This window comes from Klebsiella terrigena (assembly GCF_006539725.1).
GTDB lineage: Bacteria > Pseudomonadota > Gammaproteobacteria > Enterobacterales > Enterobacteriaceae > Klebsiella > Klebsiella terrigena.
In genome coordinates, this window is the sequence record NZ_BJNO01000032.1 from 1 (window position 1) to 41,402 (window position 41,402).

The 41,402-nt window shown below is 54.0% G+C and carries 42 protein-coding genes, 1 other RNA gene and 1 other annotated feature; of the genes, 15 read left to right on the forward strand and 28 right to left on the reverse strand.

Features of this window, described 5'->3' with window-relative positions; genetic code table 11:
* Positions 1-88: 88 nt before the first annotated feature.
* The 3 genes from RTE01_RS24090 to RTE01_RS24100 all read right to left on the reverse strand — a co-directional run bounded on the left by RTE01_RS24090 (position 89) and on the right by RTE01_RS24100 (position 1,935).
* Positions 89-553, reverse strand: coding sequence for an NlpC/P60 family protein (locus RTE01_RS24090; RefSeq protein WP_041146044.1), 465 nt, complete (start codon positions 551-553; stop codon positions 89-91).
* An 81-nt stretch (positions 554-634) separates the two neighbouring features.
* Positions 635-1,384: a vitamin B12 ABC transporter ATP-binding protein BtuD gene (gene btuD / locus RTE01_RS24095; protein WP_041146045.1), complete on the reverse strand. Its 750-nt coding sequence runs from the start codon at positions 1,382-1,384 to the stop codon at positions 635-637.
* Positions 1,384-1,935 carry a glutathione peroxidase gene (locus RTE01_RS24100; protein WP_134526527.1) on the reverse strand — a complete coding sequence of 184 codons (552 nt, stop codon included), beginning with the start codon at positions 1,933-1,935 and terminating at the stop codon, positions 1,384-1,386. Before RTE01_RS24100 ends, btuD begins: the two co-directional genes overlap by 1 nt.
* A gap of 225 nt (positions 1,936-2,160) precedes the next feature.
* Here RTE01_RS24100 and RTE01_RS24105 point away from each other — a divergent pair, with 225 nt between their 5' ends.
* A complete protein-coding gene (locus tag RTE01_RS24105; protein ID WP_041146047.1) occupies positions 2,161-2,961 on the forward strand; it encodes a MetQ/NlpA family ABC transporter substrate-binding protein in 801 nt (266 codons plus the stop codon).
* Positions 2,962-3,026: 65 nt separating this feature from the next.
* Here the strand turns inward: RTE01_RS24105 and btuC are convergent, their stop codons facing one another.
* Both btuC and RTE01_RS24115 read right to left on the reverse strand, forming a co-directional pair.
* Positions 3,027-4,013, reverse strand: coding sequence for a vitamin B12 ABC transporter permease BtuC (btuC, locus tag RTE01_RS24110; RefSeq protein ID WP_041146048.1), 987 nt, complete (start codon positions 4,011-4,013; stop codon positions 3,027-3,029).
* A 133-nt stretch (positions 4,014-4,146) separates the two neighbouring features.
* Positions 4,147-5,580: a gluconate:proton symporter gene (locus RTE01_RS24115; RefSeq protein WP_134526529.1), complete on the reverse strand. Its 1,434-nt coding sequence runs from the start codon at positions 5,578-5,580 to the stop codon at positions 4,147-4,149.
* A gap of 277 nt (positions 5,581-5,857) precedes the next feature.
* On the opposite strand from RTE01_RS24115, the gene RTE01_RS24120 reads away from it, so the two are divergent.
* From RTE01_RS24120 to RTE01_RS24130, 3 genes are read left to right on the forward strand one after another with little or no spacing between them, the layout of a single operon-like run.
* Entirely contained in the window at positions 5,858-6,772 is a 915-nt protein-coding gene (locus tag RTE01_RS24120) for a LysR family transcriptional regulator (protein ID WP_134526532.1), read from the forward strand.
* Between the two features lie 38 nt (positions 6,773-6,810).
* Complete coding sequence (locus RTE01_RS24125; RefSeq protein WP_255313556.1) at positions 6,811-8,076, forward strand: D-amino acid dehydrogenase; 1,266 nt, start codon at positions 6,811-6,813, stop codon at positions 8,074-8,076.
* A complete protein-coding gene (locus RTE01_RS24130) occupies positions 8,073-8,426 on the forward strand; it encodes a RidA family protein (RefSeq protein WP_141335431.1) in 354 nt (117 codons plus the stop codon). The genes RTE01_RS24125 and RTE01_RS24130 overlap by 4 nt, the downstream gene beginning before the upstream one ends.
* A 55-nt stretch (positions 8,427-8,481) precedes the next feature.
* Here RTE01_RS24130 and ihfA read toward each other — a convergent pair whose 3' ends face one another.
* From ihfA to RTE01_RS24185, 10 genes are all read right to left on the reverse strand, one after another.
* On the reverse strand, positions 8,482-8,781 hold the full coding sequence (ihfA, locus tag RTE01_RS24135; RefSeq protein ID WP_004102960.1) for an integration host factor subunit alpha: 300 nt from the start codon (positions 8,779-8,781) through the stop codon (positions 8,482-8,484).
* A 4-nt stretch (positions 8,782-8,785) separates the two neighbouring features.
* Entirely contained in the window at positions 8,786-11,173 is a 2,388-nt protein-coding gene (gene pheT / locus RTE01_RS24140) for a phenylalanine--tRNA ligase subunit beta (RefSeq protein WP_041146053.1), read from the reverse strand.
* A gap of 15 nt (positions 11,174-11,188) precedes the next feature.
* The gene (pheS, locus tag RTE01_RS24145; RefSeq protein ID WP_041146054.1) at positions 11,189-12,172 is read right to left on the reverse strand and encodes a phenylalanine--tRNA ligase subunit alpha; all 984 of its coding nucleotides are present in this window, start codon (positions 12,170-12,172) and stop codon (positions 11,189-11,191) included.
* Positions 12,173-12,341: 169 nt separating this feature from the next.
* Positions 12,342-12,467: a sequence feature (Phe leader region), on the reverse strand.
* Complete coding sequence (pheM, locus tag RTE01_RS26280) at positions 12,418-12,462, reverse strand: pheST operon leader peptide PheM (RefSeq protein ID WP_001386830.1); 45 nt, start codon at positions 12,460-12,462, stop codon at positions 12,418-12,420. It overlaps the preceding feature by 45 nt.
* Before the next feature lie 118 nt (positions 12,468-12,585).
* Positions 12,586-12,942, reverse strand: a complete 357-nt coding sequence (gene rplT, locus RTE01_RS24160) for a 50S ribosomal protein L20 (protein WP_004102963.1) — start codon at positions 12,940-12,942, stop codon at positions 12,586-12,588.
* Between the two features lie 50 nt (positions 12,943-12,992).
* Positions 12,993-13,190 carry a 50S ribosomal protein L35 gene (rpmI, locus tag RTE01_RS24165; protein WP_001124225.1) on the reverse strand — a complete coding sequence of 66 codons (198 nt, stop codon included), beginning with the start codon at positions 13,188-13,190 and terminating at the stop codon, positions 12,993-12,995.
* 96 nt (positions 13,191-13,286) lie between these two features.
* A complete protein-coding gene (infC, locus tag RTE01_RS24170; RefSeq protein WP_049267827.1) occupies positions 13,287-13,829 on the reverse strand; it encodes a translation initiation factor IF-3 in 543 nt (180 codons plus the stop codon).
* Positions 13,830-13,832: 3 nt separating this feature from the next.
* Entirely contained in the window at positions 13,833-15,761 is a 1,929-nt protein-coding gene (gene thrS / locus RTE01_RS24175) for a threonine--tRNA ligase (protein ID WP_041146055.1), read from the reverse strand.
* Between the two features lie 447 nt (positions 15,762-16,208).
* Entirely contained in the window at positions 16,209-16,442 is a 234-nt protein-coding gene (locus RTE01_RS24180; protein ID WP_041146056.1) for a YdgH/BhsA/McbA family protein, read from the reverse strand.
* Positions 16,443-16,711: 269 nt separating this feature from the next.
* Positions 16,712-17,470 (reverse strand): DUF481 domain-containing protein, encoded by a 759-nt coding sequence (locus RTE01_RS24185; protein WP_041146057.1) that lies wholly within the window; start codon positions 17,468-17,470, stop codon positions 16,712-16,714.
* 289 nt (positions 17,471-17,759) lie between these two features.
* On the opposite strand from RTE01_RS24185, the gene pfkB reads away from it, so the two are divergent.
* The 3 genes from pfkB to RTE01_RS24200 all read left to right on the forward strand — a co-directional run bounded on the left by pfkB (position 17,760) and on the right by RTE01_RS24200 (position 20,042).
* Positions 17,760-18,692 (forward strand): 6-phosphofructokinase II, encoded by a 933-nt coding sequence (pfkB, locus tag RTE01_RS24190; protein ID WP_134526535.1) that lies wholly within the window; start codon positions 17,760-17,762, stop codon positions 18,690-18,692.
* An 87-nt stretch (positions 18,693-18,779) separates the two neighbouring features.
* Positions 18,780-19,064, forward strand: coding sequence for a type V toxin-antitoxin system endoribonuclease antitoxin GhoS (gene ghoS, locus RTE01_RS24195; protein WP_041146059.1), 285 nt, complete (start codon positions 18,780-18,782; stop codon positions 19,062-19,064).
* A 105-nt stretch (positions 19,065-19,169) separates the two neighbouring features.
* Complete coding sequence (locus tag RTE01_RS24200) at positions 19,170-20,042, forward strand: fructosamine kinase family protein (protein WP_041146060.1); 873 nt, start codon at positions 19,170-19,172, stop codon at positions 20,040-20,042.
* A gap of 19 nt (positions 20,043-20,061) precedes the next feature.
* Here RTE01_RS24200 and tonB read toward each other — a convergent pair whose 3' ends face one another.
* Positions 20,062-20,799 carry a TonB system transport protein TonB gene (gene tonB / locus RTE01_RS24205; protein WP_123551561.1) on the reverse strand — a complete coding sequence of 246 codons (738 nt, stop codon included), beginning with the start codon at positions 20,797-20,799 and terminating at the stop codon, positions 20,062-20,064.
* Between the two features lie 210 nt (positions 20,800-21,009).
* Here tonB and RTE01_RS24210 point away from each other — a divergent pair, with 210 nt between their 5' ends.
* Positions 21,010-21,306 carry a YciI family protein gene (locus RTE01_RS24210; protein WP_041146062.1) on the forward strand — a complete coding sequence of 99 codons (297 nt, stop codon included), beginning with the start codon at positions 21,010-21,012 and terminating at the stop codon, positions 21,304-21,306.
* Between the two features lie 66 nt (positions 21,307-21,372).
* Here the strand turns inward: RTE01_RS24210 and RTE01_RS24215 are convergent, their stop codons facing one another.
* A complete protein-coding gene (locus RTE01_RS24215; protein ID WP_095102028.1) occupies positions 21,373-21,546 on the reverse strand; it encodes a YciY family protein in 174 nt (57 codons plus the stop codon).
* A 144-nt stretch (positions 21,547-21,690) separates the two neighbouring features.
* On the opposite strand from RTE01_RS24215, the gene cls reads away from it, so the two are divergent.
* Both cls and RTE01_RS24225 read left to right on the forward strand, forming a co-directional pair.
* Complete coding sequence (cls, locus tag RTE01_RS24220) at positions 21,691-23,151, forward strand: cardiolipin synthase (RefSeq protein WP_134526538.1); 1,461 nt, start codon at positions 21,691-21,693, stop codon at positions 23,149-23,151.
* Positions 23,152-23,185: 34 nt separating this feature from the next.
* Positions 23,186-23,515, forward strand: coding sequence for an HI1450 family dsDNA-mimic protein (locus RTE01_RS24225; RefSeq protein WP_041146064.1), 330 nt, complete (start codon positions 23,186-23,188; stop codon positions 23,513-23,515).
* A 67-nt stretch (positions 23,516-23,582) separates the two neighbouring features.
* Here RTE01_RS24225 and RTE01_RS24230 read toward each other — a convergent pair whose 3' ends face one another.
* The 7 genes from RTE01_RS24230 to RTE01_RS24260 form a co-directional block, all read right to left on the reverse strand.
* Positions 23,583-24,431 (reverse strand): ion transporter, encoded by an 849-nt coding sequence (locus RTE01_RS24230; RefSeq protein ID WP_134526540.1) that lies wholly within the window; start codon positions 24,429-24,431, stop codon positions 23,583-23,585.
* A 46-nt stretch (positions 24,432-24,477) separates the two neighbouring features.
* Positions 24,478-25,482 (reverse strand): murein tripeptide/oligopeptide ABC transporter ATP-binding protein OppF, encoded by a 1,005-nt coding sequence (oppF, locus tag RTE01_RS24235; protein WP_041146066.1) that lies wholly within the window; start codon positions 25,480-25,482, stop codon positions 24,478-24,480.
* On the reverse strand, positions 25,479-26,492 hold the full coding sequence (oppD, locus tag RTE01_RS24240; protein ID WP_041146067.1) for an ABC transporter ATP-binding protein: 1,014 nt from the start codon (positions 26,490-26,492) through the stop codon (positions 25,479-25,481). Before oppD ends, oppF begins: the two co-directional genes overlap by 4 nt.
* An 11-nt stretch (positions 26,493-26,503) precedes the next feature.
* Entirely contained in the window at positions 26,504-27,412 is a 909-nt protein-coding gene (gene oppC / locus RTE01_RS24245) for an oligopeptide ABC transporter permease OppC (RefSeq protein WP_115192440.1), read from the reverse strand.
* Between the two features lie 14 nt (positions 27,413-27,426).
* Positions 27,427-28,347 (reverse strand): oligopeptide ABC transporter permease OppB, encoded by a 921-nt coding sequence (oppB, locus tag RTE01_RS24250; RefSeq protein WP_041146069.1) that lies wholly within the window; start codon positions 28,345-28,347, stop codon positions 27,427-27,429.
* Positions 28,348-28,431: 84 nt separating this feature from the next.
* Positions 28,432-30,063, reverse strand: coding sequence for an oligopeptide ABC transporter substrate-binding protein OppA (gene oppA / locus RTE01_RS24255; protein WP_041146070.1), 1,632 nt, complete (start codon positions 30,061-30,063; stop codon positions 28,432-28,434).
* A 751-nt stretch (positions 30,064-30,814) separates the two neighbouring features.
* Complete coding sequence (locus tag RTE01_RS24260) at positions 30,815-31,462, reverse strand: YchE family NAAT transporter (RefSeq protein WP_041146071.1); 648 nt, start codon at positions 31,460-31,462, stop codon at positions 30,815-30,817.
* Between the two features lie 476 nt (positions 31,463-31,938).
* On the opposite strand from RTE01_RS24260, the gene adhE reads away from it, so the two are divergent.
* On the forward strand, positions 31,939-34,617 hold the full coding sequence (adhE, locus tag RTE01_RS24265; protein WP_041146072.1) for a bifunctional acetaldehyde-CoA/alcohol dehydrogenase: 2,679 nt from the start codon (positions 31,939-31,941) through the stop codon (positions 34,615-34,617).
* A 186-nt stretch (positions 34,618-34,803) separates the two neighbouring features.
* Here the strand turns inward: adhE and tdk are convergent, their stop codons facing one another.
* Positions 34,804-35,421, reverse strand: coding sequence for a thymidine kinase (gene tdk, locus RTE01_RS24270; RefSeq protein ID WP_041147671.1), 618 nt, complete (start codon positions 35,419-35,421; stop codon positions 34,804-34,806).
* A gap of 560 nt (positions 35,422-35,981) precedes the next feature.
* Between tdk and hns the strand changes: the two genes are divergently transcribed.
* Entirely contained in the window at positions 35,982-36,389 is a 408-nt protein-coding gene (hns, locus tag RTE01_RS24275) for a histone-like nucleoid-structuring protein H-NS (RefSeq protein ID WP_041146073.1), read from the forward strand.
* A gap of 121 nt (positions 36,390-36,510) precedes the next feature.
* On the opposite strand, the gene galU is transcribed toward hns, so the two are convergent.
* From galU to rssA, 3 genes are all read right to left on the reverse strand, one after another.
* Entirely contained in the window at positions 36,511-37,413 is a 903-nt protein-coding gene (gene galU, locus RTE01_RS24280; RefSeq protein WP_076947657.1) for a UTP--glucose-1-phosphate uridylyltransferase GalU, read from the reverse strand.
* Positions 37,414-37,608: 195 nt separating this feature from the next.
* Positions 37,609-38,622 carry a two-component system response regulator RssB gene (gene rssB, locus RTE01_RS24285; RefSeq protein WP_041146075.1) on the reverse strand — a complete coding sequence of 338 codons (1,014 nt, stop codon included), beginning with the start codon at positions 38,620-38,622 and terminating at the stop codon, positions 37,609-37,611.
* 89 nt (positions 38,623-38,711) lie between these two features.
* Positions 38,712-39,614: a patatin-like phospholipase RssA gene (gene rssA, locus RTE01_RS24290; RefSeq protein ID WP_041146076.1), complete on the reverse strand. Its 903-nt coding sequence runs from the start codon at positions 39,612-39,614 to the stop codon at positions 38,712-38,714.
* Between the two features lie 111 nt (positions 39,615-39,725).
* Between rssA and RTE01_RS24295 the strand changes: the two genes are divergently transcribed.
* The 3 genes from RTE01_RS24295 to RTE01_RS24305 all read left to right on the forward strand — a co-directional run bounded on the left by RTE01_RS24295 (position 39,726) and on the right by RTE01_RS24305 (position 41,381).
* Positions 39,726-40,184: a YchJ family protein gene (locus RTE01_RS24295; protein ID WP_134526543.1), complete on the forward strand. Its 459-nt coding sequence runs from the start codon at positions 39,726-39,728 to the stop codon at positions 40,182-40,184.
* A gap of 42 nt (positions 40,185-40,226) precedes the next feature.
* Positions 40,227-41,069 carry a formyltetrahydrofolate deformylase gene (purU, locus tag RTE01_RS24300; RefSeq protein ID WP_041146078.1) on the forward strand — a complete coding sequence of 281 codons (843 nt, stop codon included), beginning with the start codon at positions 40,227-40,229 and terminating at the stop codon, positions 41,067-41,069.
* A gap of 167 nt (positions 41,070-41,236) precedes the next feature.
* Positions 41,237-41,381: non-coding RNA, RtT sRNA (locus RTE01_RS24305), on the forward strand.
* The last annotated feature ends 21 nt before the right edge of the window (positions 41,382-41,402 follow it).

Here is a 41,402-nt window from a genome sequence, read left to right on the forward strand (position 1 = left end):
GGCATCAAGGCAGCATGTTCTGCAAAGCGTCCGGTGAACGGAACACCTCACAGCCGACCGACGTGAACCCGGCAAACCGCGCGTGACGCTATATTCTGCGCGCCTGCCAGAATTTTTTATTCCAGTACACGTTATTCAGCGACGAGCGCGTAACGCCGTTGCTGGTCGAAGCATGGATAAACTGGTTATCGGTATCGTAGATCCCTACGTGCAAACCGCTCTCGCCGGAGCCGGTCTTGAAGAACACCAGATCCCCGGGCAGCAGTTCGCTTTTATCAATGCGGGTGCCGATCTCTGCCTGCTCGCGGGTTTCACGCGGCAGCTGCATGGAAAACTTATCGCGGAAGGTTCTCACCACAAAGCCGGAACAGTCCACCCCGCGCGGCGTCATCCCACCGTAGCGATACGGCGCACCCCGCCAGTTCCGCAGCTGATCGTTAAGATTAGCGATGACGGTAATAGAATCCGCAAGCCGGGGATTGGGCGGCGGCGCCCGGTGGCTGCTGCAGCCTGCCAGAAATAGTGCCGTCAAAAGAATGAACCACAAACGCATCTCAGACGATTCCTCTGTTCCTTATCTTATTGTCAGGATAATTTAGCTGGTTTATCAATGAACTGGCAAGCTTGCTTCGCGCTACTGTGACGCGATGAGCATAAAATGACCGCCAAACGCCACCCGCTGGAAAGAAATCGCATAGGCGGCGGTTAAATTCTCTTCGGTCAATACCTCTGAGGTATAACCACAGGCTATCGTTTTTCCCCGGCAGATAAGCCACGCCCGCTGCGCATGCCGTAGCGTGTGGTTGAGATCGTGACTGCTCATGACCACCGCGATCCCCGTCGCGCACAGTTCGCTGAGAACGCCGTCGAGCGCCGCCTGCTGCGCCACGTCGAGGCTGTTCATCGGCTCATCGAGCAGCAGCAGCTGTCCCGCGGGGTTGGCCAGCGGGTCGATTTGCAGAATGACCGCCGCCAGCCGCACGCGCTGCCACTCGCCGCCCGAAATCTGATTGACCTGGCGCCCAAGCTTATCGCTCAGCCCCAGCCTCTCGGCTACCGCGCCGAGCAGATCGCTCCGCGCGTTATTTTGCAGATGCAGCGACAGGTAGTGCCAGACCGGCATCGCGAAGGGCGGCGCCTGATGCTGGTTGAGGTAAGCGCGATGTCGCGCCAGCTCGGAGGCCGGCCACATCTTTAGCGGTCGTTCGTTGAAGATGATGCGCCCGGGTCCCGTCGTCAGGCCGGCCATGCGCATGAGCAGCGTGCTCTTCCCGGCCCCGTTTGGCCCGACGATATGGATCATTTCTCCCGGTCGAACCTCGGCGCTAAACGCTGCCAGCCGCCCCGGCTCTTCTACGTCCTGTAGCTGCATCAAAAACGGCATTATTTCGCTAAAGCTCCTTTAATCGCCGCCAGCAGCAGCGGATCGTTCGGCGTCATATCGGGCGAGAAGCGCTGGATTGTCTGGCCATCGGCGCTCAGCAGGAACTTTTCGAAATTCCATAAAATATCGCCATCGTTCTGCGGCGCGCGGCCTTTGCTTGCCATTCGCTCGTAAAAGCCGCTGCCTTCCGGCGCTACGGCCTGCGGGGCGGCCTCAACCAGCTTCTGGTAGAGCGGATGACGATGTTCGCCGTTAACGTCAACTTTACTGAACAGCGGGAAGGTCACGCCATAGGTGGTGCTACAGAAGGTTTTGATCTCCTCCTCGCTGCCCGGCTCCTGTCCAAGGAACTGGTTACAGGGGAAACCCAGCACCGTGAAGCCGTCGCTCTCAAGCTCCTGCTGCAGCGCTTCCAGCTGTTCATACTGCGGCGTCAGGCCGCATTTTGAGGCCACGTTAACGATTAACAGCGCTTTGCCCGCATAGGTGTTAAGCGTCGTTTTCTCGCCATCGATAGTGGTAACTTCGGTATCAAGAATAGTGTGTTGCATAGCCTTCCCTCTGTGAATAAAAGCGATTTCTGGTTCAGGTGATCCCTATCTACTGTAGCGGATTGAGGCGCGGTCATTGTACTTTGAATCATCTGACCGGCATACCGTACCGTGCTCATACGGCAACATGAATTCCTCTCAATAGGGACGTCGCGCAATTCAGTGTACAGTGTTAAATGGATGTAATAGCATTTCGTTAATGATTAATTTAAGAGAGTTTTATAGATGAAGAAGCTGTTGAGTTCGGTGCTGATTGCCTCATCGGTGGTGCTGTTATCGGCCTGCTCCCCTGACGATAATAATAAGGTCAAGGTGGCGATCAATACCGGTCCGGATGAGGCTATCTGGAAAGTCGTTGAGCAGGTTGCCAAGGACAAATATAACCTCGACGTCGAGGTGATCTCCTTTAATGATTACGTCCTGCCTAACGAAGCGTTAAATAATAAAGACGTCGACGCTAACGCCTTCCAGACGCTGCCCTATCTCGAAGCGCAGTCGAAAGAGCGTGGCTACAAATTTGCCATCGTCGGCAAAACCTTTGTTTTCCCTATCGCCGCCTACTCTCGCAAGATAAAAAATATCAGCGAGCTGCCGGATGGAGCGACGGTGTCTATTTCCAACGAGACCACGACGCTGGGGCGCAGCCTGCTGCTGCTGCAGGCGCAGGGCCTGATCAAGCTGAAAGATGGCGTCGGCTACCTGCCAACGGCGCTGGACATTATCGACAATCCTAAGCATTTGAAAATTGTCGAAGTGGACAGCCCGCAGCTGCCGCGTACCCTGGACGATCCTGACGTTAGCCTGTCGATTATTAACACCAACTTCTCGGCGCAGGTTGGCCTGTCCGCCGCGCGGGATGGCCTGTTTATGGAAGGCCAGGACTCGCCGTACGTAAACGCTATCGTGTCTCGCGAAGATAATAAAGACAGCAAAAAAGTTCAGGAGCTGAAAGAGGCGTTCCAGACCAAAGAAGTCGCCGACAAAGCGCTGGAAGTTTATAAAGGTGATGCCATCAAAGGGTGGTAATAGCACTTAATCTGCTGCGCATCGGCAGACGATAGACGCCCTGCCGATGCGCCTGGATTCGGCGCTTATTGCGCGTGCACGGACTTCAGCAGCAGCCAGATAAACACCGGCGCGCCCAGCGTCGCGGTCACCACGCCGATCGGTAGTTCCGCCGCCGACAGCGCCAGGCGGGCGACGATATCGGCGCCTAACAGCGCACTGGCCCCGGCAAGCATGCAGGCCGGCAGCAGAACGCGATGATCGCTTAAGCCGCATAGCCGCAGGATATGCGGGATCACCAGGCCAATAAAACCGATGGCTCCGGCCAGCGCCACGCTCACCCCCACCAGCCAACCGGTGGCGACCACCAGCAGCTTACGCCACAGCCACAGCGGTAAGCCCAGCTGGCGCGCCGATACCTCTCCCAAAGCCAGCATATTCAGCGGCTGCGACTGTAGCCCCACCCAGGCCAGCACCGGCAGAAGCGCCAGCATCAGCCACAGCTGCTGCCAGTCTACGCCGCCAAAGCCGCCCATCATCCAGTACATCAGCTGACGTAAATCGAACGAGGTGGAAAAATAGACGGCCCAGGTCATCAGCGCGCTGCAGATAATGCCCAGCGCTACGCCTGCCAACAGCAGACGGCTGGTTGACAGATGCCGACGGGCAAAGCGCAGCAGTATAAAGGTGATAACCAGCGCGCCGGCAATGGCGCACAGCCCCAGCACCCAGCCAGGAAGGAATCCTTTACCCAGCAGCACGGCGGCGATGAGCCCGACCCCCGCGCCGTTAGAGACCCCCAGCAGCCCCGGCTCCGCCAGCGGGTTTTCGAACAACGCCTGCATGATCGCTCCGGAGAGCGCTAAAGCGGCGCCCACCAGCAGCACCGCCAGGGTGCGCGGCAGGCGAATTTGCCAGATGAAGAGCTGCCCCCTGGCGCTGAACCACTCTTGCGGCGGGATCCAGAGATCGCCCGCGCAGAGGCTGGCGGCCATCATCGCCAGCAGCAGCAGCAGTAAAGCAACGAGCCAGCGCCGGCTGCGGCGCTGTTGAATTTGAGCAAAGGTCTGCATAAATACCGGGATGCAAGAAAGAGATGTATTTGATTTTACGGTGGGTATTGCGGGGAGAAAAGCAAAACATCGGCGCATGGCGCATATCGGCGGACGCGAGCGGGCAGAATCGCACTGCCCGCTCGCGCAGCTGCTACACCAGGACCTGGAACAGAACGGCGAAGAGAACAATATTAGCCAGAACGATGGCCCAGCCGTTGTAGAGCATATATTTCAAATGCGTGGACTGCGCCAGCCCCATCTGTCCAAACATATCCGACGACGGGAAGGGGCCGAACCAGTCAACCTGCGATGATGCCAGCAGCACGGCGGTTGTCCCCTGCGGCGGGACGCCTGCCGCCATCAGCATCGGGCCGAAGATTTTATGGGTAAAAGTCATCTGCGCTACCGCCGCGCCGGGGACATGACCAATAATATTGAAAGCAAAAATACTAAAGCACAGCCAGGCGGGAGAGATCCCCTCGAGCAGCGGCTGGGTGTAGTCCAGCAGCCCCTGGTAAGCGTGCAGCCCGTCCATCAGTTCAAGAATCGGGTTGTAGAGCCAGTACAGCAGGAACATCCACACCAGCCGACCGCAGCCGTGATACAGCGCCTGCAGGATCTGCGTTGGCCGCAGCCCCCCGACCAGGCCGGTAATCAGCGCCACCAGCAGCATCACGATAATAGCGAAGCTAAAGCCGGCCTTAATGACCACGCCCACCACCGCCATCACGATAATCGTTGCCGCAAAGGCCAGCGCGCTCAGCTTTCTGCGGCGGGCAAGAGTCGGGTTATCCTCATCCTGCGGCTGCTCAGCAAGGTTAACCTCATAGCGCAGCTTACCCTCGGTCATCTTCTGAATACGCCCCGCCATGACCCAGCCGGCCAGCAGCGTGACGGCGCTCATCGGCAGACCGACATAGAGTAAATAGTCCGGATAGCTCAGGCCTCCGAGCTTAAGAATAGTCACCGTACTCGGGGTAAAGGGGCCGGTAAACAGCCCGATGGAACCGGCGGTCATCATCAGCGCGGCCACCGTGGGCGGCGTCAGGCGCACCGCTGCGGCGATGGGAATAATCACCGCGACGATAATGGCGTTACCGCCGGCCATGGTGCCCAGGGCGCCGCAAATCAGAATCGAGGAGGCGACAATACCAAATTTCACCCGCGTCTGGCTGGACAGCCCGATGCGATGAACCACGAATTTCACCAGCTCTACCGCCGCGCCGGTGCGGGTAGCCACTTCCCCCACCCCGGCGCCGAGCATAATGATGAGCCCGACGGTGGCAATAAAAGAGCCTGTCGATTTCGCCAGCATCGTGCCCATTTCCGGCAACCCGGTAGAGGTCATGATCATCGCAATAATAATTGATGAAATAACCGCCAGCACGATATCCACGCCAATAAGCGACAGCACGGCTAATGCTACCAGCGGGGTAAAGCTGAGAAGTCCCAGCTCTGCGCTGGGGCGGCCATGACACCAAAAGGCGATCAGTAAAAATAGCCCTGACAGCAGACCAATAACGATATTTTTTCTGGTAATAGTTCTTCGGGTAACAGGATTACCGGAGAGCGTTGAGTCACTCATACAACTCCTTGATGCCAATAAAACCAACCGCTATTTCAGGTCAGCGCATTTGGGCCAGCTCAGAAAATATCCCCCTCGTTATAATTGTTGGCGCCAAGGCCTGAGGGTTTGCGTAGGGACAACAGGTATTGTTCTGAGAATCGGATTATCCGCCTGCCGGCGGGGCAAAAAGCGCAATAAGTAAACAGAACGCTGATTGTGAATTGAATTTATGTTAATTTATTGTTATTAGAAAATGAATTTTTATCTGGCCCCTATAACCCTGAGTTAACCCCTGATGAAACTGCGTCACCTGGAAATCTTCCACGCCGTGATGACCTGCGGCACCCTTTCACGAGCAGCGGAGTCGCTGAATATCTCTCAACCGGCGGCCAGTAAGGCGCTCAAAAACGCCGAAATGAAGCTGGGTTTTAAACTCTTTCAGCGCGTTCGCGGCAAGCTGCTGCCGAGCAGCGAAGCGCTGACGCTGTTCGAGAAGGCGCAGAATATCTACCAGGATCTGGATAATCTGCGCCTGCTTGCCGACAACCTGGCGCGCGACCCGCGGGCGAAAATTAGTCTCGGCTGTTTACCCAGCCTCGGGCTGAGCCTGGTGCCGGAAATGGTGACCGACTTCTATCAGCAAAACGCGAATCTGGTGATGACCCTGACCACGGAACATACTGAGACATTGGTCAAGAAACTGGATCTGCGCGAGATCGATCTGGCGCTGACGCTCCAGCCGGTTCAGCAGGGCGAAATCATCACCACCACCATTGCCGAAGTGCCGCTGGTCTACATCGACCGTGACTACCGCCAGGGCGTGGTGGTGATTGATGAGATAGACCAGCAGCGCTGGATCTCTCCCGGCCCCCACTCGCTGTCGGCCGCCATTGCTACCCGTCGCGACTTCTCGACGACTCGCCTCAACGTTCAGACCTATTACATGGCAACTGAATTTGTTAAACGCGGCATGGGCTGCAGCATTACCGATATTTTTTCCGCGCGTCATAACCTGACCCCGACGATGATCCACCCTATTTCGCCGCCGATGACGATCCCTCTCTGCTTGCTGCGTCGGGCGGATGTTTCCCTGAGTCCGATTGCGCATAAATTTGTCGATTTTATCTGCCGGCAGCTGCGTAAACAGCTGCAGGAAATTAACCTGGGGTTATACCCTGAAAATAAAAAGTCAATTGCGCCGCAGGGGTAAATGCTTTGACATAACGCCATTGCATTTATCAGCGGTGGATATCTCAGGTTATGAAAAAGCGCATTGTTATTATCGGTGGCGGCGTTATCGGGCTGGCGACGGCCTACGTATTCATTAAGCGCGGCCACGAGGTCCAGCTGCTGGAGCGCAATGCGACCCCTGGCCTAGCGACGAGCTTTGCTAACGGCGGCCAGCTTAGCTACCGCTACGTCGCGCCGCTGGCCGACCGCGGCGTGCCGCTACAGGGAATAAAGTGGATGGGCAGGAGCGACTCGCCGCTCAATATGCGCCTGCGGATGTCTCCAGACCAGTGGCGCTGGCTGCTGCAGTTCCTGCGCGCTTGCAACAGCCGGACCAATAAGGTTAACGGCGATCATATTCTTCGCCTGTCGCTGCTCAGCCGTCAGGTTATGCAGGCGTGGTTGAATGAGGATAATCTGAGCGACTTTCACTGGCGACGCTGCGGGAAATTAGTCGTCCATCGCCGGGAGTACGATCTGAATAAAGCGGAAACAGGGATCAATCCGCAATATCAGCGCTCCCTGAGCGGAGCCGAATGTATTGAACTTGAACCCGCGCTCAAGCATATCCGCGCCTCGCTCTGCGGCGGTATTTATTCGCCCGGCGACGAAACCGCTGACTGCCATCAGTTTTGCCTGGCGCTGCTGGAGAAACTCAACGCCAGCGCCGGCTTTACCCTCACTGGCGACTGTGACGTTCGCCATCTAAATAAAAAAGGCGGTCGTATTCACTCGGCGGAAACCAGCCGGGGAACGATTGTCGGCGATGATTTTGTGGTTGCCGCCGGCAATGGCAGCAGCCCGTTACTGGCTGGCACCGGAATTCACGTGCCGCTTTGCGGCCTGAAAGGCTACAGCCTGACGCTGCCCTATCCGGCCCAGGCCGGGATCGCGCCGGATATCAGCGTCACCGACTATGGGCACAAAATTGTCTATGCCCGCCTCGGAGAGCAGCTGCGTATCGCCGCGATGGTTGATATCGGCTACGACGGCGACGGACTGCGTCCTGAGCGTATTGCGGCGTTGAAAAAAATTGTTGCCGGCAGCTTCCCCGAGCTCCAGGGCATTGAGGATGCGCAGGCCTGGAGCGGTATGCGCCCTTCTACGCCAGCCGGCCCTCCGCTGCTGGGACGCGCCGGCTACCAAAACCTGTGGATGAACCTCGGCCAGGGCAGCCTGGGTTTCACCCTCGCCGCCGGCAGCGCGGCGGTGCTCGGTGCCCTGCTCGATAGCGAAAACCCCGCCATCGCTTTAGATGGCCTGACATGGAAAAAATCAGCATGAACATTATCCGTAACAATCCGCAGCCGCGTCTTTCCGCCAGCGTCGAATATGGCAACCTGATCTTTTTATCGGGGCAAACGCCGAAAAGCAGCGAGGAGGATATTATGCAGCAGACGCGGGAAGTCTTAGAGAAAATCGACGCCCTGCTGGCGGCAGCCGGTAGCGACAACGGCCACATTCTTTCCGCGCAGGTGTGGCTGAAAAATATGGCCCGCGATTTTGCCGGTTTTAACGAAGCCTGGGTTGCCTGGCTGCCGGAAGGCCACAGCCCGGCGCGCGCGGCCGTCCAGGCAGAGATGGCGCGCCCGGATATTCTCGTCGAAGTGATGGTCAATGCCGTAAAAGCCTGATCCTGAAAATGAAAAGAAAAAAGGCCGCATCAGCGGCCTTTTTAGTTAGTTCAGATTATTTGTCTCTGGGCGAAGCGTTTTCGACGCGGCTTTTAAGTTTCTGGCCGGGTCTGAAGGTCACCACGCGCCGGGCTGTAATCGGAATATCTTCTCCCGTTTTCGGGTTACGACCCGGGCGCTGGTTTTTATCACGCAAATCGAAGTTGCCGAACCCGGAGAGTTTTACCTGTTCTCCGTTTTCCAAAGCACGACGAACCTCTTCGAAAAACAACTCTACCAGTTCTTTGGCATCCCGCTTGCTAAGCCCAAGCTTATCAAACAGATATTCTGACATTTCAGCTTTTGTAAGCGCCATAGGTTCAATCCCTCAATGAGGCCTGGAATCGCTCTTTTAATGCCTCTACACATTTGGCGACGGTAGCGGCAATCTCCTCTTCTTCGAGTGTACGGCTGGTATCCTGAAGGATTAGGCTGATTGCAAGGCTCTTACTGCCTTCTGCAACGCCTTTACCGCGGTACACGTCAAATAAGTTTACGCCAACTACCTGATTTACGCCAACTTTCTTACACTCGGTCAAAACATCAGCTGCGGGTACGTTTTCAGCGACGACGACCGCGATGTCGCGACGGTTAGCCGGGAAACGAGAAATCTCGCGCGCCTGAGGAACCACGCGGTCTGCAAGCTTGTTCCACTCCAGCTCAAACGCCAAAGTGCGACCGTTCAGATCCAGTTTACGTTCCAGCTCAGGATGAACAACCCCAATGAAACCAATGCGTTCACCTTTCAGATAAATCGCTGCCGACTGTCCCGGATGCAGCGCGGCGTTCGCTTCTGCGCGGAATTCGATGGCGGATAATTTACCGGTCAGGTCGAGAACGGACTCCAGATCGCCTTTTAAATCATAGAAATCGACGGACTCTTTTGCCAGGTTCCAGTGCTCATCAACGCGATTGCCGCAAATTACGCCGGCCAGCATCACGTCCTGACGGATCCCCAGCGGAGCCTCGGTATCAGGAACAAAGCGTAAACCGCTCTCAAAGATGCGCACGCGGCTCTGCTGACGATTCTGGTTATACACCACGGTGCCCAGCAGGCCGGTCAGCAGCGACAGGCGCATCGCCGACATTTCGCTGGAGATTGGGCTTGGCAGGATCAGCGCCTCTTCACCCGGGTGAATCAGCTGCTGTACTTTCGGGTCAACGAAGCTATAGGTAATAACTTCCTGATAGCCTTTGTCGATGAGCAGGGTTTTCACGCGCTTAAGCGACAGGTTCGCCTCACGATGGGTGCCCATAATCAGGCCAGCCTGGACCGGTTCGTCAGGAATGTTGTTATAGCCGTATACGCGGGCAACTTCTTCAACCAGATCTTCTTCGATCGCAATATCAAAACGCCAGCTCGGCGCGACGGCCTGCCACTGGCCTTCGCCCGCGGTCACTTCACAACCCAGGCGGCTAAGAATATCGCTGACCTGAGCATCATCAATGTGATGGCCAATCAGGCGATCCAGCTTGCTACGGCGCAGGATAATGGTTGCCGCCTTCGGCAGGGTCGCGTCGTTGGTCACGTCGATCACCGGGCCGGCTTCGCCGCCGCAGATATCGATCAGCAGGCGGGTTGCACGCTCCAGGGCCTTGTGCTGCAGCGCCGGGTCGACCCCACGCTCATAGCGGTGGGAGGCATCGGTGTGCAGGCCGTGACGGCGCGCGCGACCGGTGATAGACAGCGGGCTGAAGAATGCGCACTCCAGCAGCACGTTCTGCGTTTCGTCGTTCACGCCGGAGTGCTCGCCGCCAAAGATACCGCCCATCGCCAGCGCCTTCTGGTGGTCTGCGATAACCAGAGTGTCAGCGTCGAGCCTGGCTTCGGAACCATCCAGCAGCACCAGCGTTTCGCCCTCTTTCGCCATCCGCACCACGATGCCGCCTTCGATGCGATCGCGGTCAAAGGCGTGCATCGGCTGGCCGAGCTCGAGGAGAACGTAGTTGGTGACATCCACCACCGCGTCGATAGAGCGGATGCCGCAGCGGCGCAGCTTCTCTTTCATCCACAGCGGAGTGGGCGCTTTAACGTTGATGCCTTTAACAACGCGTCCCAGGTAGCGCGGGCACGCGTCCGGCGCCTCAACGGTGATCGGCAGCGTATCGGCAATCGTCGCCGCAACCGGCGTGATTTCCGGCGCGTTCAGCGGCTCTTTATTCAGTACCGCCACGTCGCGAGCGACGCCGATGATACCTAAACAGTCGGCACGGTTCGGCGTCACGCTGATTTCGATGGTGTTGTCGTCAAACTTCAGATATTCACGGATATCGGTACCAATCGGCGCATCTGCCGGAAGTTCGATAATTCCGCTGTGATCGTCGGAAACGCCCAGCTCGGAAAACGAACACAACATCCCTTCGGAAGGCTCGCCGCGTAGTTTTGCCGCTTTAATTTTGAAGTCGCCCGGCAGTACGGCGCCGATAGTAGCAACCGCAACCTTCAGACCCTGGCGGCAGTTCGGCGCGCCGCACACGATATCCAGCAGGCGTTCGCCGCCGACGTTAATTTTGGTCACCCGCAGCTTGTCAGCGTTCGGGTGCTGGCCGCACTCCACGACTTCACCGACGACGACGCCGTTGAAGCTGCCGGCAACCGGCTCAACGCCGTCAACTTCGAGGCCGGCCATCGTAATCTGATTCGCCAGGGCTTCGCTGTCGATCGCCGGATTAACCCATTCGCGTAACCACAGTTCACTGAATTTCATTGTTCTGTCCTGCCCTTATTTAAACTGTTTGAGGAAACGCAGATCGTTTTCGAAGAACGCGCGTAGGTCGGTTACGCCATAGCGCAGCATGGTCAGACGCTCCATGCCCATACCAAAGGCGAAGCCGGAATAGACTTCCGGGTCGATGCCGACATTGCGCAGAACGTTCGGGTGCACCATGCCGCAGCCGAGCACTTCCAGCCACTTGCCGTTTTTACCCATGACGTCAACTTCAGCAGAGGGTTCGGTAAACGGGAAGTAGGACGGACGGAAACGAATTTGCAGATCTTCTTCAAAGAAGTTACGCAGGAAGTCGTGCAGCGTCCCTTTCAGGTTGGTGAAGTTAATATTCTTATCAACAATCAGTCCTTCCATCTGATGGAACATCGGGGTATGGGTCTGATCGTAATCGTTACGATAAACGCGGCCAGGGGCGATAATACGAATCGGCGGCTGCTGATGTTCCATGGTACGGATCTGTACGCCGGAAGTCTGGGTACGCAGCAGGCGAGTGGCATCAAACCAGAAGGTATCGTGGTCAGCGCGCGCCGGGTGGTGGCCCGGGATATTCAGCGCATCGAAGTTATGGTAGTCATCTTCGATCTCCGGACCGGTTGCCACCGTAAAGCCGAGCTCGCCGAAGAAGTTTTCGATGCGGTCAATAGTGCGGGTAACCGGATGCAGGCCGCCGTTTTCGACCCGACGCCCCGGCAGCGAGACATCAATGGTCTCAGCGGCCAGACGCGCATTCAGCGCGGCGCCTTCCAGATCGGCTTTACGCGCGTTGAGCGCCTGCTGGACCTGCTCTTTGGCTTCGTTGATCACCGCGCCTGCAGCCGGGCGCTCTTCTGGCGGCAGCTCACGCAGGGTCGTCATCTGAAGAGTCAGATGCCCTTTCTTTCCCAGGTATTCCACGCGGACGTTGTCCAGCGCGGCAACATCTGATGCCTCATTAATGGCTGCCTTCGCACTGGCAACCAGCTCTGCGAGATGTGACATGGTTTTCCTCATTATGTCGGTGCAGACACCGGTTATGGTCATTATTTTGCTCTGACTATTTCGAGTCGCAGGCAGCGGGTCAAGCCGTTATCCAGCACGAAGATTCCGGCGGGATGACGCGCATTAAGCCACGCACCTGCAGCTTGAAATAGAACGAGCCAGTTCATATACGAAAAAAGCCTCCACGGTGGGAGGCTTTCTGGCGCTGTTTTTCGTTTCTTTTCTCACGCGCTAGCCTCCTGAGTTCAGGTGCTAAAGTAAAAAAAGAAGCGGAAAATAGCAGCATTCATGCTTGCATTACCTTGTCTGGCACGAAACGTAAGACCTGTATTGAAAAGCTTACAGCAATAAAAGTCAATGTATTGATAGAGTTGAAACAAAAAGAGGGAGACAAGCTCCCTCTTTCAACTGGCTTATGCCAGAGCTGCTTTCGCTTTTTCGACCAGAGCGGTGAACGCTAATTTGTCGAATACTGCGATGTCAGCCAGGATCTTACGGTCGATTTCAACAGAGGCTTTTTTCAGGCCGTTGATGAATTTGCTGTAAGAAATACCGTTCTGACGTGCTGCTGCGTTGATACGCGCAATCCACAGTTGACGGAACTGACGCTTTTTCTGACGACGGTCACGATAAGCGTACTGACCTGCTTTGATAACAGCCTGGAAGGCAACGCGGTATACGCGAGAACGCGCACCGTAGTAGCCTTTAGCTTGTTTCAAAATTTTCTTGTGACGTGCACGGGCAACTACACCACGTTTTACGCGAGCCATATGTGCTCTCCTGTATCTATTCTAATTAAAAAGTTAAAAGGGTTAACGACTTATGCGTACGGCAGGCACGCGATTACCAGGCCCAGATCGCCTTTGGAAACCATGGCTTTCGGACGCAGGTGACGTTTACGCTTGGTAGCTTTTTTGGTCAGAATGTGACGCAGGTTAGCGTGCTTGTGCTTAAAACCACCTTTACCGGTTTTTTTGAAGCGCTTAGCAGCACCGCGTACGGTCTTAATTTTTGGCATTTTAATAACTTCCACTTCGCATTGTTAATAAACGAAACGTAGGCGAACAGTCCCTGCGAAGCCCAGAGGCTCCACAGGAATTGCTACTTGAAGGCCTTACTGTTTCTTCTTCGGAGCGAGCACCATGATCATCTGGCGGCCTTCGATCTTCGATGGGAAGGATTCGACCACTGCCAGTTCACTCAGATCGTCACGGACGCGGTTAAGCACTTCCATACCGATCTGCTGGTGAGCCATCTCACGACCGCGGAAACGCAGCGTGATCTTAGCTTTATCACCCTCTTCCAGAAAGCGAACCAGGCTGCGGAGTTTTACCTGGTAGTCGCCATCATCGGTACCAGGTCGGAATTTAATTTCCTTAACCTGGATAACTTTTTGTTTTTTCTTCTGTTCCTTAGAAGACTTACTCTTTTCATAGAGGAATTTGCCGTAATCCATGATACGACAAACCGGCGGCTCGGCGTTAGGGCTGATTTCGACTAAGTCTACTCCGGCTTCTTCAGCTTTTTCCAGAGCTTCTCTCAGACTCACAATACCAAGCTGCTCGCCTTCCAGACCTGTTAAGCGAACTTCTTGCGCGCGAATTTCGCCATTAATACGATTCGGACGCGCCGTTTGAACTCGTTTTCCGCCTTTAATACCTTATTCCTCCAGTTGTTGAAGACTGCGGCTGCGAATCTCTTGTTGCAGCTTTTCGATCACTTCATTTACGTCCATGCTGCCGAGGTCTTTCCCGCGACGGGTACGCACGGCTACTTTACCGGCTTCGACTTCTTTGTCGCCACAGACCAACATGTACGGGACACGACGTAAAGTGTGCTCGCGGATTTTAAAGCCAATCTTCTCATTTCTCAAGTCCGCTTTTACACGAATTCCCGCATTTTGTAGTTTACGCGTCAATTCGTTAACGTAATCGGCCTGAGAATCAGTAATATTCATGACCACGACCTGCACTGGCGCAAGCCAGGTTGGGAAGAAGCCGGCGAACTCTTCGGTCAGGATGCCAATAAAGCGCTCCAGAGAACCAAGGATAGCACGGTGAATCATTACCGGTACCTGTCGCTCGTTGCTTTCGCCTACATAAGAGGCGCTTAAACGCTGCGGCAGAGAGAAGTCCAGCTGTACCGTTCCGCACTGCCATGCACGATCGAGGCAGTCATACAAAGTAAATTCAATTTTTGGACCGTAGAACGCGCCTTCACCCAGCTGATACTCAAATGGGATATTGTTTTCTTCCAGCGCGACTGCCAGATCCGCCTCAGCACGATCCCAGGCCTCGTCGCTTCCGATACGTTTTTCCGGACGAGTTGAGAGCTTGACGACGATTTTTTCGAAGCCAAAGGTGCTGTACATATCGTAGACCATACGAATACAGGCGTTAACTTCATCACGCACCTGCTCTTCAGTACAGAAAATATGCGCGTCATCCTGAGTAAAACCACGAACGCGCATCAGGCCATGCAGCGCGCCTGACGGCTCGTTACGATGGCAGCTACCGAACTCCGCCATACGCAGCGGCAGATCGCGGTAGGATTTCAGGCCCTGATTAAAGATCTGCACGTGACCCGGGCAGTTCATCGGCTTGATGCAGTACTCACGGTTCTCAGAAGAGGTGGTGAACATCGCATCTTTGTAGTTGTCCCAGTGGCCGGTTTTTTCCCACAGCACACGGTCCATCATAAACGGGCCTTTGACTTCCTGATACTGGTACTCTTTCAGCTTAGAGCGGACGAAAGTTTCCAGTTCACGGAAGATAGTCCAGCCATCGTTGTGCCAGAATACCATACCCGGCGCTTCTTCCTGCATATGATACAGGTCAAGCTGCTTACCGATCTTACGGTGGTCACGCTTAGATGCTTCTTCCAGGCGCAGCAGATGGGCGTTGAGCGCCTTTTTATCCGCCCACGCGGTGCCATAAATACGTTGCAGCATCTTATTGTTGCTATCGCCACGCCAGTAGGCGCCAGCGGTTTTCATCAGTTTGAAATGATGACAGAAACGCATGTTCGGCACGTGCGGCCCACGGCACATGTCGACGTACTCTTCATGATGATACAAGCCGGGCTTGTCATCATGAGCAATATTCTCATCAAGGATCGACACTTTATAGGTCTCGCCGCGCTGCACGAAGGTTTCACGCGCTTCATGCCAGCTGACTTTTTTCTTGATGACGTCGTAGTTTTTCTCGGCAAGCTCGTGCATACGTTTTTCGAGCGCGTCGAGGTCTTCCTGGGTCAGCGTACGATCGATATCAACGTCATAATAGAAGCCGTTATCGATAACCGGGCCGATAGCCATTTTGGTGTTCGGCCACAGCTGCTTAATCGCATGACCTAACAGATGCGCGCAGGAGTGACGAATAATCTCCAGGCCGTCTTCATCTTTAGCGGTGATGATAGAGAGCGTTGCATCGTTTTCGATGGGATCGCAGGCATCAACCAGCTCGCCGTTCACACGGCCAGCGATGGTGGCTTTCGCCAGGCCAGGGCCGATGTCGAGGGCAACGTCAAGCGGGCTAACCGCGTGGTCAAAATGGCGTTGGCTGCCATCAGGAAGCGTAATTACAGGCATTTCATGTCCTTATTTGCAGTGGTGCCCCACACGAAAGAGCACATACAAAACAATATAATCATAATTATCAACAAGTTCAGACCGAGCTCCCGCTTCACTCTGCGAAAATATGAGCACGAGGGTAACCCCACCGTTCTCACCTGCAGCCGCCTGCTGATAACACCGGGCTTTAGTTTACACATCATTAGTGCGTGATAAAAGTCACAACCCACTAAATGGCTGCTATTAATGATAAAACAAGGAGGAAGGGGCGAAAGATCGCCAGGAACGACGGATTGAGATAAAAAGGACAAAAATAGGCACCCGCGCCGTATTGCTTACGAGCGGTAGTGGGTAGCGGGCAAAATCAAAACGCGGAGCCAAACATATGCCTGTCAAACCGGTACATCTTTACCCGGCTTTATATTTCTCAAAATATAAGAGACAGCCCGACGGACGAATGAAATATCAGGACCATTCGCCGGCAACGAGTTTATGAACATTAAAAGCATCGCCCATTGTCTGACCCGTGGACTGCGATCCCGGGGCAATATTAGAGCCGGCTTCAACGTCGGTCGCTTTAGCAATGCCGACCTGGGTATGGTCCTTGCTGCCCGGCTGTGGGACTGGATTAGCGGCTAAGGCGCCGAACGAGAGCGCGCACAGCATCACGGCCGCAGTTGCGATTTTGCTATTTTTCATAGTGATGATTCTCTTATTTACGTAAGGATTTCGAGCAAAGATATCCTCTCTGCCTGTGACGGATAGTATAGATCCAGATCACATTTTTGTCCGACTAAATATTTAGCTATTCGTGTCAAAAAAGTTAAATCTTTATCAAGATAATCAATTATGAGGAAATTATGGAGGTTATTTTCTTTTTATAAAAAACAAAACAAAAGACCAAAAATAATAATGTCACTTATTGCTAAATTTAAAACAATCAGGCCGGAATAACCGGCCTGAAAATATTACATCTTATAGCCGAGCGACAGCGTCGTACGACGGTCGGTGTGCTCCGGCGCCGATGACGGCGGCTGGGAGTTCCAGGTCACGTTATAGGCAACACGCAGCGCAAAGTGGGCGTTGATAGCGACGTTGAACGCGCTTTCTGAGTTGAGCGTGGTATCTTCGGAACCGAATACGGAAACGCCCTGGGTGAATTTGGCGTTATCGGTCATCTGCCATGCCCAGGTGCCTGAAGCGTAGCCCAGCGGCTGAGTCTCATTGTCGCCATCGGTATATTCGTCGTAGCGCACGCCAGGACCAAATTCAAAACGCAGGCTATGCACCGGCCCGTTCAGAATCTGACGACCGTAACCGGCGGTCAGCACATCGCGCTGCTGGTAACCGTTATAGCGGTCGGTCAGCCAGCTGGCCTGGCCGAACAGGTAGTTGCTGTCGGTCATGTTATAACGGCTACGGCCGCCGACCGCGTACTTCTCGGAAGAGCGCTGGTCGTTAGACGAGGTGTTGCTGGCGTTGCCCCACAGCGACCATGCTGTCGTATTGCCATACCAGGTGAGCGTTGAATCCGCGGTCATTGAGGAACTTTTCGTATTTCCGGACTGCGCCAGATAGCCGGCGTTAACAGCACCTTCGAAAGGTTTTTTGGCAGTGGAAGGGTCATCCATAACAGTAAAAACGGAATCGTCGGCCATTGCGCACGCAGACGCAAATAGCCCCCCCGCCAGCATAGCCGCTGCGGGTACTGTCTTCAAAAGCTTCATTTAATTTAGAGTCCGTACAACAAAAAGAGAGACCCAGATGGTCCCGGAAACTTTCGCGAGGATCGCTGCTGCTGGTCCAATGAAAGGCGGTAAATTATAAAAAAGCACGATTAACATAGCAATCAATTACTCTTTCATTTTTTGAATAAGACGGCCCTCAGAACTATCTTTATTTTATAATGAAAATAGCCTCTTCCCGACAAATCCCCGCCGCATATGCTTTCCCTTAGCAATAAGAAGTGCCATGCTTAAAAAAAGAACAGCCGACTCGTATCATGGAGGAAATTTGATGACCAAAATTTATACGCTTACTCTGGCTCCTTCGCTCGACAGCGCCACCCAGACCCCGCAGATCTATCCGGAAGGTAAACTACGCTGCAGCGCACCGGTTTTCGAACCCGGGGGCGACGGCATTAACGTCGCCCGCGCAATTACCTTTCTCGGCGGCCACGCCACGGCAATTTTCCCCGCCGGCGGCGCAACCGGGGAACATCTCACCGCCCTGCTTGCCGATGAGCAGGTCCCCGTAGAAACCGTCGAGACCGGCGACTGGACGCGGCAAAATCTGCACGTCCACGTTGATTCCAGCGGCGAACAGTATCGCTTCGTGATGCCCGGCGCGGCGCTAACCCAGCAGGAGTTCCGCCTTCTCGAGGAGAAGGTGCTGGCGATTGAGCCCGGCTCGCTGCTGGTGATCAGCGGCAGCCTGCCGCCGGGGATCGATATTGAAAACCTGACCCAGCTGGTAAAAAAAGCACAGCAGCACCAGCTGCGCTGCATTATCGACAGCTCCGGAGAAGCGCTCGCGGCCGCGCTTGAGGTGGGCAACATTGAGCTCGTCAAACCTAACCAAAAAGAGCTGAGCGCGCTCGTCCAGCGCGATCTGAGCCAGCCGAACGACGTTCGACAGGCGGCACAGGAGCTGATCCGCTCGGGCAAAGCCCGAAGAGTCGTCGTCTCCCTCGGCCCGCAGGGGGCGCTGGGTGTCGATAGCAGCGGCAGCGTGCAGGTTGTCCCTCCGCCGATGAAAAGCCAAAGCACCGTCGGCGCAGGCGACAGCATGGTGGGCGCAATGACTCTGCGCCTCGCCGAAGATGCCGGGCTTGAGGACATGGTGCGCTTTGGCGTCGCGGCGGGCAGCGCCGCTACCGTCAATCAGGGCACCCGCCTCTGCTCGCAGGAGAACACGCATAAAATTTACGCCTATTTGTGCGATCGCTAATCCTTTCCCTCTGCTCAGGCAGAGGGAGTCGCCAAATGACCAGCATGGTCTATGCTGAAAATTCCATGGATAACAACGGGGTGAAAAATGAGCGCCGAAATTCAAACCCATGTCGTGACGATCCGTTTTCACGAAGAGACGCTTACCGAGATTAACGAGCTAAGCAATCACCTTACCCGCGCGGGCTTCACCCTTGTACTGAATGACGACGAGGGAAAACCTCACGAGCTGGGAACCAATACCTTTGGCCTGGTTTCTCCGCAAAGCGCGCAAGAGGTGCAGGACCTGAGCGCGGGATTAGCGGAAACGGCGCTGGGGCGGCCTGCTGAAGTCACGGTAACCACATTTTCTCAGTGGCTGAAAGCTCAATAAGTGCGATTGGCCCGGTGGAAAGCGTCAGTTGTGCGTCAGTTCGAATTTTACGCCGAGGTTATGCGCTAACCTTATGAAATGGTGGAAAACATGGGGAGAGACGGCATGTGGCAGGCTATCAGCAATTTGTTAAGCGAGTGGCATACTGAAGCAGCTGAAATCGAACTGCGAAACGAACTGCCCGGCGGAGAAATCCACGCAGCATGGCACCTGCGCTTCGGTGGGAAGGACTACTTCGTGAAATGTGACGAACGTGAGCTACTGCCTATCTTTACCGCCGAGGCGGATCAGCTCGAGCTGCTGTCGCGGAGTAAAACCGTTCACGTACCGCAGGTATTTGCCGTCGGCAGCGACCGCGACTACAGCTTTATGGTGATGGAGTATTTGCCCCCTCGCCCGCTCGACGCGCATAACGCTTTTCTGCTCGGTCAGCAAATCGCACATCTGCATCAGTGGAGCGATCAGCCGCAGTTTGGGCTCGATTTTGATAATGACCTTTCCACGACTCCCCAGCCCAACGCCTGGCAACGCCGCTGGTCGACATTCTTTGCCGAGCAGCGCATCGGCTGGCAGCTTGAGCTGGCGGCAGAGAAAGGGCTGCATTTCGGCGATATCGATACCATTGTTGAGTACGTGCAGCAGCGCCTCAGCGGCCATCAGCCTCAGGCCTCTTTACTGCACGGCGATCTCTGGTCCGGCAACTGCGCGCTGGGGCCGAACGGACCCTATATCTTCGATCCGGCCTGCTACTGGGGTGACCGGGAGTGCGACCTCGCCATGTTGCCGCTGCATCCTGAGCAGCCGCCGCAAATATACGACGGCTATCAGTCGGTCTCGCCTTTGCCGTCCGGGTTCCTCGATCGCCAGCCCATTTACCAACTCTATACGCTCTTCAACCGGGCGATCTTGTTCGGCGGTCAGCACCTGGTGACGGCGCAAAAGGCGCTCGACGATGTGTTCGCAGAGGAGGCCCCGTAAGGGGCCTTATTGACGGCGGTTAGTTGATCTCAACGCCTTTAAGACGGAACTTAATGGTCATCGTCACGCCGGTGCCCGGTTTGCCAGGCTCGTAGCGCCACTTACGCAGGGCGCTTTTCACTTCACGCTCAAACATATTCGCCGGCTGCGCGGAAAGGATCTCGACGTTGTCCAGGCGGCCGTCCGGCGTGACGTCAAACTTCACGCGCACCACACCTTCAATACGCAGCGCCTGGGCGCGAGTCGGATAAGTTGGCTGATTACGGCTGAGCGCCCGCGGGCCGCTCGGTGCGGTAACCGTTGGCTTCGCGGCGGCCGTAGATGTGGATGGCGGCGTACGCGCTGGCGCAGTGTTGGTATTTTCAAACGGCGATGCCGGACGCGTTTCCGCAGGCTTAACCTCACGCTTCGGCTGCTCGATCTTTTTCTCCGGCTTCGGTTTTGGCTTCGGCTTGGGTTTCGGCTCAGGCTTATGAATGACTACCGGCGCTTCCTTCGGCGGCTCTGGCACGACTTCAGGTTCGGGTTCTGGCTCCGGCTCAACAACCGGTTCAACGACCGGCTGTGCCGCCTGAGGAGGCTCGAGATCCGCAGGTGCCACCATGGTTATCTCGATCGGTTGGGAGGGAGATGGCTGTTCAATAACCTGATGTACCGAGGTATAAAGCAACCCCGCCACAACGGCACCGTGGATAGTCACGGACAGCAGCGTCGGCCACGGGAAGCGGCGAGGTAAATCAATGGTCATTGCGCTCATAGTCGTTTCAGTTGAAAAATGATGCCCCGATTTTAAATGCAAATAGCAATCATATTCAATAAGCCTTATTGGCTTGCATCAAAATTTGCCGTCTTTCCGCTAAAAAAAAGCCCGGCAGCGGGCATTTTAACCCGCTGAGCATCTTTGCATTGCAGTCAAGGCCGGATTCACTTAACGTGATTCGCCCATTTATTGATAAGGAGCCTTGCCGTGCTTTACGTAATCTACGCTGAAGACATCGCCGATTCTCTGGAAAAGCGGTCGTCGGTCCGTCCCGCCCACCTGGCGCGTTTACAACTGCTACATGATGAAGGTCGCCTGCTGACCGCCGGGCCAATGCCTGCCGTAGACAGCAACGAACCTGGCGCTGCGGGGTTCACCGGTTCAACGGTTATTGCCGAGTTTGAATCACTGGAAGCCGCGCAGTCATGGGCGAACGACGACCCTTATATTGCTGCCGGTGTGTACCAGAACGTCGCGGTGAAGCCTTACAAAAAGGTATTTTAGGGCCAGCCGTCGTCAAAAACACAGAGGCACCGCATGCGGTGCCTTTTATTTCAGTACTTAGCGATCTCAGTACTCAGTGAAGACGAACAACAGGGAATGACGCTGTCGTTTCACCAGCTCCTTGCGGATGGCGAGGATGCGCATATTGCGGCGCGATTGGGCCTCCAGCCAGCGTGACTTACGGCGGCTCACCTGTCTTAGCATGCGCCAGCGCCCTACTTCCGTTCTACTACGCTTCATTGCTACTACTCTACAAGTGAAAAACAGCCTGCATTATAGGCCTATGAATCCGGCTGACCAACGCTTTCGCTGCGTTTTTATTTGCCAGATGGATGTTGATGCGTAAACTCATAAAATAGAGTCATTCAAAAGGATTTTTCATCTATGACAACCTTTTACACGGTGGTGAACTGGCTAGTCATCCTCGGTTACTGGTTACTTATCGCCGGTGTAACATTACGCATATTGATGAAACGGCGCGCCGTCCCTTCAGCAATGGCGTGGTTGCTGGTTATTTATATTCTTCCTCTGGTCGGAATTATTGCCTATCTCTCGTTTGGTGAACTCCATCTCGGCAAGCGCCGGGCCGAACGGGCGCGGGCAATGTGGCCCTCCACCGCCAAGTGGCTCAACGATCTCAAGGCCTGCAAGCATATCTTTGCCGACGATAATAGCCCGGTCGCCGAATCGTTGTTTCAACTCTGCGAGCGCCGCCAGGGGATCGCCGGCGTCAAGGGCAATCAGCTGCAGCTGCTCACCGAGTCTGACGACGTGATGCAGGCGCTGATCCGCGATATTCAGCTGGCTCGCCACAATATCGAGATGGTGTTTTATATCTGGCAGCCCGGCGGGATGGCCGATAAGGTTGCAGAGTCGCTAATGGCCGCCGCCAGACGCGGCGTTCACTGCCGCTTAATGCTGGACTCCGCCGGCAGCGTCGCCTTCTTCCGCAGCCCGTGGGCGGCGATGATGCGCAACGCCGGCATCGAGGTGGTCGAAGCGCTGAAGGTTAATCTGATGCGCGTGTTTTTGCGCCGGATGGATCTGCGTCAGCACCGCAAAATGGTCATGATTGATAACTATATTGCCTATACCGGCAGTATGAATATGGTGGACCCGCGCTTCTTTAAACAGGATTCCGGCGTTGGCCAGTGGATCGATCTGATGGCGCGCATGGAGGGCCCGGTTGCCACGGCGATGGGCATCGTTTACTCCTGCGACTGGGAAATCGAAACCGGTAAACGGATCCTGCCGCCGCCGCCGGACCTCAATATTATGCCGTTTGAGGAGGCCAGCGGACATACCATCCATACCATCGCCTCGGGCCCAGGCTTCCCGGAAGATTTGATTCACCAGGCGCTGCTGACCGCCGCCTATTCCGCCAAAGAATATCTGATCATGACCACCCCCTACTTCGTGCCCAGCGACGATTTGCTGCACGCTATCTGCACTGCCGCCCAGCGCGGGGTTGATGTCAGCATCATTTTGCCGCGCAAGAATGACTCGCTGCTCGTCGGCTGGGCCAGCCGGGCCTTCTTTACCGAGCTGCTGGCAGCCGGGGTGAAAATTTATCAGTTTGAAGGCGGGCTGCTGCACACTAAAAGCGTGCTGGTCGACGGCGAGCTGAGCCTGGTAGGGACCGTCAATCTCGATATGCGCAGCCTGTGGCTCAATTTCGAGATTACGCTGGTGATTGATGACGCCGGTTTTGGCAGCGATCTGGCGGCGGTCCAGGATGATTATATCTCCCGCTCGCGCCTGCTCGACGCCCGCCTATGGTTAAAACGTCCGCTCTGGCAGCGGATAGCGGAGCGACTGTTTTACTTCTTCAGTCCGTTGCTGTAAAACGTGCCAATCAGATGTTAAACGGGTAGCTATCATGGATATGGATTTAAACAATCGCCTGACCGAAGATGAAACGCTTGAGCAGGCTTACGATATCTTTCTCGAGCTGGCGGTCGACAACCTCGACCCGGCGGATGTCATTCTGTTTAACCTGCAGTTTGAAGAGCGCGGCGGCGCCGAGCTCTTTGACCCGGCAGAGGACTGGGAAGAGCACGTCGATTTCGATCTCAACCCGGATTTCTTCGCCGAGGTGGTGATTGGTCTTGCCGATACCGACGGTGGCGAAATCAACGATATCTTCGCCCGCGTCCTGCTGTGCCGCGAGAAAGATCACAAGCTGTGCCATATTTTGTGGCGTGAATAAGATTTTATTCCGGCCTCTGCTGGCCTGAAAAATGCCTGCCCGTTTAACGACCGGCAGGCATTTTTATTTACCCGTCCGCCTGCTGCGCAAGCGCACTCCCGCAGGCGTTGCAGTACCGCGCGTTTTTATCATGAGGCCCGTGCTGACAGTTCTGGCAGATCCGCTGGCTGCGGCGATTCTGAAAGGCGGTGGTCATATGGGTCGTAATCAGCCCGGTTGGGATGGCGATAATGGAATAGCCGATTAATATCAGCACCGATGCGAGAATTCTTCCCAGCGGCGTGTGCGGCGTAATATCGCCATAACCTACCGTGGTGATCGTCACGATAGCCCAGTACACCGAAGCATTAAGCGTGGTGAATCCGTACTGCGGCCCCTCAATCAGATACATCAGCGAGCCAAAGATAACCATCACAATGGCAATAAATGAGTAAAACAGTATCAGCTGATGGCGGGCGCTGACGATAGCAGCCCAGAAGATATTCAACGACGGCATAAAGCGCAGCAGCTTGAGAATACGCAAGGCTCGGATCGCACGCATCGCGCGCCAGGCAAAGACGTAGTTAATGCTTATTTCCGGCCACAGCCACATCACGTACAGCGGTAAAATCGTCGCTAAATCAATTAGCCCCCAGAAGCTGAAAATATACCTGAGCGGATTAGGCCAGCTGACTATGCGCAGGATATATTCGAGAGTAAAAACGACGGTAACAAACAGCTCCAGCCAGACGAAAATATGCCATTCATCGATGGTCAGGTGGTACTGAGTTCCCAGACCCGACTCGACAAAAATAACCACCACGCTGAGGAGTGCAAAAATGCCGCACAGCCCTTCAAAGCGGCGCCCGGATCGCTGATGCTGATCGAAGAGCACATGAAATAGCCGCTGACGGGCGGCGTGAATATTGACAGCCACGTTAACCTCACAAAAAAAAAGGGCTGACCAGCGTCAGCCCCGGAGATTATAACGGGTCTACCTTCAGGCAGGAAACCGCATGACGGAAACTTCCTTCCAGCACCGGCCGCGTTTTAGCACATTCCGGCCCGGCAAGAGGACAGCGCGTGCGGAAAACGCATCCCGACGGCGGATTAATCGGCGAAGGGAGCTCGCCTTCCAGCAGCTGGATGGTTTTATTTTTTTCCAGATCCGGGTCGGGAACCGGCACCGCAGACATCAGCGCTTTGGTATAAGGGTGCAGCGGGTTGTGGTACACCTCATCGTAGGTGCCCAGCTCCACCGCGTGCCCGAGGTACATCACCAGCACGCGATCGGAGATGTGCTTCACCACCGCCAGGTCATGGGCGATAAAGATCAGCGACAGACCCATTTCGCGCTGCAACTGCTGCAGCAGGTTGACCACCTGGGCCTGAATCGACACGTCCAGCGCCGACACCGGTTCATCGCAGATAATCAGCTTAGGCTCAAGGATCAGCGCGCGGGCAATACCGATACGCTGGCACTGGCCGCCGGAAAACTCGTGCGGATAGCGGTTAATCAGGTTGGGCAGCAGGCCAACCTTCATCATCATCGCCTTCACCCGATCGCGAGCTTCCTGGCGCGTCATTTTCGGATGATAGGTGCGCAGCGGCTCGGCAATAATCTCGCCGATGGTCATGCGCGGGTTCAGCGACGCCAGCGGATCCTGGAAAATCATCTGAATATCGCTGCGCACGTCGCGCCACTCATCCGGCTTCATGCCGAGCAAATCTTTGCCAAGCCACGCTACCCTGCCCTCGGTCGCTTTCACCAGGCCAATAATCGCGCGGGCAAAGGTCGATTTACCGCAGCCGGACTCACCCACTACGCCCAGCGTTTCGCCTTCATACAGACGCAGCGTTACGCCATCAACCGCCTTCAGCGTTTTAGACGGCTGCCAAAACCACTGCTTGCCATCTTTAATATCAAAATGGACTTTTAGATCGGCGATTTCGAGCAGGACTTTTCTTTGTTCAGTCACGGCGTTCATAGCAGATCTCCCACCGGTTGAAAGCAGGCACGCAGGCGGCCAGGGGCAAACTCCTCCAGAGGCGGAGCGCTATTACAAATCTCCATCGCATGCGGACAGCGCGGCTGGAACGGACAGCCCTTCGGCAGGCGCAGCAGGTTCGGCGGATTACCAGGGATGGTTAACAGCGCATCGCCTTCGGCGTCCAGGCGCGGAACCGCATTCAGCAGGCCGATAGAGTACGGATGCGACGGATGATAAAAGACATCGCGCGCGTGACCGTACTCCATGGTGCGGCCGGCGTACATCACCAGAACTTTGTCACAGATCCCGGCGACCACGCCCAGATCGTGGGTAATCATAATGATCGCCGTATTGAATTCGCGTTTAAGTTCATTCAGCAGGGTCATAATCTGCGCCTGCACCGTCACGTCCAGCGCCGTCGTCGGCTCATCAGCGATCAGCAGCTTTGGCCGGCACAGCAGCGCCATAGCGATCATCACGCGCTGGCGCATCCCGCCAGAAAACTCATGCGGATACATTTTCATCCGCTTGCGCGCTTCCGGCATCTTGACCGCATCCAGCATCTTCACTGATTCTTCAAAGGCCTCGGCTTTCCCCAGCCCTTTGTGCAGCATCAGAACCTCCATCAGCTGCTCGCCGACCCGCATATACGGGTTCAGGGAGGTCATCGGGTCCTGGAAAATCATCGAAATCTGCTCGGCGCGCAGCTTATTCAGCTCACGCTCCGGCAGGTTAAGGATCTGCCGGCCGTTAAAGGTCGCCGAGCCGCCGATATAGCCGTTGGCTGCCAGCAGCCCCATCAGCGCAAAGGCGGTCTGCGACTTACCGGAGCCTGACTCACCTACGATGCCTAACGTTTCCCCGGCCCGCAGGTTAAAGTTGAGGTCGTTGACCGCGGTGACGTCGCCATCCGGCGTTTTAAAGGTCACGCGGAGATCTTTAACATCCAGCAGCAGCCCGGATTGTTGCTGCGCCTGCGGCGCTTTTGCCGTTTCAATTATGCTCATGACGGCGCTCCTTAGCGGTCTTTCGGGTCGAGGGCATCACGCAGGCCATCGCCGATAAAGTTAAAACAGAACAGCGTTACCACCAGGAAACCCGCAGGAAACAGCAGCAGCCACGGCGACACTTCCATTGAGTTTGCGCCATCGCTCAGCAGCGCTCCCCAGCTGCTGAGCGGCTCCTGAGTACCCAGACCGAGGAAGCTCAGGAAGGATTCGAACAGGATCATGCTCGGCACCAGCAGCGAGGCATACACCACCACCACGCCCAGGACGTTAGGCACGATGTGACGCGTCACGATACTGAAGGTCGAGACGCCGCCGACCTGGGCCGCTTCGATAAACTCTTTGCGCTTCAGGCTCAGCGTCTGGCCGCGCACGATACGCGCCATATCCAGCCAGGAAACCATCCCGATGGCGACGAAGATCAGCAGTATGTTCTGGCCAAAGAAGGTCACCAGCAGGATGACGAAGAACATAAACGGGAAGGAGTTGAGGATCTCCAGCAGACGCATCATGACGGAGTCGACCTTACCGCCGAGATAGCCGGAAAGCGAGCCGTAGAGCGTACCGAGGATCACCGCCACCAGCGCGGCGGCAACGCCAACCATCAGCGAGATACGCCCACCGATAGCAACGCGCACCAGCAGGTCGCGACCGGATGAGTCGGTACCGAAGTAGTGACTGGACGCCGTATCAGGCGCGCTGGACATCATGCCCCAGTCGGTGTCGTAGTAGGAAAACTGCGACACCATCGGCGCAATGGTCACGAACAGTGCGATAACGATCAGCACCACCAGGCTGGCCACGGCCGCGCGGTTATGCATAAAGCGGCGGCGGGCATCTTGCCACAGGCTACGCCCTTCGACTTCCAGCTTTTCACTGAAGTTCTCCAGCGCCTCGTTGTTTTTCTTACTTAACATCATGGCGAACCCCGGCCTCAATAGCGAATCTTCGGATCGATAACGGCATACAGCACATCAACAATCGCGTTAAACAGAATGGTCAGCGCGCCGACCAGAATCGTCAGGCTGAGTACCAGGGAGTAGTCGCGGTTAAGCGCGCCGTTGACGAACAGCTGGCCGATCCCCGGGAGACCGTAGATAGTCTCGATAACCATCGAGCCGGTGATAATGCCAACGAACGCCGGGCCCATATAGGAGAGGACGGGCAGCAGCGCAGGCTTCAGCGCGTGGCGCAGGATGATACGATGCATCGGCAGCCCCTTCGCCCGCGCGGTGCGGATAAAGTTAGAGTGCAGAACTTCAATCATCGAACCACGGGTGATACGCGCGATACTGGCAATATAGGCGAGCGACAGCGCCACCATCGGCAGGATCATAAACTTCAGCGCCCCGCCGTTCCAGCCACCGCCGGGTAGCCAGTGCAGGGTGATAGCAAAAATCATCACCAGCAGCGGCGCGACTACGAAGCTGGGTATGACGACGCCGGTCATTGCCACCCCCATCACCGCATAGTCCCATTTGGTGTTTTGCTTGAGGGCCGCAATAACGCCGGCACTCACGCCGAGAACCACCGCCAGCAGGAAGGCGGCAAAGCCTAATTTGGCGGAGACCGGGAAGCTTGATGCCACCAGATCGTTCACCGAATAGTCTTTATATTTAAAAGAAGGACCGAAATCACCGTGCGCCAGCTGCTTCAGATAATTGAAGTACTGGGTCATGATGGGGTCATTTAAATGATATTTTGCTTCAATATTCGCCAGCACTTCTGGCGGCAGCGTACGTTCGCCGGTAAAAGGACTTCCCGGCGCAAGGCGCATCATGAAGAAAGAGATAGTTATAAGAATAAACAGCGTCGGAATCGCTTCCAGACAGCGACGAAAAATAAATTTTAACATTGCCCGTACCTTCTGGCGTGTGCCTATCGTATGCGATGAATTCAGACACGGTGGGGCAAGCGATGCCTGCCCCACGTCTTGCCATTAATGTTTGATAATATACAGGTTTTTAACGTAGATATTATCTAACGGGTCTTTACCGGTATAGCCGCCTACCCACGGTTTAACCAGACGGGCGTTGACGTAATAGAAGACCGGCACAATGACGGAGTCTTTATCCAGCTGCTGCTCTGACTGTGCATACAGATCTGCGCGTTTGGCGTCATCATTGGTTTGCAGCGTTTCAGCGATAATTTTATCGAACGCCGGGCTCTTATAGTGCGAGGTGTTGTTTGAGCTGTCGCTCAGCATGGTATTGAGGAATGAGGTGGGTTCGTTGTAGTCGGCACACCAGCCCGCACGCGCCACGTCAAAGGTACCCTGATGGCGGTTATCGAGGAAGGTTTTCCATTCCTGATTTTCCAGCTTCACGTTGGCGCCCAGGTTTTTCTTCCAGATGGATGCCACGGCAATGGCCAGCTTTTTATGCAGATCGGACGTGTTGTACAGCAGGTTAAAGGTCAGCGGTTTATCCGCGGTATATCCGGCTTCAGCCAGCAGTTTTTTCGCTTCTTCGTTACGCTTATCCTGAGTCCAGGTAAACCATTCTGGTTTAACGACCTTCATGCCGTCGGTATAAGGCGGGGTGTAGCTGTATGCCGGCAGATCGCCCTGGTTCTTCACTTTATTAACGATAATGTCGCGGTCCAGCGCCATCTTCAGCGCGGTACGCACGCGGACGTCGGTAAACGGCGCTTTCTGGTTGTTAATTTCGTAGTAGTAGGTGCAGAGATACGGATCGACGTGAACTTCTTTCGGGATCTCTTTTTTCAGCTTCTGGAACAGCTCAATCGGCATATTGTTATAGGTCATGTCGATTTCGCCGCTGCGGTAGCGGTTAACGTCGGTGACTTCTGAAGAAATAGGCAGATAGGTTACCTTGTTAATAACGGTTTTCGCGTTATCCCAGTACTGAGTATTACGCTCAAGAACGATACGTTCGTTAACGACCCAGTCCTTCAGCTTATAGGCGCCGTTGGTGACAATATTGGCCGGCTGAGTCCATTTCTCACCATATTTTTCAATAGCCGCTTTTGGCACCGGTGAAACGGACGGGTGCACCAGCAGTTTATAGAAATAAGGAACCGGCTCGCTCAGAGTAACCTGGAAAGTTTTATCGTCGAGCGCTTTAACGCCCAGATCGGTGATTGGTTTTTTGCCGGCGATAATTTCATCAACGTTGGCAACGTGGCCATACTGCAGATAGCTCGCGTACGGTGAGGCGGTTTTCGGATCGGACAGGCGCTGCCAGCTATAAACGAAATCTTGTGCGGTTACCGGCGTGCCGTCGGACCATTTAGCGTCTTTACGCAGATGGAAGGTCCAGACTTTAAAATCTTTATTATCCCAGGATTCGGCAACCCCAGGAATCGGGTGGCCCTGAATATCGCCAATCACTAAACCTTCAAACAGGTCGCGGTTAATGTTGGATTCAGGAACACCTTCAATTTTGTGCGGATCCAGAGATTGAACCTCTGCTCCGTTATTACGTACCAGCGATTGTGAATCCGCCAGCTGCACCCCTGCAGGTACATCTGCTGCCATAGCAACGTTCGCCGTAAATAGCGCAGAGAAAATCCCCGCGGCTACCAGATTTTTTTTGGTGATGATGGTCATTGTGTTGTTACTCCACTCATTATAATTACTGGCTATTTAACCAGCCTCTTTTTTTCCCTTATTCGGGATTCTGTACAGTGCAGGAGTTTTTGCTGCTGTCAGACTTTACTGCTTGCTATCACCGACTTATTTATTACGACCGCTCAAACGGCAGCCTTGACGTCGATTCTTTACCCCCCTGTCCTGGGGCGGCTTTGACGCAACGAGTTATTTAATAATAATTCTCATTTACGTCTGTTATTCAGTGAGCGATAACGCCGGAAAGTACCAAAAGGCTTTCTCATCCGCCAATGCAATTTGCAAATATGTTACCGGATTCTCTTTTATTGCCCCTGCCGCGGCAGGACTCTGCCGGTCACTTCCGCGCGAGGAGCACTAAAGTAGTTATTTATCATTTACATACAAAAAATATGTCGTTCCGCATGCCGCCAAAGGGTGAAAAGGCGCTTTTTTGTACGAAAATTTAACAATCGGTTATTATTTAGCACATTCATCTGCCGCTGTTATGAAATTACTAATATCATTTCAATTATCTGACGGCAAGCACCAGAGAATGATGTGAAGAAAATAACAGTGGTGGCGGTGCGGAAAAGAGAGGGAAGAACGCGGAGAAAACATCTAACAAATTGATATTAAAAGAAATAAAACATCATCACGGAAAGTTATTCTTCTCGTCTATATCCGCTTTATTGATATGTTTTGCTAATAATAGAGCAAGCGCGGAGCCTCAGGCCCCGCGCAACGCGGTACATCAGACCAGAAGACCCGGGAAAAGCGTCTTCAGACCGGTAACGATAAACTCAATCCCGAGTGCCATCAGCAGCAGCCCCATAATACGCGTTATCACGTTAATCCCGGTTTGCCCAAGCAGGCGAACGAGCCACGGTGCCATGCGGAAAATCCCCCAGCAGCACAAGGCAAACAGCGCAATCGCCACCGAGAAGCCAAAGAGGTGGGCAACGGTGTGGTAACGCGTTCCCCAAACAATGGTGGAACTAATCGCCCCTGGGCCGGCCATCAGCGGTAATGCCAGCGGCACTACGCCAATGCTTTCGCGGATAGCCGTCTCTGACTTTTCCTGCTTATTCTGTTTGTCTTCCCCGAGCTTGCCGCTAATCATCGACATCGCGATGGTGACGACGAGGATCCCCCCGGCAATACGGAATGAATCAATGGAGATACCGAAGATTTGTAAAATACCGTCTCCGAGGAACAGCGAGGTCAGCAGGATAATGGCGACGGATAGGTTCGCCGTCAGGTTGGTCTTGTTACGGATCGCCGCACTCTGGTAGCTGGTCATACTAATGAAGACCGGAATGATGCCAACCGGGTTAACCAGTGCAAATAACCCGATGAAAAACTTGAAATAAGCTGAAAAATCAAACAACGGTAGAGTCACAGTGCGCTCCGCAGCATCATTAAATATGGCTGTTGACAGTGGGTGTCATAAAATATTCGCGCAGAAGATACGCTTTTTAACAGCATAATTCATCTCAAAAATGCATAGCTTAGTGATAAAGTGTGTATGTTATATACTTGTTTCTTTTAGACGTTTTATTCATTTATTCAGCATACCTTTTCATTACACTTGATCTAAGCGCTCATAAAATAGCCTGCTGAAAGGTGTCAGCTTGACATAAAATTGATCTAAATCACATAAATCGTACTCAGAAGTGAGTAATCTTGTTCACACCAAAGAGTGCAAGCCGGCAGTACCTGAGGATAAAGAAATAAAGCTTCTTTAGTAAATCGGTGAAGTCAGCAGAGCAAAATTCGATACGTTAACATTTAGATGCAAGCTATTAACCGCCTGTCTATACTGTCGAATCGAGCTACTGATTTACTAAAAAAGTTTAACATTATCAGGAGAGCATTATGGCTGTTACTAATGTCGCTGAACTTAACGCACTTGTAGAGCGCGTAAAAAAAGCCCAGCGTGAATATGCCAGTTTCACTCAAGAACAAGTTGATAAGATCTTCCGTGCAGCCGCTCTGGCCGCCGCTGACGCTCGAATCCCTCTCGCAAAAATGGCCGTTGCCGAATCCGGAATGGGCATTATCGAAGACAAAGTGATCAAAAACCACTTCGCTTCTGAATACATCTATAACGCTTATAAAGATGAAAAGACCTGCGGTATTCTCTCCGAAGACGATACCTTTGGTACCATCACCATCGCAGAGCCTATCGGTATTATTTGCGGTATCGTCCCAACGACGAACCCAACTTCTACAGCAATCTTTAAATCACTGATCAGCCTGAAAACGCGTAACGCGATCATCTTCTCTCCGCATCCGCGTGCTAAAGATGCCACCAACAAAGCGGCTGACATCGTTCTGCAGGCTGCGATTGCTGCCGGCGCACCGAAAGACCTGATCGGTTGGATCGACCAGCCTTCCGTTGAGCTCTCCAACGCCCTGATGCACCACCCAGACATTAACCTGATCCTTGCGACCGGTGGTCCGGGCATGGTTAAAGCGGCCTATAGCTCCGGTAAACCGGCTATCGGCGTAGGTGCTGGTAACACGCCGGTTGTTATTGACGAAACCGCTGACATTAAACGTGCCGTTGCGTCGGTACTGATGTCCAAAACCTTCGATAACGGCGTTATCTGTGCATCTGAACAGTCCGTTGTCGTTGTTGATTCCGTCTACGACGCCGTTCGTGAACGTTTCGCCAGCCACGGCGGCTACCTGCTGCAGGGCAAAGAGCTGAAAGCGGTTCAGGACATCATCCTGAAAAACGGCGCGCTGAACGCCGCTATCGTTGGTCAGCCGGCATACAAAATTGCCGAACTGGCAGGCTTCACCGTTCCGACCACCACCAAAATTCTGATTGGTGAAGTGACCGACGTTGATGAAAGCGAGCCGTTTGCTCACGAAAAACTGTCTCCGACCCTGGCAATGTATCGCGCCAAAAACTTCGAAGACGCCGTGAATAAAGCTGAAAAACTGGTGGCGATGGGCGGTATCGGTCATACCTCCTGCCTGTACACCGACCAGGATAACCAGCCTGCTCGCGTGGCCTTCTTCGGCCAGATGATGAAAACCGCACGTATTCTGATTAACACCCCGGCTTCTCAGGGTGGTATCGGTGACCTGTATAACTTTAAGCTTGCGCCTTCCCTGACTCTGGGTTGTGGTTCCTGGGGTGGTAACTCCATCTCTGAAAACGTTGGTCCGAAACACCTGATCAACAAGAAAACCGTTGCTAAGCGAGCTGAAAACATGTTGTGGCACAAACTTCCGAAATCTATCTACTTCCGTCGTGGCTCTCTGCCAATCGCACTGGATGAAGTGATTACTGATGGTCACAAACGCGCGCTGATCGTGACCGACCGCTTCCTGTTCAACAACGGCTATGCTGACCAGATCACCTCCGTGCTGAAGGCATCCGGCGTTGAAACCGAAGTGTTCTTTGAAGTTGAAGCTGACCCGACTCTGACCGTGGTACGTAAAGGTGCAGACCTGGCCAACTCCTTCAAGCCGGACGTCATCATCGCCCTCGGCGGTGGTTCCCCGATGGATGCGGCGAAAATCATGTGGGTGATGTACGAACATCCGGAAACCCACTTCGAAGACCTGGCGCTGCGCTTTATGGATATCCGTAAACGTATCTACAAGTTCCCGAAAATGGGCGTGAAAGCGAAAATGATCGCCGTCACTACCACTTCCGGTACCGGTTCTGAAGTGACCCCGTTTGCGGTCGTTACCGACGATGCGACCGGTCAGAAATATCCGCTGGCAGACTACGCGCTGACTCCGGATGTGGCGATTGTCGATGCTAACCTCGTCATGGATATGCCGAAGTCCCTGTGTGCCTTCGGTGGTCTGGATGCCGTTACTCACGCCCTGGAAGCCTACGTTTCCGTACTGGCATCTGAGTTCTCCGACGGCCAGGCTCTGCAGGCGCTGAAGCTGCTGAAAGAGTACCTGCCGGCGTCCTACCATGAAGGTTCTAAGAACCCGGTAGCGCGTGAACGCGTGCACAGTGCAGCGACTATTGCCGGTATCGCGTTTGCGAACGCCTTCCTCGGCGTATGTCACTCGATGGCGCACAAGCTGGGCTCTCAGTTCCATATCCCGCACGGCCTGGCGAACGCCCTGCTGATTTGTAACGTTATCCGCTACAACGCGAACGATAACCCAACCAAGCAGACCGCATTCAGCCAGTACGACCGTCCGCAGGCTCGTCGCCGCTACGCAGAAATTGCTGACCACCTGGGCCTGAGCGCACCTGGTGACCGCACTGCAGCGAAAATCGAGAAACTGCTGGCATGGCTGGAAAGCATTAAAGCTGAACTGGGTATTCCTAAGTCAATCCGCGAAGCTGGCGTGCAGGAAGCTGACTTCCTGGCCCACGTTGACAAGCTGTCTGAAGATGCATTCGATGACCAGTGCACCGGCGCTAACCCGCGCTATCCGCTGATTGCCGAACTGAAACAGATTCTGCTCGATACCTTCTACGGTAACGAGTTCAGCGAAGGCGAAGCTGCCGCTAAGAAAGAGACTGTTGCAGCACCGAAAGCCGATAAAAAAGCGAAAAAATCCGCTTAATTTACGCCGGTAATCAATACGAGGCCTCATCTTTTGATGAGGCTTTTTTTTCGCCACTATTTTGCCAGGGGTCGCGCAACCGACGCAGAGCGACGCTGAAGCAACAGACCGTCAATATATGCGGGAATTATACTGGGACGTCATCAGGCGCCTGGTGCGCGCCTGAGTGGGGCCGACGGAGGGAGGTTAGCAGGAGCGCTGCTTGTTTTGCACAAGCGTTAGAGAACCTTCTTTTAAGGCCTCTTTATAATGTTTACGGCAGACCGATACGTAGCGTTCATTGCCGCCAATAACTACCTGCTCGCCCTCGTTGTACGGCCGCCCTTCGCGATCGAGGCGCAGCACCATACTCGCCTTACGGCCACAAAAACAGATCGTTTTTAATTCAACCAGCTTATCTGACCAGGCTAATAAATACTGGCTGCCGATAAACAGCTCCCCGCGAAAATCAGTACGCAGGCCGTAGCACAGCACCGGGATATCCAGCCCATCAACAACCTCGGATAGCTCATGCACCTGCTCACGGGTCAGAAACTGGCTCTCATCGACTAATACACAATGAACCGGCTGCTTTGCGTGCTCATCGCTAATCTCGGCGAATAATGAAGTCTGCGGGTTAAACAGCCGGGCCGGCGATGAGAGTCCAATTCTTGAACTGACCTTACCGGAACCAAAGCGGTCATCAATCTCAGCCGTATAAACTAAGGCACGCATGCCTCGTTCCTGATAATTGTATGAGGACTGCAGTAGCGCAGTCGACTTACCTGCATTCATTGCAGAATAGTAAAAATAAAGTTGTGCCATCGGCTGCATAACCCCAATAAATGTGTTTAATCGCGGCAGGATTGTAGCATATTTTCTGCCGCTGTCGGCCCCTTCAGGGATGGGCGGGAGGTGTATGTTGCGCCAGCCGGCTTCTGAAAGATTAAGCCTCTTAATACAATCATGCCATCGGTTATTTGCCCTCACCGCGGGGTGCAACCGGCTGGAGCAGTTGTCCTTTCGTGCGAATCGGTGCATTTTGCAGGCGGTTATAACGGATTTTGTTCAGCGTTTTATATTAAACATCACTGTAACTAATGCGCTAATACTGAAGGGGGATATTTATCCCTGCAAAGTATAATTTTACTCCCTGTCCGCTGGGAAAAGCATACTATCTCAGGGTTTTAGCTTGCGGTGCCGGTTAAGCTATAAGCGAGAAAGATGTGAACTGGCACGAAAAATTTAACTTAAATTAATTAATTACCGGGACAAATAACAAGTAATTTTGAATTCCTTACATTCTACCCTATTGCACATCTGATTATATCGCTCTATTATTAGTTCAACAAACCACCCCACAATATAAGTTTGAGATTACTACAATGAGCGAAGCACTTAAAATTTTGAACAACATCCGTACTCTTCGTGCGCAGGCGAGAGAATGCACCCTTGAAACGCTAGAAGAAATGCTGGAAAAATTAGAAGTTGTCGTTAACGAACGTCGCGAAGAAGAAAGCGCTGCGGCTGCAGAAATTGAAGAGCGTACTCGTAAACTGCAACAATACCGTGAAATGCTGATCGCTGATGGTATTGACCCGAATGAACTGCTGAGCACCATGGCTGCAGTTAAAGCGGGCACCAAAGCCAAACGCGCAGCACGTCCGGCGAAATATAGCTACGTTGATGAAAACGGCGAAACCAAAACCTGGACTGGTCAGGGCCGCACCCCGGCAGTGATCAAAAAAGCGATGGATGAGCAGGGCAAATCTCTGGACGATTTCCTGCTGTAATAAATCGTCAGATTTGAAAAATCCCGCTTCGGCGGGATTTTTTTTATCTTAACTTGCGGCGATAAAAAAGCCGGGGAACAATACCTGCACCCCGGCTCTGATATCTAAAGATAACGATTACTTACTTAGCGATTGCTTTTTCCAGCCAGTCTTTAAAATCTGCGCCGAGCGTTTTATGGCGCACGCCATATTCAACGAAAGCCTGCATGTAACCGAGTTTATTACCACAGTCATGGCTCTTACCCTTCATATGGTAGGCTTCAACCGTTTCCTTCTCGATCAGCATATCGATGGCATCAGTCAGCTGGATTTCATCGCCTGCGCCCGGAGGAGTTTTAGCCAGCAGCGGCCAAATATCCGCGCTCAGCACGTAACGACCAACGACGGCCAGATTGGAAGGTGCAACGTCGGCTTTCGGCTTTTCCACCACGCCAACCATCGGCACGCTTTCGCCCGGCTGCAGGGACAGTCCCTTGCAATCAACAACGCCATAGGCGGTGACGTCGGCTACCGGCTCAACCATAATCTGGCTGGATCCGGTTTCGTCGAAACGAGCCATCATTTCCGCCAGGTTATCGCGGCTCAGGTCGGATTCAAACTCATCCAGAATAACGTCCGGCAGAATAACCGCTACCGGCTCGTCGCCCACGACCGGATGCGCGCACAGCACGGCATGGCCAAGGCCTTTAGCGAGGCCCTGACGAACCTGCATAATGGTGACGTGCGGCGGACAAATAGATTGGACTTCTTCCAGAAGCTGACGTTTTACACGTTTTTCCAGCATTGCTTCCAGTTCAAAACTGGTATCGAAATGGTTTTCGATAGAATTTTTGGAAGAGTGCGTTACCAGAACAATTTCAGTAATCCCGGCCGCAATACATTCGTTAACAACATACTGAATTAAAGGCTTATCTACCAGTGGCAGCATTTCTTTCGGAATAGCCTTGGTAGCGGGCAGCATCCTGGTGCCTAATCCCGCAACCGGGATAACAGCTTTTCTTACTTTAGAATTAACGGCAGCCATTGAAATCTCCTGGACTGTATGTTTTTTAAACTAGCCATAATAATAACGCACCCAGTATATCAGCCCATCCAGGTAAGCCTGGTCTGAAAGGTGCGGATTTTCTCGAATTAGGACTTATACGTATAAAACCCATCGATAGTATCACTGCCAAAGAGAGAGCGGTAATCCTACCAGCGTGAAAATAAACTTAACTGTTCATTCCGCAGACAACATCAGGCGTAAACGGCCGCCAGCCCCCCAAATTTGGCACTGCCACGAGGAGCAGCGCTGGCTAATTTGGTTGAGATAAGCATTACCTAATGTGCCAAGCGGTACACCATTACTAATCTGTATTTGATGTTCTCCGGTATTGAGCGTGCCGTTTAACCCCGCCGATACCAAAATCAAATTTTTCAACCCGCTGTGGTAATAACCCACCAGCAGCGGAAATTGCCCCGGCAAATTCGCCTGACGAAGCAGCTGGTTGACCTGCTTTAACAGCCCGGTCATTTCCGGCAGGCGCTGGCCTTGATGAGCAAGCTGTTCCTGAAGTAGACCGTTAAACAGCGCGCGCAGCAGCAGCGCCGCGAGAACGCCATTATCACCTGCTCGTGTGACATCCAGACAGTAAAATGCCAAATCATTTTCTGATAATGGCGCAATATCGAGAACCAGGCCAGGCCTGTCAGCGGTGACCAGCTGGCGATAGTGGATGCGGCAGTGCGATATTTCCTGCTGCACCGGAGGCTGTAGCTCCTGTAGCAGCCTGGACGCGGCGCTCGGGTCGCTGACCAGCGCATCCCAGTCCTCAAACAGCCGCTCCTCCTCTTCCACACGCGAGCTGAACATGTGGGGATAGAGGCAGGCGTAAACCGTTTCACGCAGGCGGTTAAAATCTTTTACCGGCTTAAGCAGAACATCCTGCACGCCAAGACGCAGCGCCTTAGCAATATCCGCCATATTTTCCGTCGCTGAAATCATCAGAATCGGCATCTGTTCGCCCTGGTTACGCAGATACTCCACCAGCTGGAGTCCATTCATGCGCGGCATCGAGATATCGCAGATCATCAGGTCGGGCTTTGACTCGGCCATTTTTTGTAGTGCCTCAACGCCATCCTCAGCCTGCACGGTCGTCGCGCCTAGCGAGGTTAACCAGGAGTGCAAAAGAGTGCGGAAAACGGGCTCGTCTTCAACGATCAGAATTTGTTTCCCCGCCAATGGCTGCGTCATGATCTCTCCTCTGGCTGACGATAATTAAATATTGGCATGCAATTCACACTATCGCCTGTCAGAATTTACTGAAGTCTAAGTCAAGGGCGTCACGCCGAGGCGCGCACCAAAGGTAATAGTTCATCCATCTTTTTTTCCACCGCCAGGTGACCGGCAGCAATCGCCTCACCGGCGCGATGAAAATCAAGAGTAGATATTTGTGGGCAAAAGGGCTGTAGCAGAATATCCGGTGGGTCACCCGCCATACGGTTGCGCTTCAGGCGATTTTCCAGCACCTGAATAGAGGTGGACATAATCTCCATTGCCGTAGGCGTAGCGGTGGTCGTCTGCCGGGAGGTCATTCCCGTCAGCCGAGCGCGCAGGCGCGAATGCCAGGAAAAGTCTTTTTCATCTTCAGCTCGCGGCTTCTCGATAGACCATAAATCCTGCTGCATCAGATGCGCATCGTGCTGAAGATCGACGGCGATGACGATGTCGGCCCCCAGCGCGCGCGTCAAAGAGACCGGGACGGGATTGACGACGGCGCCGTCTACCAGCCAGTAGCCATTGTGCATGACGGGCGACATCAGGCCGGGCATGCTGCAGGAGGCGCGTACCGCCAGATGCAAATCGCCTTCGGTAAACCACAGTTCGCGGCCGGTGCTCAGATTGGTTGCCACCGCCGCAAACCGGCGATCGCAGCGTTCAATTTCGGCGGTAGGCAGGACTAGTCGAAATTGATTGAATACCCGCTCCCCGCGCAGCAGGCCGCCGCGACGCCAGGAGAGATCCATTAACCGCAGCACGTCCCAGTTGCTAAACGAACATACCCATCGTTCCAGTACCGGAAGACGGTTGCAGGCGTAGGCCGCGCCAACCAGCGATCCGATAGAGCATCCTGCAACAACGTCAATTTCAATACCTGCCCGCTGTAGCGCTTTAATCACACCAATATGCGACCACCCTCGGGCAGCTCCCGCCCCTAAGGCCAGACCAATCTTAAGCTTTCTCATTATTACCGATACACATCCTTCCACCGCGAACATGGCATCATCGCCACAGCTCAGTTAACATAAAACACTTTGGCGTCGATGCGCCGTCATTCTTTTTCCATGGAGGCCGCTTTGTCGCCATTATGTCCCTGTGGCAGCGCTCTGCAGTATAGCGCATGTTGCCAGCGTTATCTGGACGGCGCGCTGCCAGCGCCAGGCCCGTCACAGCTGATGCGATCCCGCTACAGCGCGTTTGTTATGAAAGATGCCGATTATCTGATTAAAACCTGGCACCCCTCTTGCCATGCGCAGCAGTTCCGCGCGGATCTGGAGAGCGGTTTTGCCAAAACGCACTGGCTGGGCCTGAGCGTCTTTGCCGCAGATGAAGGGCGAAATCCCGATGAAGGATTCGTCAGCTTTATTGCACGATTTAACGACGATAACCGTTGCGGCGTAATTATTGAACGTTCCAGATTCTTAAAAGAAAATGGACAGTGGTACTATATCGACGGCACGCGACCGCTGGTTGGTCGTAACGACCCCTGCCCTTGTGGCTCAGGTAAAAAATTTAAAAAATGCTGCGGCCAGTAAACCGGCGTCAGCAATAGCAAACACTACAGGATTTCCCCCGCGATGCATTCATTACAACGTAAAGTACTACGCACTATTTGCCCTGATCAGAAAGGACTCATCGCGCGTATCACCAACATTTGCTACAAGCACGAGCTGAACATCGTGCAAAACAACGAGTTTGTCGATCACCGGACCGGCCGCTTCTTTATGCGCACCGAGCTGGAAGGTATTTTCAATGATGCCATTCTGCTGGCCGATTTGGATAGCGCTCTGCCGGAGGGTTCGATTCGCGAGCTGACGCCTGCGGGTCGCCGCCGCGTGGTCATTCTGGTCACCAAAGAAGCACACTGCCTCGGCGATCTGCTGATGAAAGCTAACTACGGCGGCCTGGATGTGGAGATTGCCGCGGTTATCGGTAATCACGAGACGCTGCGTACGCTGGTTGAACGTTTTGATATTCCGTTCCAGCTGGTCAGCCATGAAGGCCTGACGCGTGAAGAGCACGATAAGCAGATGGGCGATGCTATCGAAGCGTTAGCGCCGGACTATGTGGTGCTGGCGAAATATATGCGCGTGCTGACGCCAGAGTTCGTCTCCCGCTTCCCGAACCAGATTATCAATATCCACCACTCATTCCTGCCAGCCTTTATTGGCGCACGTCCGTATCATCAGGCCTACGAGCGCGGTGTGAAAATCATCGGCGCCACCGCGCACTATGTAAACGATAATTTGGATGAAGGCCCGATCATTATGCAGGACGTGATTCATGTCGATCACACCTACACCGCGGAAGATATGATGCGTGCCGGCCGCGATGTTGAGAAGAACGTGCTGAGCCGTGCTCTGTATCAGGTGCTGGCGCAGCGCGTGTTCGTTTACGGCAACCGAACGATTATTCTTTAATCGATAGATAAATTAGCTGGTTAGCTTTGCGTCTTTGCGCGCAAAAAGCAGGCAACCAGTTTATTTTTATCAACGGAATGCTTTACAGGGGCGCGTCATTTGGTATGATGCGCCCCGCTTCCCCAGAAGGAAGCAGGCCAGTATTAGCATTACCCCGTGTTGGGGTTCCCGAGCGTTAATAAGGGAGTTGACTGCAAATCTGCGGTCGTCGACTTTAAGGTTCGACTCGAGCGAAAGCGAGAGAACGTTGCCGCAGGCAACGGCCCGAAGGGTGAGGAGCTTCAGCTCCGAATAATCCTTCCTCCTGTCGAATGCAAGCAATGAATATACCCG

Coding starts and splice junctions, on each gene's coding strand:
- btuC (WP_041146048.1), bottom strand. CDS start 4,013: ATGCAGACCTTTGCTCAAATTCAACAGCGCCGCAGCCGGCGCTGGCTC.
- oppF (WP_041146066.1), bottom strand. CDS start 25,482: ATGAACGCCGTGACTGAACAAAGAAAAGTCCTGCTCGAAATCGCCGAT.
- rpmI (WP_001124225.1), bottom strand. CDS start 13,190: ATGCCAAAAATTAAGACCGTACGCGGTGCTGCTAAGCGCTTCAAAAAA.
- ghoS (WP_041146059.1), top strand. CDS start 18,780: ATGAGCGCCGAAATTCAAACCCATGTCGTGACGATCCGTTTTCACGAA.
- RTE01_RS24225 (WP_041146064.1), top strand. CDS start 23,186: ATGGATATGGATTTAAACAATCGCCTGACCGAAGATGAAACGCTTGAG.
- purU (WP_041146078.1), top strand. CDS start 40,227: ATGCATTCATTACAACGTAAAGTACTACGCACTATTTGCCCTGATCAG.
- hns (WP_041146073.1), top strand. CDS start 35,982: ATGAGCGAAGCACTTAAAATTTTGAACAACATCCGTACTCTTCGTGCG.
- pheT (WP_041146053.1), bottom strand. CDS start 11,173: ATGAAATTCAGTGAACTGTGGTTACGCGAATGGGTTAATCCGGCGATC.
- adhE (WP_041146072.1), top strand. CDS start 31,939: ATGGCTGTTACTAATGTCGCTGAACTTAACGCACTTGTAGAGCGCGTA.
- RTE01_RS24200 (WP_041146060.1), top strand. CDS start 19,170: ATGTGGCAGGCTATCAGCAATTTGTTAAGCGAGTGGCATACTGAAGCA.
- tonB (WP_123551561.1), bottom strand. CDS start 20,799: ATGAGCGCAATGACCATTGATTTACCTCGCCGCTTCCCGTGGCCGACG.
- tdk (WP_041147671.1), bottom strand. CDS start 35,421: ATGGCACAACTTTATTTTTACTATTCTGCAATGAATGCAGGTAAGTCG.
- rssA (WP_041146076.1), bottom strand. CDS start 39,614: ATGAGAAAGCTTAAGATTGGTCTGGCCTTAGGGGCGGGAGCTGCCCGA.
- thrS (WP_041146055.1), bottom strand. CDS start 15,761: ATGCCTGTAATTACGCTTCCTGATGGCAGCCAACGCCATTTTGACCAC.
- oppC (WP_115192440.1), bottom strand. CDS start 27,412: ATGATGTTAAGTAAGAAAAACAACGAGGCGCTGGAGAACTTCAGTGAA.
- RTE01_RS24090 (WP_041146044.1), bottom strand. CDS start 553: ATGCGTTTGTGGTTCATTCTTTTGACGGCACTATTTCTGGCAGGCTGC.
- oppD (WP_041146067.1), bottom strand. CDS start 26,492: ATGAGCATAATTGAAACGGCAAAAGCGCCGCAGGCGCAGCAACAATCC.
- RTE01_RS24180 (WP_041146056.1), bottom strand. CDS start 16,442: ATGAAAAATAGCAAAATCGCAACTGCGGCCGTGATGCTGTGCGCGCTC.
- rplT (WP_004102963.1), bottom strand. CDS start 12,942: ATGGCTCGCGTAAAACGTGGTGTAGTTGCCCGTGCACGTCACAAGAAA.
- RTE01_RS24105 (WP_041146047.1), top strand. CDS start 2,161: ATGAAGAAGCTGTTGAGTTCGGTGCTGATTGCCTCATCGGTGGTGCTG.
- pfkB (WP_134526535.1), top strand. CDS start 17,760: ATGACCAAAATTTATACGCTTACTCTGGCTCCTTCGCTCGACAGCGCC.
- RTE01_RS24185 (WP_041146057.1), bottom strand. CDS start 17,470: ATGAAGCTTTTGAAGACAGTACCCGCAGCGGCTATGCTGGCGGGGGGG.
- galU (WP_076947657.1), bottom strand. CDS start 37,413: ATGGCTGCCGTTAATTCTAAAGTAAGAAAAGCTGTTATCCCGGTTGCG.
- RTE01_RS24130 (WP_141335431.1), top strand. CDS start 8,073: ATGAACATTATCCGTAACAATCCGCAGCCGCGTCTTTCCGCCAGCGTC.
- btuD (WP_041146045.1), bottom strand. CDS start 1,384: ATGCCGTTTTTGATGCAGCTACAGGACGTAGAAGAGCCGGGGCGGCTG.
- RTE01_RS24215 (WP_095102028.1), bottom strand. CDS start 21,546: ATGAAGCGTAGTAGAACGGAAGTAGGGCGCTGGCGCATGCTAAGACAG.
- RTE01_RS24100 (WP_134526527.1), bottom strand. CDS start 1,935: ATGCAACACACTATTCTTGATACCGAAGTTACCACTATCGATGGCGAG.
- pheS (WP_041146054.1), bottom strand. CDS start 12,172: ATGTCACATCTCGCAGAGCTGGTTGCCAGTGCGAAGGCAGCCATTAAT.
- ihfA (WP_004102960.1), bottom strand. CDS start 8,781: ATGGCGCTTACAAAAGCTGAAATGTCAGAATATCTGTTTGATAAGCTT.
- RTE01_RS24120 (WP_134526532.1), top strand. CDS start 5,858: ATGAAACTGCGTCACCTGGAAATCTTCCACGCCGTGATGACCTGCGGC.
- RTE01_RS24115 (WP_134526529.1), bottom strand. CDS start 5,580: ATGAGTGACTCAACGCTCTCCGGTAATCCTGTTACCCGAAGAACTATT.
- oppB (WP_041146069.1), bottom strand. CDS start 28,347: ATGTTAAAATTTATTTTTCGTCGCTGTCTGGAAGCGATTCCGACGCTG.
- cls (WP_134526538.1), top strand. CDS start 21,691: ATGACAACCTTTTACACGGTGGTGAACTGGCTAGTCATCCTCGGTTAC.
- rssB (WP_041146075.1), bottom strand. CDS start 38,622: ATGACGCAGCCATTGGCGGGGAAACAAATTCTGATCGTTGAAGACGAG.
- oppA (WP_041146070.1), bottom strand. CDS start 30,063: ATGACCATCATCACCAAAAAAAATCTGGTAGCCGCGGGGATTTTCTCT.